Source organism: Streptomyces sp. NPDC031274, from assembly GCF_055570235.1.
The window spans coordinates 148,817-204,958 of the sequence record NZ_JBVIHP010000012.1; the positions used below are offsets into that span (position 1 = coordinate 148,817).

Sequence of the window (56,142 nt, forward strand, 5' to 3'; positions counted from 1 at the left end):
GGGGGGAGAGGGAGGGGGGTGGGGGGAGGATGGGGGGGGGGACAAGAAAGCACGCCCCCGCGGCTCGGAGGGGGGACCGGGCCGAACCCCCCCCCCCCCCCCCCCCGCCGCCCCGTTCTCCCTCTTACAGCCCCAGCGCCTTCGCTTCCTTCTCCGGGGCCAGGCCCACCACCGGACGGTCGGGGCGTTGCGGGGCCCGGCCGCCGATCGAACGGAGCCAGGCCCAGGTGTCCGCGACCGTCTCCGCGACGGGCCGCGCCCGTAGCCCCGCGGCCACCGCCTTCTGCGTCGACGTGCGGTGCATGGAGTCGTACATTTCCCCTGGAGGCGCCCACACGGGGAGTTCCATCCATGGTTCGATGCCGTGCTCGGCGATCACCGAGGGTTCGGTCCAGCGCAGTTCGGCGTCGGCCGCACCGGCCACCGCGACGCACGCCTCCAAGAACTCCTCCATCGTGGTGTGCGCGAGGGGGGAGACGATGTTGTACGGGCCGTGCAGACCCGCGACAGCCGCGTCGAGAACCCACTGTGCGAGGTCACGCGCATCGATGTACTGGAGGCCCGACTCCCTTGGCCCCGGGGCCAGTACGGGACCGCCCCGGGCGACCCGGTTCAGCCACCACGGCAGCCGCCCGATGTTCTCGTACGGACCGAGGATCAGTCCCGCACGGGCGAGCACCGTGCGCTGGGCCCCGAACTCCGCGACGGCCGCGAGCTCCCCGCCCCGCTTGTCCTCGGCGTACGCCACCGCGTCCGCGTCGGGATCTCCCCCGACGAGGGAGTGGCTCTCGTCGGACCCCGCCGCTATCGGCCACTCGTACACGGAGACGCTCGACACGTACGCGTACCGCCCGGCCCGCCCCGCGAGCAGCCGCGCCGCGTCGCGCACGGCACTCGGCGCCCCCGACCAGGTGTCGACGACCAGGTCCCAGTCCCCGTCGGAGGCGGCGAGCGCGTCGAGACCGCCCTCCGCCGTACGGTCGCCGAGCAGCGACACCGCGCCTGCGGGTGCCTCATGGCGCCCGCGGTGGAAGACCGTGACCTCCCAGTCGCGCGCGAGGGCAGCCTCGACGACGGCCCGCCCCACGAACTCCGTACCACCCAGCATCAGAAGTCTCATGCCGACGACTCTGCACGCCCCGCCCGGCCGGGGGGAACCGGTTTCTGCTGGTGGCAGAGCCCGGCCCCACCGGGAACCCGATGGCCCGGAAACCCTCAGGTCAGCCAGGTCAGCGCGGCGTCGGCGGCGCGTACTTGTAACCCACCCGCCGCACCGTCTGGATCGTCTGACGGTGGTCGGCACCCAGCTTGCGCCGCAGCCGCGCGATGTGGACGTCGACGGTGCGCCCGTCGCCCACGTGCCCGTACCCCCACACCGTGGTCACCAGCTGATCGCGCGTGTGCACCCGGTGCGGGTGGGCGACGAGATGCGCGAGCAGCTCGAACTCCAGGTAGGTGAGGTCGAGTTGCTTGCCGTCGACCTGCGCCGCGCGCTGCACGGAGTCGATCCGGACGGGCCCGGCGGACGCCTGATCCTGGCCGAGTCCCTGCCCGGCAGGACGCAGCGGCTCGGGCTCGGCGGCGTGGGGCTCCTGCCCGGCCGGTACGAGGACGAGGTAGCCGACCATCGGCGGCTGGCCCGGCAGAGTGGGCAGCGTGTGCTGGGGCGCGGGCAGCCAGGTCGCGCCCGGCGGCAGGAAGTCGGTGATCTGCGCCACCTCGTCCGGGGCGACGGCTCGCAGCCGCCCCCGGCCGGGGCCGGGCAGTGGTGTGGCGGTGGCCGTGGCGGTGGAAGCGGTGGACGCCGAGAAGGAACGGGAGTTCGCCATGGAGGTCAGCTCTTTCGCGCGGAGGAGTCGTCAGTCAACGAGGACGTACGTACGTCGTGCGCGTCAGGCGAAGGCCGGGTGAACGGCTTTAGAGGGCCTGCGCGTTCGTCGCGCGGCAACACACCCGGTCGAAATCATGGTGCTGACGGGAAGGCCAGAACGGCTCGAGGTCGTGATGCCGACCTGTCGCGATGTTCCCGTAGCTGCCCATGCCCCCATTGAAGCAGATGGGAGGGGCGGCGGTCGTTCCCTCTCGCACGCTGATACGGCTCCTTGGCGAACCCTTGGCTTGAAATGGCCCCTCCGGGCGGCCCTCCAGGCGGCCGGGCAGGCGGCCAGGCAGGCGGCCATGCCGAAAGGGGCGCCCACCGATGCGGCGGGCGCCCCCTTCAGGAACGTACGAGGGAGGCACGTGGCACGTACGGGATCAGACCTGGCCGGCCTTCTCCAGGGCGGTGCAGCAGGTGTCGACGAGCAGGCGCGTCACGACGTACGGGTCGACGTTCGCGTTCGGGCGGCGGTCCTCGATGTAGCCCTTCTGCTCCACCTCGACCTGCCACGGGATACGGACCGAGGCGCCGCGGTCGGAGACGCCGTACTTGTACTCGTCCCACGGAGCGGTCTCGTGCAGACCGGTCAGGCGGTCGTCGATGCCCGCGCCGTAGTTCTTGACGTGGTCGAGCGGCTTCGAGCCCTCGCCGAGGGACTCGCAGGCGGTGATGATCGGCGCGTAGCCCTCGCGCATCGACCTGGTCGAGAAGTTCGTGTGCGCGCCCGCGCCGTTCCAGTCGCCCTTCACCGGCTTCGGGTCGAGCGTGGCCGACACCTTGAAGTCCTCGGCGGTGCGGTAGAGCAGCCACCGGGCGATCCACAGCTGGTCGGAGACCTCGAGCGGCGCCAGCGGGCCGACCTGGAACTCCCACTGTCCCGGCATGACCTCGGCGTTGATGCCGGAGATGCCGAGGCCCGCCTTGAGGCAGTTCTCCAGGTGCGCCTCTACGACGTCACGGCCGAAGATCTCGTCCGAGCCGACGCCGCAGTAGTAGCCGCCCTGCGCGGCCGGGAAGCCGCCGACGGGGAAGCCGAGCGGGCGGTCGCCCTCGAAGAAGGTGTACTCCTGCTCGATGCCGAAGATCGGCTCCTGCGAGGCGAACCGCTCCTCGACCTCGGCGAGCGCGGCACGGGTGTTGGACTCGTGCGGCGTCATGTCCGTGTTGAGGACCTCGCACAGGACGAGTACGTCGTCGCCGCCGCGGATCGGGTCGGGGCAGGTGAAGACCGGCTTCAGTACGCGGTCGGATGCGTGACCCTCGGCCTGATTGGTGCTGGACCCGTCGAAGCCCCAGGTGGGGAGCTCCGCGCCGTCCGTCATTATCTTCGTCTTCGAACGGAGCTTGGCGGTCGGCTCGGTGCCGTCGATCCAGATGTACTCAGCCTTGAAGGTCACGGGGCCATCCTTAAAGCGCTCGGTACGGCGCAGAACGTGCGGGTGCTGCGGAGCCGTGGTGATGCCGGGGAGCATGCCAACGGGCGATTTCCCGTCCATTGCTCGCATGTGAACCCGGTGTTACCCGCGGTGTATGTGGCTCACTTCACGCCTTCACTCCGTCACTGCGCTCCCCGCGTCACGCGCGTCACGTGATGACGGCGTCGGCCGCCGCGATGGGCAGCCCGATCGTCGCGTCCGCCATACCGGGCGGCACGGCTTAACGCCGCCGACAGTCCGCACGGAGCGCGCCGAAGGGTGGCGCCGTATACGCCGTGAAACCTCAGGCTCCGCACGGCGCACTCCTACCGGGACAGCGCGTCCCGTACCGCCTCCTCCGTGCGCCCCACCACCGCGGTGCCGTCGTCGGCGGTGATGATGGGCCGCTGGATGAGCTTGGGGTGCTCGGCGAGCGCCGTGATCCAGCGGTCGCGGCCAGACGCGTCGCGCGGCCAGGCCTCGCGGTCCTTCAGGTTCAGCTCCTTGGCGGCGTCCTCCTGGGTGCGCGTGATGTCCCACGGCTCCAGGCCGAGCCGGTCGAGGACGGCACGGATCTCGTCCTCGCCGGGTACGTCGTCGAGGTAGTGGCGGACGGTGTAGTCGGCACCCTCCGCGTCGAGCAGGGTGAGCGCGCTGCGGCACTTCGAGCAGGCGGGATTGATCCAGATCTCCATGCGCACACGCTACCTCCGCCCCATCCGTCACACCCCCTCAAAGCCCGTCTGGCCAGCGGCGATTGTCAGTGCCCGGCAGTAGAATTGAAGCAGTGTTCGAGGGTTCCCGACGGGGGTTCCTGACCGCGACAGGAGGATGCCTGTGCCCGCTGCCGCACTCACATCGAAGTCGAAGCGCAATGCTTCCCGGCCCGTGATCATCGACCCGACGTTCGCACCACTGGAGAAGCGACCGCTCCCGGCCGGACGGCCGCGCGAGTGGTACATCACGCACAACCGGCGCCTGAAGGCCATGCGCCTGGCGATAGCCCTCCTCGACTCGGGCGTCTATCTGGCGAACCAAGCGAGCAACACCCGGATCCGGAGCATGGCGGAGGACGTGGGAATCCACCCGCCGTCGGACATCACCTGCCATATGGTGCGTGCCCTCATGCGCTACAGCCGCTGAGCTGTCGCACGGAGGCGTACGGACGTGCACGGACGCGTACGGACGTGCGTGGACGTGCACGGACGTGCACACGGGCGGGGGTCTCAGGCCCCCGCCCCTCGGCAGGGTCACCCGTTCGCCGTATCCGGCATGCGTACGCGCCTACGGCGGCATTGGCTGCTGCTGAGAGGAGGCTGTTGCCTGGAGTTGCCGACGGAGAGGGGCCAGGGGCGATGACCACCCCGGACGAGCGTGCCCGCCAGGGCAGAGCCGCCCGCAAGCATGCCTCCCGTTCCTCGCACGGGGCCTGGATACCCTCCGCCGACCGCCCCGATCCGGTGGCTGTCCTCGAACGGCAGGGCGCGGACCGCGTACAGGAGCTGCTGCCCATCCGGTACGCCCGCATGGCCGCCTCCCCCTTCTCCTTCCTGCGGGGCGCCGCCGCCGTCATGGCGGGAGACCTCGCCGTCCAATGGCACACCGGGCTCATGGTCCAACTCTGCGGCGACGCCCACCTGTTGAACTTCGGCCTGTTCGCGTCGCCGGAACGCACCCTGCTCTTCGACCTCGACGACTTCGACGAGACCTGCCCGGGGCCCTTCGAGTGGGACGTCAAACGCCTGGCCGCGAGCATCGCCGTGGCGGCCGGCGGCAACGGCCACCCCGAAGCCAGGGCGCGCGAGGCATGCCTCGCGGCGGTGGCGGCGTACCGCGCGTCGATGAGGCGCCTGGCGGGTCTCGGCGAACTGGCCGTCTGGTACGAACGGACGGACGCGCAGGACCTGTTGCCCCTCATCCGCTCCGACCGCCACCGCGAGCGCGCGGCGACCACCCTCGACCGGGCCCGCCGCCGTACGAGCCTGCAGGCGCTCGGCAAGCTGACAGAGGAGGTGGACGGGGCTCCCGGCGTCCGCCGCATCATCCACGACCCGCCGCTCCTCGAACCGGCGCGCGCCCCGGACCTCGCGGCCGTGCGCAAGATCTTCGGCGACTACCGCTCCACGCTCGCCGAGGAGCGCCGACTCCTCCTCGACCGCTACCACTTCGTGGACGCGGCGCGGAAAGTGGTGGGCGTGGGCAGTGTCGGCACCCGCTGCTTCATCGTGCTCCTCGCCGGGCGCGACGCCGACGACCCGCTCTTCCTCCAGATCAAGGAGGCGGTCCGCTCGGTACTGGAGGACCACCTTCCGGCAGGACCGTACGCCCATCCCGGCCACCGCGTGGTCGCGGGCCAGCGCCTGCTCCAGGCGGCGAGCGACATCTTCCTCGGCTGGATGACGGGCCCCCAGGGCCGCTCGTACTACTGGCGCCAGCTCCGCGACATGAAGGGCTCGGCGGACGTCGAGGCCATGTCCGCCTCGGAGCTGCGCTCCTACGCCCGGCTCTGCGGCACGGCTCTGGCCCGCGCCCACGCCCGCTCCGGCGACCGCGTGGCCATAGCCGCCTACTTGGGCGGCTCCGACACGTTCGACCGGGCGATCGCGGACTTCGCGCTGCGCTACGCCGTGCAGAACGCCGAGGACCACGCGGCGCTGACGGAGGCGATCGCCTCGGGGGTGGTGAACGCCGAGGATCCCAGGCCGCTCTAAGAGACGGTGGACGCCTTCGCCGCGCTGCGGGAGCGCCCTCTGCGCCCATGATCGGTACGACGCTTCCGCCGAGCGGGCGGGGCGGGGCGGGCACGGCACCCGGCGGAAGCGAATCAGACGTACCTGGGACGGCTGGGCACCCTGGTATCAGAGACGGCTGGACACCCTCGTCCCCGGGACGACTAGCGGATCTCGTCAGGGACCACCGTCAGCCACCGCTTGTCGGCGGTCACCTTCTGGCCGAGCTCCCGCTGCCGGTCCGCGTTCTTCTGCTTCATCTCGTCCAGCTGCTTCATGTACGAGTCCTTGCGGTTGACCCAGACCCGCGCCCCGCCGTGCGCCACGTCCGCCGAGTGGAACAGCATCGGGCCGTCGCTCACCGGGGTGTCGCCCGCCGCCAGGACGGGCTTCTTCCACTCGTCGATGTACGTGTTGATGGCCGCGGGCTTGCCCTGGTACCAGGTCAGCGGCGCCCACAGGTTCGGCGTCAGCTCGCGCTTGGCGAGCTTCTTCTCGTCGAAGCGGCCCTCAGCGATCTCCTTGCGGGAGCTGGTGAGCTTGCCCGTCTTGCGGTCCTTGAGCTGCAGGCCGACGCCGATGACGTTCTCGGGCTTCACGTTGTAGCCGTACTTGGGGTCGGCGAGGACCATCCGCACCAGGTCCTCGCTGGCCGCGCTGACGACGTACACCTCGATGCCGTGCCCTTGCAGCGAGTTGTAGAGCTCCTGCATGCCGGTGAAGAACTCGGGCTTCTTGACCTCGGTCTTCGTCAGCTTCCCGTCCTCGTAGTACTCGGCGGGGATGGGCTTGTCATAGGCCAGGAGCTCGTCGACGTACCCCTTGAGCTCCTTCAGCGTGAAACCGGAGAAGATCTGCGCGGCCCACGGGTAGGAGACCTGGTCGTCGATCTCGCAGAGCCGGGTGTAGTAGCTGTAGAGGCTCTCCTTGTGCTTCGCCGTGTCCTTGAAGGGGATGATCTTCAGTGACGGGTCCATCGACTTGCGGGTCAGCACCCCCTTCATCTCCAGGAAGGGCAGGAGGGACTCCTCCAGGTCGTTGCGGTACGTCGTGTTGTCCGCGTCGAAGACGGCGTACGCGCCCTTGTGCTCGTTCTTCGCGATGACCTTGCCCAGCTTCTTCGCGACCGGCTTGGGCCAGTGCTTCAGCTCGGCCGTGGCCTTCGAGGTCTTCGCGGCGGTTCTCGCCGAGGCGTCCGCGGCCGTCGCGTCCGTGCTCGGCCAGAGAGCCGTGCCCGCGAGAACGGCCGCGGTGAGCGCGCCCGCCGTGCCGAGTACGGCCAGCTTGCCCTTTGCCTTTACTACTTTTACTGCCTTTGCTGCCATGGTTCTGTGCCCCCTGAGAGCGGTCTGCGCCCCGTCCGGAGCGGCGGGTCATCGTATGGGGTGGGACGGCGGATTCCCATGATCGACATCACCGGACGGAACGGGCATGGGTCGGCCGTGGGCGGGTAGTGGGATGGGACGCCTGCCGGGGTGCTCGGGCTTGCTCAGGTGCGTTCCGGGCTCAGGTGCGCTCCGGTCTGCTCGTGGGCCTGCTCGGGCTTGCTCCGGTCTGCTCGTGGGCCTGCTTCGGAGCGGCGCTCATCGCATACTGGTGGGCATGGAGACCGTCTCCCGCGAGTTCGTGCGGGCCGCTCCGCGGCTCGACGGCATGGTCGTGTCCGCCGTCGGCTACCGCACGGCGGGTGAGCTGCCCGGCCTGCACCGCGGCCTGCCGTCCCCGTATCTGACGCTGATCTTCTCGCTGGACGGTCCCGTCGCCACCGGCCGCAGTCCCGAGCAGGCGGTCGGCCCCGATGCCATCCGCACGGACATCGTCCTGGGCGGCCTGCACCAGTCCCCGGCGTACGTCGTGCGGCCCGAGCACGAGGCGGGCATCCAGCTCGCCGTGCATCCGCTCGCCGCCCGCGCCCTGTTCGGCGTACCGGCCTCGTTGCTGACCGGTGACCTGGTGACGTCCGGCGCGGACGTGATGGGGCGCCGCGCCGTCGACGTACGGGAGCTGCTGTGCGAGCAGGGTGGGTGGGAGGAGCGATTCGCCTCCCTGTCCGGCTACCTGAGGCAGCGCGTGGCCGACGCCGACGCGAACGGAGCCGTACGGCCCGAGGTCGCCGAGGCCTGGGCCTGGCTGGCCCGGCACCGGGGCGTCGGCACCCTGCGCGGCCTCTCCCGGCACGTGGCGCTCAGCGAACGCCGCCTGACCACGCTCTTCCGTGCCGAGACGGGCCTGAGCCCCAAGCAGGCGGGCCGTCTGATGCGCTTCCAGCGCGCCCGCGACGCCGTCGTACGCCCTGTCGCCTCGGGTGGCGCCCCCGACCTGGCCCGCGTCGCCGCCGACTGCGGCTACTACGACCACTCCCATCTGGTACGGGACTTCCGGCAGTACACCGGGGTGAGTCCCAGCGGCTGGCTGGCCGAAGAGTGCCGGAATATCCAAGCCGGGAGCCATGGCGGGGGCGAAGAGTAGGACTCATGGACACCAACGAGAAGCAGCAGTCCCAGTCCCAGCCTCAGTCCAAGCCCCAGTCCCAGGCCCAGCCCCAGTCCCAGCCCCGGTCGACCTCCGCTTCGGCCGGGCGCGCCCCCGATGTCTGGCCGTCGCTCCAGGCCAACGACGCCCCCGCCCTGATCGACTTCCTGGTCGGCACGGTCGGCTTCCTGCGCACCGCCGTCTACGAGGACGGCGACCGCGTGGCCCACGCCGAGCTCGACTGGCCCGAGGGCGGCGCCGTCATGCTCGGCTCGTACGACGAGAAGTCGCAGGACTGGTGCCTGAAGCCGGGCACCTTCGGCGCGTACGTCGTCACCGATCACGTGGACGACCTCTACCAGCGGCTCAGCGCCGCCGGAGTCGAGATCATCCGTGAGATCGAGGACCAGCCGTACGGCAGCCGGGAGTTCGCGATCGCCGACCCCGAGGGCAACAAGTGGTCCTTCGGCACCTACCGCGGCGCACCGAGGCCCGACCAGGCGTCCTGACCGGGCTTCCTGCTCAGGCGTCCTGACCAGGCATTCTGAGGGGTGCCCTGACCTCGCGTGATAGCTTGCGGACGCCAGTCGACCCACACCAGGGCCAGGGAATCCGGTGCGAATCCGGAACTGACGCGCAGCGGTGAGGGGGTACGGGCGGGGCCACGGCCACTGGGCGTCCACGGACGCCTGGGAAGGCGCCCCGTCCGGCCGATCCCCGAGTCCGAAGACCTGCTGGCCGCCTTCGCCCGCGCACCGAGCGGCGGAGGTGACGAAGCAGGCCAGGCTCCGCGTATGAGCCGTGAGACTCAAGGGATCGTGTGTCCTCCACAGCCCGTCGTGTACGTATACCCGTCTTCCTCAGTTTCTTCAGTGCGGCTCTGGTCGTCACGCTGACCTCCTGCGGCGGCTCGCCTGCCTCCTCCACCACGGACAAGAAGGCCGACGGCTATCCACTGACCCTGACCTCCTGCGGCAAGAAGGCGGAGATCAAGGCGCCGCCGCAGCGGGCGGTCTCCCTCGACCAGGGCTCCACCGAGATCCTGCTCTCCCTCGGACTCGCGGACCGCATGGTCGGCACCGGGACCTGGACGGACCCGGTGCTCAAGGGACTGGAGAAGGACAACGCCAAGGTGCCCCGGATCGCCGACAGCTACCCCTCCTTCGAGAAGGTCCTCGCCAAGGAACCGGACTTCGTCACCGCGTCCTTCCTGGCGACGGTCAGCAAGGGCGGCGTCGCGGACCGCGCCAAGTTCGCCGAACTCGGCGTACCCGCCTACGTCTCACCGTCCGACTGCGCGGGCAAGGACAACAGCGGCGACGGTGACGGCAAGCGGGTCAAGACGCTGACCATGGACACGGTGTACGGCGAGGTGCGGGACCTGGCCAAGGCCTTCGGGGTCGAGAAGCGCGGCGAACGCCTGATCACGGAGCTCAAGGGCCGGGTGGCGAAGGCAACGAAGGAGATCGACGCGTCCGACACGACCCTCCTCTACTGGTTCGCCAACTCCGACGCCCCCTACATCGCGGGCTGCTGCGGAGCGCCGGGCATCATCACCCGCGAGCTCGGCACGGAGAACGTCTTCGACGACACCCGCGAGGAGTGGCCCCAGATCAACTGGGAGACGGTGGCGGACCGCGACCCGGACGTCCTGGTCATCGGCGACCTCACCCGCAAGTCGCAGACGGCTGAGAGCGCGAAGAAGAAGATCGAGTTCCTGGAGTCCAACCCGGTCACCAAGAACCTGACCGCGGTGAAGAAGAAGCGGTACGTGCTGCTGAGCGGCCAGGCCATGAACCCGTCGATCCGTACGGTGGACGGCGTTGAGCAAGTCGCCGACGCGTTGCGCGAGTTCGGGCTCGACAAGTGAGGGGTGGCGCCGGTGTCGGCGCCGGTGCCCGTGCCCGTGTCGGTCTCGGTGTCGGCGCCGGTTCCCGTGTCGGCGTCGCGGGCGGTGTACGCCGCGCCCTGCTCTGGACGACGGGACTCGCCGCCCTCGCCCTCTCCGTGGCGGTGGCCGTCACGATCGGCCCCGCCGACATCTCCGTACTGGACGTGTGGTCGGCGGTGGCCGCCCACCTCGGCTGGGGCGAGGCGACGCTGACGCCGATCCGGGACGGCATCGTCTGGAACCTGCGCATGCCGCGCACGCTCCTCGCGGCGGTCTGCGGCGCGGGCCTCGCGGTGTGCGGAACGGTCCTCCAGTCCCTCCTGCGCAATCCGCTGGCCGACCCCTTCGTGCTCGGTGTCTCCTCGGGCGCTTCCACGGGGGCGGTCGCGATCGTCGTCCTGGGGGTCGGCGGGGGAGTGGTGTCGATCTCGGCGGGGGCCTTCGTGGGGGCCCTCTGCTCGTTCGCCCTCGTCCTGCTGCTCAGCCACACCCTGGGCGGGAGCACCGACAGGGTGGTGCTTTCCGGGGTGGCGGCGATGCAGCTCTTCTCCGCGCTCACTTCCTTCGTGATCCTGACGGCGGGCAACGCGGAGACGACGCGGGGTGTCCTGTTCTGGCTGCTCGGCTCGTTGAGCGGGGTGGGCTGGACGGATGTCTGGCTGTGCGGGGCGGTGCTCGTCGTCGCCCTCGTGATCTGCCTGGCGCATGCCCGCACCCTGGACGCGTTCGTGTTCGGCCAGGACGCGGCGGCGACGCTGGGAGTCCACGTGGCCCGTACCCGCCTCCTGCTGCTCTCCACCACGGCCCTGCTCACGGCGGCGCTGGTCAGCAGCGCGGGCGCCATCGGCTTCGTCGGCCTGGTCCTGCCGCACGCGGCCCGCGCCCTGGTCGGCTCGGGGCACGCGCGACTGCTCCCGGTCACGGCGCTCGCGGGCGCGGTGTTCCTGGTGTGGGTGGACACGCTCGCCCGTACGGTCCTGGACCCGCAGGAGGTCCCGGTGGGCGTGGTGACGTCCCTGATCGGCGTACCGGCATTCGTCCTGGTCCTCTACCGCACGCGAAAGGCGACGTGACCGACGACGTGATCGAGGACATGACGGACGACATGACCAACGCCGTGACCGACAACATGACCGCCGCCGTGACCGGCGACGTGATCCCGCACGCTGCTGTCCCCGGCCTGCGAGCCGACCGAGTGACCAGAACGGCGGGCGGCCACCTCATAGTCGACGGAGTGACCCTGGCCCCGCCCCCCGGAGCGACGGTCGGCCTGCTCGGCCCGAACGGCTCGGGCAAGTCCACCCTCCTGCGCATCCTGGCGGGCGTCCTGGCCCCGGCATCGGGAGCGGTCACGCTGGACGGCCGTCCACTGCGGGACGTGGGCCGCCGCACGGTGGCACGCAGGGTGGCGGTGGTGGACCAGGACGCCACCACGCAGGTCGAGTTGTCGGTGGAGGAGGTCGTACGCCTGGGCCGCATCCCGCACCGCAGAGCGTGGTCCCCGTCCACGCCCAAGGACGACGAGGCGGTCCACGAGGCGCTGACCCGCACAGGCCTCGCCGACCGCGCGGGCCAGTCCTGGCACACCCTCTCCGGCGGCGAACGCCAACGGGTCCAGATAGCCAGGGCCCTGGCCCAGGCCCCCGAGGAACTCCTCCTGGACGAGCCGACCAACCACCTGGACATCCAGCACCAACTGGACCTCCTGTCCCTGGTCGCCGACCTCCCTCTGACCAGCGTGATCGCCCTGCACGACCTGAACCTGGCCGCCATGTTCTGCGATCACGTACTGGTCCTGCGTGAAGGCGTGGCCCACGCGGCGGGCACACCGTCCGAGGTGATCACGGAGGAGCTGATCGCGAAGGTGTACGGGGTACGGGCGGTGGTGACGAGGGTGGACGACGGCCCGGACAGCCGCCCGTCGATCCGCTTCCTGAGGGGCTGAGTTCCTCTCCGAGGTGTCCGCGAGGCCAGTCAGTCGAGCTGCAGACGTTCGGCGAGGCCCGCGGCGGTGAAGGCGACGACGAGTTCGGTGCGGCCCTCGGTGAAGTGGGCCCAGCTGTCGAAGTGGACGGGTACGACCCGGCGCGCGCCGAGGATCTTCGTGGCCTCGGCGGCCTGGGCGCTGTCGAGGACGATGGGTGCGCCGTCGAACAAGAGGGGGAAGCGGGGCGCGCCGGCGAAGAGGACGGCGGTGTCCACAGGGCCGAAGCGCGCGGCCGTCTCCTCGACCGCGGTGAGCGAGGCGTTGTCGCCGCTGACGTAGACCGTGGGCAGGCCGTCGCCGGTCAGGACGAAGCCGACGACCTCGCCGGTGAGCGGTTCGACGTCCTCGCGCTTGCCGGGACCGTGCACGGCGGGCACGCCCGTCACGGTCACGTGGCCGCCGCCGGGCCGGTCGAGCTCGACGGACTCCCAGTCGTGCAGCCCCTTCGCCCTGTCCCCGAGGCTGTCGCGCAGGCGGCGCCCGCCACCGGGCGTGGTGAGGGTGAGCGGTACGTCGGCGAGCAGGGCGCGGCCGGAGACATCGAGGTTGTCGGGGTGCTCGTCGTGCGAGAGCAGGACCACGTCGACGGGGCCGAGCGCGGAGCGGGGGACGGAAGCGGGCGCGGTCTTGGTCAGGCCGGGACCGCCCGGGGCCGGGTACTCGCCGGGTGCGTCGAAGGTGGGGTCGGTGAGGAACCTCAGACCGCCGTACTCGAAGAGGGCGGTCGGGCCGCCGAAGACGCGTACGGGGAACTGCTCGTCGGCCGTGCCGGAAGCAGCCATGGAGGACGTGGATGACATGGGGGAGATACACCTCACGGATGGGAAACAATCTATCCGTGAGAAACGGTAGCCGCCTCTCACGGATGAAGGCAATGCGTACCATGAGAAAGGTGAACGAGATCCAGACGGCCGAGCCTGCGGAGCTGGCCGAAACTACCGAGTCGGCGCCGCTGCCCGCCGAGCCGGTGTCACCGCCCACCGAGTCGGCCGAGCCGACGTCACTTCCCGCCGAGTCGGCCGAGCAGGTGTCACCGCCTACCGGGTCGGCCGAGCAGGTGTCACCGTCTACCGGGTCGGCCGAGCTGACCTCACCGCCCACCGAGCCCGCGCCACCGCCCGCGCCGGGAGCGGACCAGTACCCCGCACTCGACTTCGCCAACAGCGCCATCGCCCTGCCCGGCGGCCAGTTCACCGACTTCCTTGGCACCCCGGCGGCCGCGAACCGGTGGCTCACCGAACGCGACCTGGCACCGGCCGACTCGGGTCTGCAGGAGATGTGTACGGCTCAGCTGCGCACCCTGCGGGAACAGATCCGTTCCCTGCTCGCCGCCAGGCTGGACGGCTGCGCACCCCCGGCGAGCGCGCTTGCCGCCCTCAACGAGGCCCTGACCAGGGCACCCGCGGCCTCCCTGCTCCACTGGGACCCCGCACGCGGCATGTACCGCGCCGCGTCCCACCCCACGACGCAGATCGTCGAGCACGCCCTGGCGACCCTCGCCGCCGACGCCGCCGCCCTGCTCACAGGCCCCGACGCCGAACGCCTTACCGCCTGCGGCTCCCCTCCCTGCAACCGCTACTTGCTGCGCCACGGCCGCCGCCACTGGTGCTCAACGCGCTGCGGAGACCGCGCCCGCGCGGCCCGCGCGTACGCCCGGCGTACGCGGCAGAAGTCGGCCTGATACGGCCGACACGGCTCGGTCTGATCCCGGCCCACACCGCCAGGCAAACGAGGGCCGCCACCCCGACTCACTCCGGAGCGGCGGCCCTTGGCCTCTTCGGTCTCGCCCGCCAGGCAAGGGAAGCGCTCACCTGACATGCGCCTATCCTTGCTGGTCGTCGCCGTCGTCACTGCCTACTGCAGAGGGGTGCGGAAGTGTCCGTCCTGGGGCAACCAGTGACCTGCTCGCCAAGGTGCCTTCCCCGGGCCCAGCATGCTGTGGCCACTGCACTCTGGCGCTACACGGCAACGCCATTGGCCAAGCCGTACCGTGTGCGCGGATGCATCCCGGACCCGGGCGAGGCTTCGGTGACCGTCGCGCTGTGGACCGGCCCCGCGGCACGGGAGAAGCGGAACCTCTTCCTGTCCGTCCCGCTCGTAGCCGATGACTTGCCCGTTCCTGCGACGCAGGTCGTCGCAGGACTGATGCGGCTGAGCCGGGGGACGCACCTGTTCGGCTCCACCGGCCGCCGCTACGACGGCAAGCCCGTTCTCAACGGCAACAACATGGTCGAGGGGAGACCCAGCCCGTGCCTGTGCGGGGAAACCAGCGACCCTGAGGGCCCGCGCGGCTTCTACTTCGAGCGGCCCGGGGAACCGTCGGCTCACTGGGCAACAGCCCGTCCCGCGGAGTCACCGGGAAGCGGCGGTCACCCGCGCCTCGTTCCTGTCTGGGCAAGATCACGTTGAACACGGGCCCTGGCTGCCCGAGTTCTCAGTCGTCCGAGATGCCGCTTACTGGGGTCGTGGCTCGTCGAGGTACTGGTCGGCCCAGGCGCTGATGATGTGAGCGGCCCGCTGCGCCTGCCCTCGCGCGGTCAACAGATGGTCCGCGCCTTCGAGCGAGATGAAGCTTCGCGGGTGCCGTGCCTCCTGGAAGATCTCCGCGGCATTGGAGATGTCGACGGTGGAGTCGGTGGGCGAATGCGCCACGAGGAGCGGAAGGTCCACCTCGCCGATCCGGTCGCGCAAGTGAGCCCGGCGCACGTCCTCGACGAAGGCGCGCTTGAGAACCAGAGTCCTCCCGCCGACGAACCACTCGTGCGCCCCGTCACTGAGGACGCGATCCAGGACCGAGTCGTACTGCCGCTCGACGTGACTGGGGTCGACGGGCGCCGCAATCGTGGCCAGCGCGCGGAGGCCGACGATCTCGCTCGCGGCTGCGATCGCAGCGGCGCCTCCCCACGAGTGCCCCACCAGCAAATCCACCGGAGTCCCTCGCTCCGCCATGAAGGCGGCGGCACGGACAGTGTCCTGCACCTTGACGGTGAAGGAACCGTCCCCCCAGTCGCCCTCGGAGTCTCCGATCCCGAGATTGTCGAAGCGCAGCATGCCGATCCCCTCGCGTGCCAGCTGCTTGCTGACGCGCGAGGCAGCCGGCGATTCCTTGCCCAGGGTGAATCCATGCGCGAAGAGCCCCCAACCTCGGATCTCACCCTCCGGCAGGTCGATCACCCCGGCCAGTTCGGGGCCGACGACGCTCGGGAATCTCACTTTTTCGTTCATGTGTGGTGCTCACCTAGGCAGAGACTGATCGTGGGTCAGGGAGACGAGAGCGACACTAGCCGGTGTCAGCGCGAGACCGACAGAACAGCGGGGCCGCCTCCCCGTTCCGGGAGACGGCCCCACTGTCCATGCTGACGCGGTGTCGGGCTGACCCGACCCCGCGATTTAGATGTCGAAGTAAAGCTCAAACTCGTGCGGGTGCGGACGCAGCTGGATCGGGGCGATCTCGTTCGTCCGCTTGTAGTCGATCCACGTCTCGATCAGGTCGGGGGTGAAGACACCGCCCGCCAGAAGGTACTCGTGGTCCGCCTCCAGGGCGTCGAGGACGGCCGGGAGGGAAGTCGGGACCTGGGCGACGCCCGCGTGCTCCTCGGGGGCCAGCTCGTAGAGGTCCTTGTCGATCGGCTCCGGCGGCTCGATCTTGTTCTTGACGCCGTCCAGGCCGGCCATCAGGAGCGCCGAGAACGCCAGGTACGGGTTCGAGGACGGGTCCGGCGCGCGGAACTCGACGCGCTTGGCCTTCGGGTTGGAGCCCGTGATCGGGATACGCATGGCAGCCGAGCGGTTGCGCTGCGAGTACACCATGTTGACCGGCGCCTCGAAGCCCGGAACCAGGCGGTGGTACGAGTTCACGGTGGGGTTGGTGAACGCGAGCAGCGACGGGGCGTGCTTGAGGATGCCGCCGATGTAGTAGCGGGCGGTGTCCGAGAGGCCCGCGTAGCCCTGCTCGTCGTAGAACAGCGGGTCGCCGCCGGCCCACAGCGACTGGTGGACGTGCATGCCCGAGCCGTTGTCACCGAAGATCGGCTTCGGCATGAAGGTCGCGGTCTTCTCGTTGCGCCAGGCGACGTTCTTCACGATGTACTTGAAGAGCATCAGGTCGTCGGCCGCGGCGAGCAGCGTGTTGAACTTGTAGTTGATCTCGGCCTGGCCGGCCGTGCCGACCTCGTGGTGCTGGCGCTCGACCTGGAGGCCGTTCTTGTCCAGCTCCAGGGAGATCTCGGCACGCAGGTCGGCGAAGTGGTCCACCGGCGGGGCCGGGAAGTAGCCGCCCTTGTAGCGGACCTTGTAGCCGCGGTTGTTCTCGACCGCACCGGTGTTCCAGGCGCCGGCCTCGGAGTCGATGTGGTAGAAGCTCTCGTTCGCCGACGTCTGGAAGCGGACGTTGTCGAAGACGTAGAACTCGGCCTCGGGGCCGAAGTACGCCGTGTCCGCGATGCCGGTGGAGGCGAGGTACGCCTCGGCCTTCTTCGCCACGTTCCGCGGGTCACGGCTGTACTGCTCGCCCGTGATCGGGTCGTGGATGAAGAAGTTGATGTTGACGGTCTTGTCGCGACGGAAGGGATCGACCCGGGCGGTCGACAGGTCCGCGCGCAGCGCCATGTCGGACTCGTGGATGGCCTGGAAGCCGCGGATCGACGAACCGTCGAAGGCGAGCTCCTCGTTCGGGTCGAACGCCGCTGCCGGGATCGTGAAGTGCTGCATCACTCCGGGCAGGTCGCAGAACCGGACATCTACGAACTTCACGTCCTCGTCCGCGATGAACTTCTTTGCGTCGTCGGCGTTCTGGAACATCCAACTCCTCCTACTCCCGACCCCCAGTGGGGACGGGGTTGCAGCTCGTTGTGCGGCCAGTGCGGTGGCACACGCTGGGACCCGACCATAGGGACGGGGGATTTCTCAAGCATGACCCATTTGTTTCGCTGAAGTTAACCGAGGCGGGTTCGGGTCAGGTGTCATTCGCCCTACCCCGACCGTCCTCGTACGAAAACGGGCGCAGTACCGTGGACGGGTGGACAACAGGCAAGTAATCGGATCGTGGCTCTCCGGCCCTCGTGCGGCGGCAGAGGACGCGGGCGTCGACTTCGGATACCGGGGCGAGCAGCTCGGCCTGCCGGAGGAGGGGCCGGGCTCGATCGCGCGCCCCGGGCGGCGCATGGGCGCCGTCGTCGTGGACTGGGCCCTGTGCATGCTCATCGCATACGGCCTGTTCGCTCGCGGTGACCAGCAGGCGATGGGCAACTGGGCGCTCGGCATCTTCTTCGTCATGACCGTCCTGACGGTCGGCACGGTGGGCTGCACCCCGGGCAAGGCCCTCTTCAGGTTGCGCGTCGTCGCCGAGGGCGGCGGCCGCCTCGGCTTCGTCCGGGTCCTCCTGCGCAGCGTGCTGCTCTGCGTGGCCATCCCGGCCCTCATCTGGGACCGCGACGGCCGCGGCCTCCACGACCGCCTAGCCCGCGCCGTCCAGGTGCGGATCTGAGATCTCCGATGTACGACGGTCTCTGACGCGTACGACGGTCTCCGACATTCCACGATCTTCGACATTCCACGATCTTCGACGTACGACGAAGGCCCCGGAACCCATCGGTTCCGGGGCCTTCGTCAACGTAGAGACAGGAGAGGTGGAAAGAGGAGGTGGAGAGAGGTGGAGCGTTACCGCGCCCTCGTCACCGCATCTTCGGGCCGCCGCGCGGCATCCGCGCGCCCTTGGGCATCGGACCCTTCGGCAACGGCATGTTGCTCATCAGGTCACCCATCGCGCGCAGCCGGTCGTTCGTCGCCGTGACCTGCGGGCCCTGGAGGACTCGGGGGAGCTTCAGAAGCGTCGTACGCAGCTTCTTCAGCGGGACCTGGCCCTCGCCAGTGCCGACGATCACGTCATGCACCGGGACGTCCGAGACGACGCGCGCCATGCGCTTCTTCTCGGCGGCCAGCAGGCTCTTCACCCGGTTCGGGTTGCCCTCGGCGACGAGCACGATGCCCGCCTTGCCGACCGTGCGGTGCACGACGTCCTGGCTGCGGTTCATCGCCACCGCCGGAGTCGTCGTCCAGCCGCGGCCGATCTTGTCGAGCACCGCGGCCGCCGCACCGGGCTGGCCCTCCATCTGCCCGAAGGCCGCACGCTCAGCCCTGCGCCCGAAGACGATCGCCATCGCGAGGAAGGCGAGCACAAAGCCGAGAATGCCGAGATAGATCGGGTGACCGATCAAGAAGCCGATCGCGAGGAAGACACCAAAGGTGACGATTCCCACAGCCGCGATGATGAGACCGATCCGCGGATCGGCCCTGCGGGTCATCTTGTAGGTCTGAGCGATCTGCTTGAGTCGCCCGGGGTTCGCGGCGTCCGCCGCGGTTTCCTTCCTCGCCATGTCGTGAAGTCTACGTGTCCCTGGAAGTGACTACGACGTGCGGGTTGTCATCGACTCTTCGACGACGCGAAGCGCTTCTGCCCGGTCCTTGGCGCGACGCCGGTCGTCGAGCACGGACGTCCAGGCGTTGCGGCGTGCGGTGCGCTGGCCGCTGCTCATGAGAAGCGACTCGACGGCACGCAGTGCGTCGGTGACGGACGGGATGGCGGTGGCGCGTACGGGCGCGGCCTGCATGGTGGGGCCCTCCTGGGCGGCTATGGCTAAGGCTGTACGTGGGGTAATTCCAGGGTCACTGATTGGTGTTACCAGGGCGTGACCGACCGGTCAAACACGGATGAAGCCTTGACGCTGAGCGGCGAAACCTTGACGTGGCCCGTACAGTCCCCTCACCTGCGGAGACTGTACGGGCCACGCCATCTCGGCCACTACTGGTCAGTAGTCACTTGTGCGCCGATTCACACAGTTGGCTCTCGCCAGAGGCGGCAGTCCTGGAGCACTGCAGTCCTGGAGTGCCGTAGCCCTGGAGCGCCGCCTCGGCTCACAGCCCCGGATCACACCGCCTGCGAGGCGACGTACGCCCCACGCTTCTCGACCGCCATCTGGAAGAGGCGCCCCGCGCGGTACGAGGAGCGGACCAGCGGTCCTGACATGACGCCGGAGAAGCCGATCTCCTCGGCCTCCTCCTTCAGCTCCACGAACTCCTGCGGCTTGGCCCAGCGCTCCACGGGGTGGTGGCGCGGCGTCGGGCGCAGGTACTGCGTGATCGTGATGAGCTCGCAGCCCGCGTCGTGCAGTGCGTGCAGCGCCTCGCTGATCTCCTCGCGCTCCTCGCCCATACCGAGGATGAGGTTCGACTTGGTGACCAGACCGGCCTCGCGGGCGCGGGTGATGACTTCGAGTGAGCGCTCGAAGCGGAAGCCCGGGCGGATCCGCTTGAAGATGCGCGGCACGGTCTCCACGTTGTGCCCGAGGACCTCGGGGCGTGAGGAGAAGACCTCGGCCAGCTGGTCGGGGTCCGCGTTGAAGTCGGGGATGAGCAGCTCGACCTTGGTCTGGCCCTCGGCGCGGTCCGCCGTCATCGCGTGGATCTGGCGGACGGTCTCCGCGTACAGCCAGGCGCCGCCGTCGTCCAGGTCGTCGCGGGCGACGCCGGTGATGGTGGCGTAGTTCAGGTCCATCGTGACGACGGACTCACCCACGCGGCGCGGCTCGTCACGGTCGAGCGCCTGCGGCTTGCCCGTGTCGATCTGGCAGAAGTCGCAGCGCCGGGTGCACTGGTCACCGCCGATGAGGAAGGTGGCCTCGCGGTCTTCCCAGCACTCGTAGATGTTGGGACAGCCCGCCTCCTGGCAGACCGTGTGCAGGCCCTCGCTCTTCACGAGGTTCTGCATCTTGGTGTACTCGGGGCCCATTTTCGCCCGGGTCTTGATCCACTCGGGCTTACGCTCGATGGGGGTCTGGGCGTTCCGGACCTCCAGGCGCAGCATCTTGCGTCCGTCGGGTGCGACTGCGGACACATCGGCTCCCTGTAGCTTCGATTCTTCGGCGCACACCAGGGTACGCCCGTGATGTCGTTGGGCTTACGCTCGGCCAACCTCTGGCAGGCGGGGTGCATTCCCCGCAGCCTCCGCAGCCCCAGATGTCTGGACGGTTCGAGGCGGTTCTGAGCGGTTCTGAGTTTTTGTGAGTGGTCCTAGGCCGTCGCCTTCTCGGCTTCCGGACTCTCAACCGTCGTCTCGGCGGTCTTCTTCTCGGGGCTCTCCGCGGTCTTCTCAGCGGTCTTCTCCGCTGGCTTCTCGACGATGCGCGGCTTGAGGTCCGCGTTCTCGAGGATGTCCCGCAGGTGTTTCTCGGCGACGGGCAGGATGTCGGCGATCGTGACCTCGCGGCCCAGTTCGTACGAGAGCGACGTCACGCCCGCGTCGCGGATGCCACACGGGATGATCTTGTCGAACGACGTGTTGTCCGGGTTCACGTTCAGCGCGAAGCCGTGCATCGTCACGCCCTTGGCCACGCGGATGCCGATGGCCGCGATCTTGCGGTCCTCGCGGCGCTGGCCGGCGTTGGAAGGGGCGTACTCCGGGCCGTTGAACCGGGCGTCGAACTCGTCGTCCTGCGTCCGGGGGTCGAAGTCCAGGTTCAGGCCGCCGAGCGCCGGACGCTGTGACACCGGGTCGCCGAGGACCCATACGCCGCTGCGGCCCTCGACGCGGGACGTCTCCAGGCCGAATTCCGCACACGTGCGGATAAGTGCCTCTTCCAGACGGCGTACGTGTGCTACGACGTCCACCGGGCGCGGCAGCTTCTGGATCGGATAGCCCACGAGCTGTCCGGGGCCGTGCCAGGTGATCTTGCCGCCGCGGTCGACGTCGACGACGGGGGTGCCGTCCAGCGGGCGCTCGCTGTCCTCGGTGCGGCGGCCCGCGGTGTAGACCGGCGGGTGCTCGAGCAGCAGACAGGTGTCCGGGAGGTCGTCGGCGAAGCGGGCGGCGTGCACGCGGCGCTGCTCGTCCCAGGCCTCCTGGTAGTCGACCGCGTCCGGGCCGAAGCCCAGCCGGACGAACTGAAACTCACTCACGGCAAGTGCCTCCCTAGAACCTGCGCCGTGCATATATCGCGCCCCCAGCCACTGTACGGGCAGCGGATTCTCGTCAGTCCTCCGGTCAATCCTCACACGATCGGATGAATGCGGGTCGAAGGCCGCGATGCGGGCGGTGAGGGCCGCTACATTCACGCCGTTCACAGAGCCATAAGGGCTGCTCAAGCAACGCCCGAAAGGCAGGAGACCGCACAGCTGATGACGGAACGACCTCCGCAGCGCACCCCCAACCGCCAGCTAGCCGCGCTTATCTCAGAAGCCGGGTTCTCCAATGCGGGCCTCGCGCGCCGCGTCGATCAGCTGGGCCTCGAGCACGGTCTCGATCTGCGGTACGACAAGACGTCGGTGACCCGCTGGCTGCGCGGGCAGCAGCCGCGCGGCACCACCCCCGCCCTCATCGCAGAGGTCTTCACCCGGCGGTTAGGGCGCAGACTCTCCGCGCAGGATCTCGGGCTCGACGCGTGTGCGCCGGTGTACGCCGGGCTCGAGTTCGCGGCGAGCCCCGAAGAGGCGATCGACATCGTCGGCGGGCTCTGGCGCAAGGACTCCGGAAGCCATGCCGAACTGCGGAAGATCGCGTTCACCCCGGCAGGGCTCGTCGTCCCCAGCAGAGACTGGCTGATCGGCCGTGCCGACGACCGGGTGGGGCGCGGTGACCACGGGCTGAACGGCGGCCGTGTGCCCACCCAGGGCCGCCCGGCCGTGCCCCGCCAGCGCAAGGAGCCCGAGCGGGGCGTCGGGGCGAGAGTGACCAGCGGCGACATCTCGGCCCTGCGCTCCGTCGGCGAGCTCTTCCGGGCGCTCGACCACGCGTACGGCGGCGGGCACGCCCGGCAGGCCCTCGTGCGCTATCTGGAGCACGAGGCCGAGCCGATGCTGCGCGGCACGTACGGCGAACAGGCCGGCCGGCGGCTCTTCGCGGCGGCCGCCGACCTCACCCGGCTCGCGGGCTGGACCTCGTACGACATCGCGGCGCACGGCCTTGCCCAGCGGTACTACGTCCAGGCGCTGCGGCTCTCGCAGGCCGCGGGCGACCGCGCCTACGGCTCGTACGTCCTGATCACGATGAGCCGCCAGGCCGTCTATCTCGGGCACGGCAGGGAAGCGGTGCAGCTGGCGCGCGTCGCCCAGCAGGGCGTCGGGTCGTCCGCGCCGCCCGTCGTGCAGGCCCTGCTGCACTCGGTCGAGGCGCGCGGGCACGGAGTGCTCGGCGAGGTGCGGGCGTGCACGGCGTCGATGGTGCGGGCCGAGCGGGCGCTTGAAACGGTGCGCCCGGGCGACGAAGTCCCTTACTGGGCGCGGTTCTTCGACGAGGCGCAGCTCGCGGACGAGTTCGGGCACTGCCACCGGGACCTCCAGCAGTACCGCGTGGCCGCCCAGCACGCGGAGCGCTCGCTCCAGCTGCGCGCCCCCGGGTACGCCCGTAGCCGCCTGTTCTGCCGGGTGGTGCTCGCTTCCTCGCGCCTCGGCCTCGGCGAGCTGGAGCAGGCCTGCCAGCTGGGCGCCGAGGCGGCCCAAGCGGCGGGGGAGATGCGGTCGGTGCGGGCGGTCGAGTACGTGCGCGAGTTCGAGCGGCGCCTTGAGCCGTACCGCGACGCGGCGGCGGTGCGGGGGTATCGAGACCGGGTGGCGGCGTTGAGCTGACAGCTCGGCTGCGATGGAGACGTCGCGAGGTAGAGGTAAGGGGCGGGCCTGCGCAGGCCCGCCCCTTACCCATGCGTCCTCAGGCGTACGCGTTCAGCGCAACCGCGCGACCTCCTCGGCGGACAACGCCTCGTCCCACGTGGTGAGTTCGTCCAGGTCGCCCCGGAGGCTCGCCTTCTCCGTCCCGATGGAACGCAGCGGCAGCGGGACCGACGCCGCGACGGACCCGACCCGCTGCCCGTCGGCGTACAAGGTGGTGTGCCCCGGAGTCGTCACCCACGTCAGCCGGGTCCAGCGGTCGAGCGGCAGCGTGTAGTCGAAGCTGAAGTCGGCCGCGCCGTACCGCGTGAAGCCGACCTTCCCGGTGCCGTGCTGCATCAGCTTCAGCGCGCCCGCCCTGGAGCTGAGCAGCACCTGGTCCGCGGTCCTGGCCGTCGGACGGACCTGCACGGACGCGGTCCACGGCTCGGCGACGTCGAGGCCGCCGAAGCCCACACCGTCGCGGTCGGAGTCGAAGCGCCAGGCCTGGCCGCGCACACCCTCCACGGGGGTGGGATTGTTGATGATGTAGGAGGTGCCGGGGAGACCGCCCGCCACGTCCTCGGCGAAGATCGTGTTGCCGGGGCTGCCCGCGTACGTCCAGCCACTTGGGTACGACGCGTCGTCGAACGTCCAGTGGTGGCTGGGCCGGCCCTCGACCCGTGGCGGCACCGGTGCGGGCGTCGTGCCCGGAGGGTCGCCGATGCGGGCGGCGCGGGCCCTGAAGTCGGCGAGTGCGTCCGGCGTCGTGGTCCTGTTCCATGTGCGGTCCGCGAGGATCGCGCGGGCGCCCGCCATGCTCTGCTCGAAGTAGCCGTCGTCGGCCCAGAAGTTGTAGTCGGCCCAGTTGGTGACGCCGGAGCCGAGCATGTCCGGATCGGTGTTCGGCGCCCAGCTGTCGTACATCCAGGGCTCGTCCGGATACAGGTGGTGGTAGTTGTTCGGGGTGTCGTAGAACGGGCCGATGGCGATCTCGTCGTGCCCGGGGATCTCCGGCTCGGCGCCCGTGCCTTCCCAGGTGAGGAAGACGACCGGGTCGTGGACCTTCTGCTGGGGCGCGGCGAGGTGTTCGGAGCCGTTGTAGACGGCCGTGCGCTTGCCGTGCGAAGCGACCACGTCGTCAAGGGTGTTGATGTAGCGGTTGAGGAGGTCACCGAGCGTGGACACGTCGGGCGCGCCCGCCAGATGGTCCTTCACGCGCGGGCACTCGGCGAGCTGCCCGGGGACCTCTTCCGCGCCGATCGAGAACAGAGGCGCGTCGAACCAGCCCGCGAACTCGTCGACGATCTCCTTCGACTTCGCGATCGCCTTGTCGCTGGTCATGTCGATGATCCAGTCGGGCGTGAGGTGCGAGTGCGTGTGCGCGCCCGTGCACGCTCCGGCGCCCGACCCGAAGCCGATGCCGAAGGCCTCACTGATCACGGTGGCGTGGCCGGGGAGTTCGAGGCCCGGCATCAACTGGACGTGGTGGCGGGCCGCGAAGGCCTTCAGATGCTCGATGTCGGCGCGGCTGTAGCTATGGTCCGGGTCGGCGAGGCCCGGGAACTTCGGGCTGTGGAGGCGGAAGCCCTCGGACTCGGAGAGGTGCAGGAAGAGGGTGTTGAGCTTCTGGTCGCCCATCCTGCGGATCAGGTTCTCCAGGTAGGGGATCTTCCAGTACTTACGGCCCGCGTCGAGGTGGACCATGCGGATCGCCTGCGCCGGACGGTCGGTGGAGCGGGCGCGGGGGACGGCGCGGTGGTCGTCGGCTGTGGCCCGCAGCAACTGGAGGAGGGTGCGGGTGCCGTAGTAGAGGCCGTGGGTGGACGCGGCTTCGATACGGATCGGACCCGCGCTGTCGAAGGTGTACCCCTCGGCGCCGAGCGCTCCCTTGGCGGTGAGTCCGAGTGTGATGTCGCCGTCGGAGGGGCGGCCCGTGGCGTGGGTGCTGCGGGCGATCCGGGGCGTGATGCCGGTGACCTGCTTGATCTCTGTACGGAGCTGAGTGGCGAGCTCGCGTACGGACTGGCGAGCGGGGCCGGGGAATTCGCTGCGGCCCGAGGGGAGCGCGGTGGTGGATCCGGCGCGCGGGTCGATCAGGATGCGGGTGCGCTCGGTGAGTCTCGTACGGCCGTCGAGCGCGGTCCAGTCGGTGGGGCGGGGGACTACGGAGGGCGTTGCGGCGTCGGCGGCTGAGCCTGGGGCTGGGGCTGGGGCTGGGTCTGTAGCTGCTGTGGCGGTCGGCAAAGATAGACCTCCTATGAATAGGCCGAGGATGAGCGATATCACCGGCATGGTGCGACGCACGTGAGGCCTCCCGCGGCTTGGCGATCCGGTGGGACCGTAGCCGTGGGGGGCGGTTGTGGCAAGGGGTGTTGACGGGATGTGCGGGAAAGGGCGAAAGCCCCCGCGTGAGGGTGCGGGGGCTTCCAGGGGGTGGCTTGTAGGCCTATAGGTCGGATGGATTGGGTGCCGGGTGCCGGGTGCCGGGTGCCGGGACCGGACGTCGGGTGCCGGAGGCCGGACGTCGGGTGGGGTGCCGTTCGCGTCAGGCGGCCATCGGTAAGCGGCCCGTCCCGTGCGCGGGGTCCACGCCTAGGTCCGCGAGCGCGGCCCGCGCCGCGCGGCGGCCCGAATGCAGCGCGCCCTGCACCGTGCTGGTGTCCCGGTGGTCCCCGCACACGTAGAGCCCCGAGAGCAGCCGCACAGGGCGGCGCAGATCGTGCGGGGGCGGCATCGCGGGTACCGCCTCGCGGGTGTGGTGGACGGCGAGAGACTCCCAGCGGGCGGTCGAAGTGCCGTACAGCTCGGCGAGGTGGGCGAGGACGGCGCGCTCGTCCGGCGGCGGGCCGAGGACCGTCGAGGAGATCAGCGCCCGGCCCGCGGGCGCGCGCGACGGGTCGACGTGGCTGACCACGGCCGTGTGCGCGACCGGCCCCGAACGGTCGGCGTCGAGCAGCAGCGCGGGCTCGGCGAGCGGCGGTTCGGGGGCTGCGTGGTGCACCACCGTCACTTGGTGGAAGGGCGGCACGCGCAGACCGGGAAGGAGTTCGGCGGCGGCGCGGGCGTCGGTGGCGAGCAGCACGGCGCGGCAGCCCACTTCGCCGTGCTCCGCGGTCGTGACCGAGGTCGTGGAGACGGCGGTGACGCTTACCCCGGTCCGCACCGTCCCCGGTGGCAGCGCGGCCGACAGGAGTTCGGGCAGCACCTCGGCGCCGCCCTCGGGCAGGCACAGGCGGCCGCGCGCGAAGGAGCGCAGGGCGAGGTCGGCGCACCGGCTCGACGTCAGCAGGTCCGGGTCGCAGAGGAGCGCCGAGAGCAGCGGGCGCAGGAAGCCGTTGACGGTGCGCGCGGGCAGGCCGCGGGCGAAGAGGGCTTGTGACGCGGGGAGTTCGGGGCGGGCGAGGAGGCGCTTCGGGGGCGTCGCCGCGAGCCTGGCGAATGCCGCGCCGAGGCGGGCCTGGTCCAGCGCGCCGCCGAGAGGGGCCGCGTGGGGCGTGGTCCGTGCCGTTCGCGGGCCTCTGGGGGCGCTTGCCAGGGCGCGCGCAGCGGTCAGTGCGCCCCTTGCGCGCCGGGAGCCCGTGGGCTCGACGGCGCGGTGGTGTCGGCCGCCGCTGTGCACCAGGACGCCGGGCGCGAAGGGCCGCAGTACGAGTGCGTCGAGCCCCGGCGTGGTGCGCAACTCGGGATAGGACGTGGTGAGCAGCTGGCCGATCCTGTCGAGCCGGAACCCGTCGACCTTCTCTGTCGACATGCGCCCGCCGACGTAAGGAGCGGCCTCCAGGACGACGGTCGTTACACCGGCACTGGTCAGCTGGTGGGCGGCCGACAGTCCCGCGACCCCCGCTCCCACGATGACGACATCCGCATGCTGCGCAGGCTCTGGCACGTGCCCCTCCCCGAGGTAGCGCGGCTGCTGGGGACGTCATGCCCTCAACAGGGCTTCGGAATCACCGAGTACCGCACGAGGGTAGGAGCGATGACGGCCGGCGGCAGTCGCGCATCGACCGAGCACGGTCGCACGCCGGTCGCACGCGGTGCCGTTTGCCGAAGTGACGTCTACCGCGGCACCGTTCACCGCCGGTGCTGTTTACCGCAGGGCCGTTCACCGCCGGTGCCGTCTACCACAGCACCGTTCACCGCCGGTGCCGTCTACCGCAGGGCCGCGCGGATCGACTCCTCGATGCCCGGGAAGGCGAACGAGAATCCCGACTCCAGGAGCCGCGTCGGCAGGACCCGCTGGCTGCCGAGCACGTCACCGGCCATTTCGCCGAGCACGACGCGCAACGCGGGCGACGGGGCCGTGAAGAGCGTGGGCCGGTGCAGCACCCGCCCCATCGCGGCCGTCACCTCCCGGTTGGTGAGCGGGTCGGGCGCCGTCAGATTGACCGGCCCGGAGAGCGACTCCGTGTCGAGCAGGTGTCGCAGCGCGGCCACCGCGTCGTGCAGCGAGATGTAGCTCCAGTACTGACGGCCGTTGCCAAGGCGCCCGCCGAGCCCCGCCTTGAAGAGCGGGAACATCCGCCCCCAGGCCCCGCCCTCGCTCGCCACCACCAGGCCGTTGCGCGCGAAGACCGTGCGGATGCCCGCTTCGTGTGCCGCGGCCGCCGCACCCTCCCACTCCACGCACAGGGAGGGCAGGAAGCCCTCTCCGGCAGGGGCGCTCTCGTCCACCGCACGCTGGCCGGTGTCTCCGTAGTAGCCGATCGCGCTCGCGCACAGGAACACCCGGGGCGGCTCGTCCAGCGAGGTCACCGCCTCCGCGAGCGCCGACGTGCCGAGCACCCTGCTGTCACGGATCTCCTTCTTGTAGGCGGCGGTCCAGCGGTGGTCGCCGACGCCGGCTCCCGCGAGGTTGACGACCGCGTCGCAGCCCGCGAGCCCCGCCGTGTCGACGTACCTCTCCTTGGGGTCCCATCGCACCTCGTACTTCGTACGAGGTGCCCGGCGCACGAGCCGCACCACCTCGTGACCGTCGTCGGCGAGGGCGCGGGTCAGCGCCGTTCCGATGAGGCCGGACGCACCGGCCACGGCGATACGGGAGCGCCGTGCGGAGGGGACTGACTGTTCGGGCTCGGTGGACTCCATGCCGCCATCCTGCCCCGGAAACCCGCGGAGAGCCGTGAACGCGGTGAGTCGAGAGTGCGGTGGGCCGTGAACGCGGTGAGTCGAGAGTGCGGTGGGCCGAGAGTGCGGTGAGCGGTGTACTCGGAGGGCCGAAAGTGTGGTGAGCCGAGAGCGCTGAGAGCCGTGAGGCCTCCGTCGTACAGTGACGCCCATGCCGGACACGCACATACGTACCGCCCTGCCGGACGACGAAGAAGCCCTCAGCCGCATCGACCGCGCCACCTGGTCGACCCTGCACGCGGTACAACCGGCTCCACAGCCCCCGTACCCGCCGTTCTTCACGGACCGCTTCGGCCCCCGCGACCACTTGATCGCCGAGCGGCACGGCGCGGTCGTCGGCTACATACGGCTCGGTTTCCCCACGTCCCTGCTCGCCAACGCCCACGTGCGCCAGATCCTTGGCCTGGCCGTGGCCGACGAGGTGCGCGGCAAGGGAGTGGGCCGCCGACTGGTCAGGGCCGCGGTGGATGAGGCCCGCCGCCAGGGCGCTCGGCGCATCACGCTGAGGGTGCTCGGCCACAACACTCTGGCCCGGACGCTCTACGCGTCCGAGGGCTTCGTGGTCGAGGGGGTGCTGCCGGGCGAGTTCTTCCTCGACGGCTCGTACGTGGACGACGTGCTGATGGGGCGCGTGCTGATCTGACACCCTGGATGCCTGCCCGACCCCCGCTCGGCATTCGGCACCCGACGGACCGGCCCGGCGTGCGGCGGGCACGCGCGCGTAGGAGCGTAGAGGTCGACCGGAAGGAGCGAACCGATGTTCAGGGTCGCTGCTGCCAGTCGGCGGGACCGGGACGAGCCGGGCTGGCTGCGCGGCGCGCCGCCACCCCACTGGGTGCGCTGGCCTCCGCCCGTACTCCTTGCCGTCCTGTCCGTCATCCAGCTGTCCACTCCGGATACGATCGACCTCAGCTTCCTGCTCGCCGCCGTCCCGCCGCTCGCCGCGCTGTCGTACGGCGCGTCGGCCACGGCCCTCTTCGGCGGCACCGCGGTCCTTCTGCTCTCCCTGCCGGGCTTCGGTCTCGGCCGCCCCGGCAGCAGCGATCTGCTGACCGTCACCTTCGTGGCGCTCCTGAGCATCGTGTTCGCCTGGGTACGCAGTCGGCGCGACGCCCAGCTCGTCACCGTCCGCACCGTCGCGGAGGCCGCCCAGTTCGCCGTCCTTCCGCCGCTGCCGGAGCGCGTGGGCCCGGTGCGCTGCGCGGGGCTCTACCGTGCGGCACAGGGCGGGACCCTGGTCGGTGGCGATCTCTTCGACGTACGCAAGGGGACCCGCGGAGTGCGGGCCCTGGTCGGTGACGTGCAGGGGCACGGCCTCGCGGCCGTCGGTACGGTCGCCGCGCTGCTCGGCGCCTTTCGCGAGGCGGTGCTCGACCAGCCCGACCTGGAGGGCGTCGCCGCCCGGCTCGACCGGCGCCTGGTGGTCGACTCCGAGCAGGCCGAGCACGCCGAACTCTTCGCCACCGCCGTGCTCCTGGAGTTCCGTGACGACGCCCCTGAGCTGCGGATCGTCTCCTGCGGCCATCCGCCCCCGCTGCTGTTGCGCGGCGGCGCCGTCGAGGAGGTCACTCTGGCACCGGGCGCGCCGCTCGGCCTGGGGATCGCCGGTGTCGCCCCGCCCGAAGAGGTGACCCTGACCCTGAAGCCCGGCGACCGGCTGCTCGTGGTGACCGACGGGGTGACCGAGGCGCGGAACGCGTCCGGTGTCTTCTACCCGCTGACCGAGCGCCTCGCCGTGCTCTGCGTCGACCTGGTGGACGACCCGGCGGCGCTGACCTCCGCGGTGTGGGCGGACCTGATGCGGTTCTGCGGCGGGGTCGGGGACGATGTGGCGCTGCTGGCGTTCTCGTTGGATCTGGATCTGGATTTGGGCCTGGACCCGGGCCTGGAGCGGGACCTGGACCCGGACCCGGATCCGGAGCTGTAGAGGGAGCGGTGGGTGGCGGCCTCAGCCGTCACCGCGATCGGCGGCCAGGAGCCGCAGCCCGCCCGTCAGTTCGCGCAGGCAGCGCACCGCCAGGACGGCCGGGGAGCCGGGGCCTTCGGTGGGCGCGTCCGTGGCGGCCCAGGTCTCCAGGGCCAGGCGGATGGCGTCCGTGGCGGCCGCGGCCGCCATTCGTACGTCCAGTGCGTCGGCGTCGTCCCCGGCCAGGCGGGCGAGCACGGGCACGAGCTGCTCCTCGGACTCCTGGTTCACGCGGTACCAGACGGCGCGCAGCGCCGGATCGTCCTGTGCGGCGCGCAGCAGGCCGCGGGTCGACTCCAGGGACTCGGCCGCGCGGTCGTCCGCCGCGGTCAGCGCGTCGGCGATGGACCGCTCAAGGGCCGTCGGCATCCCCGCGGCCGGATCGAGGTCCGCCAGGTGGGCCCGCCACTCGGCGGCGCCGCCCGCGAGGAGCGGCGCGACCGCGTCCTGCTTGTTGCGGAAGTACCGGTAGAAGGTGCGCAGCGCCACTCCGGCCCGGCCCGCGATCTCCTCGGCCGTGGTTCCGTCCGGGCCGCGCTCGGCGAAGAGCTCGGCCGCGGCGCGGGCGATGTCGAGCTGCGTGGCCGCCTTGCGGCGCTCGGTCAGCGACGGTTGCGGGGGCGGCGAGGACTGCGGGGCCTGCGGGGACGTCGAGGACTGCGGGGGTTGCGAGGACTGCGACGACTGCGGGGGTTGCGACCGGTGGGTGCTCACCCTCGCAGCCTACGCGCGATCATCACCCTGATACATGAATTGTCGGCATGGCAAAACGTGCCAGAGAGGCGTACATTGAAATCAGACCGGGAAGGCCGGATCCATGGGTGGATCCGGGAGCCCGGAGTTGATCGGAGGCATTTCATGAACCGTTACGCAGGCCGTCGCGCCCTCATCACCGGCGGTGGCTCGGGCATCGGACAGGCCACCGTCCTCCGGATCCTCGATGAGGGCGGCAAGGTCGTCGCCGCCGACGTCAGCGAGGCGGGGCTGAAGGACACCGCGGAGAGGGCGGGCGCCGCGGCCGACCGCCTCACCACGCTCGTGGTCGACGTCTCGGACGAGGCATCGGTGCGCGAGGGCGTCGCCGCCGCCGTCACCGCGCTCGGCGGCCTGGACGTCCTGGTGAACGCGGCGGGCGTGCTCCGCTCCTCGCACACGCACGAGACCAGCCTGGATTCCTTCAACCGCGTCATCCAGATCAACCTGGTCGGTACGTTCCTGGTGATCCGCGAGGCGATCCCGGCGCTGCTCGACGGCGACGACCCCGCCGTCGTCAACTTCAGCTCCACCTCCGCGATGTTCGCCCACCCGTACATGGCCGCGTACGCGGCGAGCAAGGGCGGCATCCAGTCCATGACGCACGCGCTGGCCGCCGAGTACGGCAAGCGGGGGATCCGGTTCAACTCCGTCCAGCCCGGATCCATATCCAGCGGCATGACCGACGGCAGCGGCGCCAGCAAGCAGAGCGTGGGACCCGGCCTGCCCGAGGACGCCGACATGAGCCTGTTCGTGAAGCTGGCCCCGGCCATAGGTCAGGGCTTCGCGGGACCGGAGTCCGTGGCTTCCGTGGTGGCCCTGCTCGGCTCGCAGGACGGCAAGTTCATCACCGGCACCGAGGTCCGGGTCGACGGCGGCACCCACTTCTGAGCTGCCGCTGAGCTTTCTCTGAGCTGCCCCTGAGCTGCTTCCGGGCTCCGGTTCACCCCAGTTCCGGTTCACCCGAGTGGCGGATGGCCGATCGCGGGTGGTGCGGGTGGGGCGGAGAGTCGGACCATGCGTGTCCGCCGTCGAGGGTCCGGGGCGCGCGTGCCCTCGGCGGCGCGTGCGGCGGGCCGTGCCGCCCGTGGGACCGGCTCGGGTCGTGGAACCGGCTCTGGTCGTGGCCCCGGGACCGCCCCTGGATCCCGGACCACCCGTGGACCCGGGACTGGTCGTGCACCCCGGGCGGCCCGTGCCGCCCGAGCGGCGCTGTGCTGCCTGCCCGGTGCCGTGGCCGTGGGGCTTCTGCTGATGTGCGCGCTGTTCGTGGGGCCCGGGACAGCAGGCGGGTCGGGGCGGGCGGGTGACGGCTCGGCGGCCCTCGCCGGGCGCTCCGGACGCTCAGGAGTCGCTGGGTTCTCCGGGTTCTCCGGGTTCGCCGAATACTCCGGGCTCGGCGAGCGGGAGGGGGTGACCGGGCGGCGCTCCGAGATGCCGGCGGCCGCGGCGCCGGTGCGGCGGACGGTGGGGCACTCGGCGGCGCGGCCCCGCGTCGTGCCGCGCACCGAGTGGCTGCCCGCTGCGGTGCGGCAGCAGCCGCCCGCGCGGTATGCCGACCGGGTCCGGGCGGTGTTCGTGCACCACACGGACTCGCCGAACGGCTACGACTGCGGCGACGCCCCGCGCATCATCCGCTATCTGTACGCAGGTCAGACCGAGGGGAGGCAGTGGGACGACATCGGCTACAACTTCCTCGTCGACCGGTGCGGGACCATCTACGAGGGGCGTGCGGGCGGCATGGACCGTGCCGTGGTCGGGGCGCACACGCAGGGCTTCAACCGGGGGTCGGTGGGGATAGCGGCGATCGGGACGTTCACGGAGGGGGTTCCTGCTCCCAAGGCGATGACCGATGCCGTGGCGGCGCTGGTGGCGTGGAAGCTGGGGCTCGCGGACGTGGACCCGCGTTCCACGGTGCGGCTTGTGTCCTCGAACAGCCTCAGCAAGTACGCGGAGGGGACGAGCGGCCGGTTCAGCGCGGTGTCCGGGCACAACGACGGCTACTACACACAGTGCCCGGGGGCGACACTGACGTCAGCGCTCCCCGCGATCAGGGAGGCGGCGGCCCGGTTGCAGGGTCGGTAGGCGATCAGGGAGGCGGCGGCCGGTTGCAGGGCCGGTAGGAAGGGCCGGTAGGAGAAGCCGCTGAACTGCTGCCCTGCCTCGTGCCGCCTGCCGCCTGTCGCCTGCCTCGTGCTGCCCTGCCCCGCCTCAGTCGACCTCGCCGAAGCGTTCCCGCAGCTTGGGGTAGAGCTGGGTCATCGCCGCTTCGTTCTCGAAGGCGAGCGGTGTGCCCTCCGGTTCGGCCGGGGCGGGAGCGATGCCGAGGTCGGGGGAGACGACGCCGGTGAGCTGCTCGTAGGCCTCGTCCGCCGCGTAGCCGAGCTCTTCGCCGTCGCCGTCGATCTCCTCGTCGAAGTCGTCGAGGAGATCCGCGAGCGAGTCGGGGTCGTGCAGGGCTCCCTCGAAGACCTCACGCCCCTGGCCGATCAGCCAGCAGCGGAAGTAGTCGAAGGCGTCGTCGCTCGCGCCGCCGAGGATGATCCAGGCGGCACCCCAAAGGTCCCAGCGGTACGCACGGTTGTAGCGCGCCTCGAAGTGACGGGCGAAGTCGAGCACCATCTCCGGCTCCAGCTCGAGCAGCTTCTCGGTGAGCAGGTCGGCGTGGTCCTCGGGGTCGCCCTCGGCGGCCACGCGGGTGCGGTCCACGATCTCCCAGAACTCCGTCTCGTCCATCACGGGACAAGCATCGGCCCTGGGGGGTGGGTACGCACGCGGAGTGCGGCGGATGCGGCCCTCTCGTTATGCGTGCACATGCCCATGGAAAACCCGACAGCAGATGTCGGTATTGAGTGGCAGCCTCCAGAACATGGAGAGCAAGGAGAGCAAAGACATGGAGACCACACCCGCACCCGCACAGTCCCTGACCGGAAAGCCCGCGCAGTCCCTGACCGGAAAGATCGCCCTCGTCGCCGGTGCCACCCGTGGCGCGGGCCGGGCCATGGCAGTGGAGCTCGGCCGTGCCGGAGCCACCGTCTACGCGACGGGACGCACGACCCGCGAGCGCGCCAGCGAGGTCGGCCGCACCACGGAGACCATCGAGGAGACCGCGGAGCTGATCACCGCGGCGGGCCGCGCAGCAGGCGGATCGGGCACCGGGATCGCCGTGCCCACCGATCACCTGGAGCCCGGGCAGGTGGAGGCCCTCGTCGAGCGGATCGACCGGGAGCAGGGCCGTCTGGACATCCTGGTCAACGACATCTGGGGCGGCGACGTCCACGTCGAGTGGGACAAGAAGATGTGGGAGCACGACCTCGACAAGGGGCTGCGCCTGATGCGCCTGGGCATCGAGACCCACATCGTCACCAGCCGCTACGCGCTGCCGCTGCTCATCAAGAACCCCGGCGGCCTGGTCGTCGAGGTCACCGACGGGACCGAGGAGTACAACGGCTCCAACTACCGCAAGCCCTTCTACTACGACCTCGCCAAGTCGGCCCCGCTGCGGATGGCGCGTGGCCTGGCCGAGGAGCTCAAGGAGTACGGCTGCACGGCGCTCTGTCTGTCCCCCGGCTGGCTGCGCTCCGAGTTCATGCTCGACACGGCCTTCAGCGTGACGGAGGAGAACTGGCAGGAGGCCTGCGAACAGAACCCGCACTTCGCGATCTCCGAGACCCCGACATTCGTGGGCCGTGCCCTGGTCGCGCTCGCCTCCGACCCGGAAGTGGCCCGCTGGAACGCGGCGTCGCTCTCCAGCGGCGGCCTCGCCAAGGAGTACGGCTTCACGGACATCGACGGTTCGGCTCCGGACGCCTGGCGCTACATCACGGAGGTGGACCAGGAGAGCAAGACCGCCGACGTCACGGGCTACCGGTAGTCGCCTGCGGCCCAGAGGCTGACGGCATCATGGGGACATGCGCGCTGCACGCCTGATCAAGATGGTGCTTCTCCTCCAGGCCCGCCCCTCCATGACCGCCGCCGAGCTCGCGGGTGAGCTCGAAGTGTCCGAGCGGACCATCACCCGCGACGCCCAGGCGCTCTCGGAGGCCGGAGTCCCGGTGTACGCGGACCGGGGACGGACCGGCGGCTACCGGCTCATCGGCGGCTACCGCACCCGGCTCACCGGCCTCGGACGCAGCGAGGCGGAGGCCCTCTTCCTGTCCGGAGTGCCGGGCGCGCTGCGGGAGATGGGCCTGGAGGACGCGGCGTCGGCGGCGCGCCTGAAGGTGTCGGCGGCGCTGATGCCCTCCCTGCGGGACGCCTCGCAGAACGCGTCGCAGCGGTTCCATCTGGACGCGCCGGGCTGGTTCAAGGAGACATCGGCGCCCGAGCTGCTGCCCCTCCTCGCGGACGCGGTGTGGGACGACAGGCTGGTCACCGCCCGCTACCGGCGCGAGGACACCGAGGTGGAACGGGACCTTGAGCCCTACGGCCTCGTGCTCAAGGCCGGTGTCTGGTACCTGTGCGCGCGGGTGCCCGACACGGGCTCGTTCCGGGTGTACCGCATCGACCGGTTCACCGCGATCGCGGGCGGTGAGGACCGCTTCGTACGCGACGAGGAGTTCGATCTGCCGGGCTTCTGGGACGAGCGGGCCGCGCAGTTCGCACGGGCGATCCTGCGGTCCGAGGTCGTGGTGCGGCTCTCGGAGGCGGGCGTACGACAGCTTCCGTACGCCACCGATTCCGTGTCCACCCGCGAAGCCCTGGACGGAGCGAGCGCCCCGGACGACGAGGGCTGGGTGACGCTCACCCTCGCCGTGGAGAACGAAATGGTCGCGTACACCCAGCTCATGTCCCTGGGCCCGGAGGCGGAGGTCCTGGAACCGGCGACGCTGAGGGAGAGATTCACAGAAGCGGCCCGCCGGATGGCCGGCCGCTACGAGTAGCGGCAATCGGGCGGGCGGGCGGGAAAGCATCCGCCGCGAAGCGGCGGCCCAGCAAAACGAACCCACCCACGGGAACGAACCCACCCACGGGAACGAACCCACACACGGGAACGAACCCACACACGGGAACGAACCCACCCACGGGAACGAACCCACACACGGGAACGGGCCCCCGCCGAAAAGCAGAGACCCGTACCCGCATCAGGCCGAAGGCTACAGACCGTACTTGGCCCGAGCCTCCTTCACCGCGGAAGCGGGCACCTCGCCCCGCCGCGCCAGCTGCGCGAGAGAGGCGACGACGATGGACTCCGCGTCGATACCGAAGTGGCGACGGGCCGCGTCACGCGTGTCCGAGAGCCCGAACCCGTCCGCGCCGAGCGACGAGTAGTCCTGCTCGACCCACTGCGCGATCTGGTCGGGGACCTGGCGCATGTAGTCGGAGACGGCGAGCACGGGACCCTGCGCACCCTCAAGTGCGCTGCGCACGTAAGGAGTCCGCTCCTCGCCGCGCAGGATCGCCTCGTCCGCCTCCAGGGCGTCGCGGCGCAGCTCGGTCCAAGAGGTCGCGGACCACACGTCGGCGGCCACACCCCAATCCTCGGCGAGCATCTTCTGGGCGGCCAGCGTCCAGTGGATGGCCGTACCCGAGCCGATCAGCTGGATGCGCGAGGCGTTGGCGGCGGGGGAGTGACCCGCGGTCTCGGCCGTGTTGAAGCGGTACAGACCGCGCACGATGCCCTCGTCGATGCCCGCGGGCTTCGCGGGCTGCGGCATCGGCTCGTTGTAGACGGTGAGGTAGTAGAAGACGTTCTGGTCCTCACCGGGGGCCGCCTCGCCGTACATCCGGCGCAGACCGTCCTTGACGATCGCCGCGACCTCGTAGGCGAACGCGGGGTCGTACGACATGGCGGCGGGGTTCGTCGCGGCGATCACCGGAGAGTGGCCGTCCGCGTGCTGCAGACCCTCACCCGTCAGGGTCGTACGACCGGCGGTGGCGCCGACGAGGAAGCCGCGGCCGAGCTGGTCGCCGAGCTGCCACATCTGGTCGGCGGTCCGCTGCCAGCCGAACATCGAGTAGAAGATGTAGAAGGGGATCATCGCCTCGCCGTGCGTCGCGTACGACGACGAAGCGGCGATGAAGTCCGCCATGGACCCGGCCTCGGTGATCCCCTCGTTGAGGATCTGGCCGTCCTTGGCCTCCTTGTAGTACATCAGCTGGTCGCGGTCGACCGGCTCGTACGTCTGGCCCTTGGGCGAGTAGATGCCGAGCGAGGGGAAGAGCGACTCCATGCCGAAGGTGCGCGCCTCGTCGGGGACGATCGGCACCCAGCGCTTGCCGGTCTCCTTGTCCCGTACGAGGTCCTTGACGAGGCGTACGAAGGCCATGGTCGTCGCGATCGACTGCGATCCTGAGCCCTTGTCGAACGAGGCGAACGCCTTGTCGGCCGGGGCGGGCAGCGGCGCGAGCGGCTGCGTGCGGCGGGCCGGGGCCGGACCGCCGAGGGCGGCGCGGCGCTCCTGGAGGTAGCGGACCTCGGGGGCGTCGGCGCCCGGGTGGCCGTAGGGCACCTGGCCGTCGACGAACGCGCTGTCCGGGATCGGCAGCTCAAGGAGGTCACGCATGTCCTTGAACTCGTCCACCGTCAGCTTCTTCATCTGGTGGTTGGCGTTCTTGGACTCGAAGCCCTTGCCCAGCGTGAAGCCCTTGACCGTCTGCGCGAGGATCACGGTCGGCGCGCCCTTGTGGGTGAGCGCCGCACGGTAGGCCGCGTAGACCTTGCGGGCCTCGTGGCCGCCGCGCGAGAGGTGGAAACACTCGCTGATCTTGTCGTCGCTGAGCAGCTTGCCGAGCTCGACGAGCGCGGGCTCGGAGCCGAAGAAGTGCTCGCGGATGTAGGCGGCGTCGCGCGTCGCGTACGTCTGGAACTGCGCGTCCGGCACCTCGCGGAGGCGGCGGACCAGGGCGCCGTTCGTGTCGAGCTTGAACAGCTCGTCCCAGGCGTTGCCCCACAGGACCTTGATGACGTTCCAGCCGGCGCCGCGGAACTGGGCCTCCAGCTCCTGCACCACGCGGAAGTTGGCGCGGACCGGGCCGTCGAGGCGCTGCAGGTTGCAGTTGATGACGTACGTGAGGTTGTCGAGCTCCTCACGCGCGGCGAGCGCGAGGGCCGCCGTCGACTCGGGCTCGTCCATCTCGCCGTCACCGAGGAACGCCCACACGTGCGAGGCGGAGACGTCCTTGATGTCGCGGTTGGAGAGGTAGCGGTTGAAGCGCGCCTGGTAGATCGCGGAGAGCGGGCCCAGACCCATCGACACGGTCGGGAACTCCCACAGCCAGGGCAGACGGCGCGGGTGCGGGTAGGACGGCAGACCGTTGCCACCCGCCTCCTGGCGGAAGTTGTCGAGCTGCGTCTCGTTCAGACGGCCGTCGAGGAAGGCGCGGGCGTAGATGCCGGGGGAGGCGTGGCCCTGGATGTAGAGCTGGTCGCCGGAGCCGGGAGACTCCTGGGATTCCTTGCCCTGGAAGAAGTGGTTGAAGCCGGTCTCGTACAGCCAGGCGGCGGAGGCGAAGGTGGCGATGTGGCCGCCCACTCCGTGTTTGCTGCCCCGGGTCACCATCGCGGCCGCGTTCCAGCGGTTCCACGCGGCGATGCGCTGCTCCATCGCCTCGTCGCCCTCGATCGCCGGCTCGGCGGAGGTGGGGATGGTGTTGACGTAGTCGGTCTCAAGGAGCTTGGGCAGCGCCAGGCCCGCGCCCTCGGCGCGCTCCAGCGTGCGCCGCATCAGGTATGCGGCACGGTGCGGCCCGGCCGCCTGGGTAACGGCGTCCAGGGAGGCCTGCCATTCGGCGGTCTCCTCGGGGTCGCGGTCCGGGAGCTGGTCGAGCTCGCTCGGCTGGATTGCGGAGGGGTCGGTCATGTCGCCGCCTTCCTGAGTCGGAGGGGGTCCCCTGTTCGGTAAGGGGTGGGGGTTGCCCTAGGTCTTTGGCAGGACAGGGCGTGAGGCTCGGGTGAGAGCCCGTCGGAGACTGTAACTCTGTGATCGATGATCGATCAAAGGGTTGAAGGCGAAAATTCCTTCATATTCAGAAAGTAGGCATCCGGTGCCAACAAAGCGGGCACGCGGTGCCTTCGATTTGAAGGGTCGATACGGGGATCTTCGCAGGTGAGAACACGTATGAGCGGGGCGGCCACGGATGAGCGCGAGCCCCGTGGAAGAGGTCAGGCGCGCGGCGCGCAGCCCAGCACGTGGGCCTTCACCAGCTCGGCGATCGCGGGATCCCGGCGCTGGAACGCCGAGACGAGGGCCTCGTGCTCCTCCGCGTACGACTGCTGCACCGTCCCGAGCCACCGGATCGAGAGCGCCGTGAAGACCTCGATGCCCAGGCCCTCCCAGGTGTGAAGGAGCACGGAGTTGTCGGCGGCCCGCACCAACTCCCGGTGGAAACCGACCGTGTGCCGCACCTGAGAGGTGCCGTCGGCGGCCCGGTCCGCCTCGTACAGGGCGGCGACATGGGGCTCCAGGGCCGAGCAGTCCACGGCCAGGCTCTCCGCCGCCAGCTCGGCGGCGATCGCCTCGAGCCCCGCACGGACGGGGTAGCTCTCCTCCAGGTCCGCAGCGGTCAAGTTCCTCACGCGTACGCCCTTGTTGGGCGCCGACTCGATGAGCCGCAGCGTCTCGAGCTCCCGCAGGGCTTCCCGTACGGGCGTCTGCGAGACCTCCAGCTCGACGGCGATCCGCCGCTCCACGATCCGCTCGCCCGGCTGCCAGCGCCCGCTGACGATCCCCTCCACGATGTGCTCGCGGATCTGTTCGCGCAGCGAGTGAACGACGGGCGCGGTCATGTGGGCTCCTCCGGCGGGGGCGGGGCCCCCAGGGCGTTGTGACCCCTAGACAATACGGCGACGCCCCCGCTCGGAAACCTCCGAACGGGGGCGTACGCACTGATGAGACGAGTCTTACAGCCCTGGGGCCGAAGAACTACGGGAGAGCTACAGGCCGAGCTCGACCTCGAACTCGCCCGCCTCCAGGATCGCCTTGACCGTGGTCAGGTAGCGGGCGGCGTCCGCGCCGTCCACCAGACGGTGGTCGTAGGAGAGCGAGAGGTACGTCATGTCCCGCACCGCGATGGTCTCGCCGAGGTCGGGGTGGTTGATGACGACCGGGCGCTTGACCGTGGCACCGATGCCGAGGATGGCGGCCTGGTTCGGCGGCACGATGACCGTGTCGAACAGGGCACCGCGCGAACCGGTGTTGGAGACCGTGAAGGTGGCGCCGGACATGTCGTCCGGGGTGAGGCCACCGCCGCGGGCCTTGCCGGCGAGCTCGGCGGTCTTCTTGGAGATACCGGCGATGTTCAGGTCGCCCGCACCCTTGATGACCGGCGTCATCAGACCCTTCTCGGCGTCAACGGCGATGCCGATGTTCTCCGAGTCGAAGTACGTGATGGTGCCTTCGTCGTCGTTGATCCGGGCGTTGACGACCGGGTGGGCCTTCAGCGCCTGGGCGGCGGCCTTGACGAAGAACGGCATCGGGGAGAGCTTGACGCCCTCACGAGCCGCGAACGAGTCCTTCGCCTTGGCGCGCAGCTTCATCAGCTTCGTGATGTCGACCTCGACGACCGAGGTCAGCTGGGCCTGCGAGTGCAGCGCCTTCATCATGTTGTCGCCGATGACCTTGCGCATGCGGGTCATCTTGACCGTCTGGCCGCGGAGGGGAGAGACCTCCAGGGCCGGGGCCTTCGACGCGGCCGGGGCGGCAGCGGCGGCCGGAGCCGGGGCCGCGGCCTTCTTGGCCTCGGCGGCGGCGATGACGTCCTGCTTGCGGATGCGGCCACCGACGCCGGTGCCCTTGACGTCCGACAGGCTCACGCTGTGCTCGTTGGCCAGCTTGCGGACCAGCGGCGTGACGTACGCACCGTCGTCGGCCGGGGAGGCCTGCGCGGGCGCCGCCGGGGCGGCGGCCGGAGCCGGAGCCGGAGCGGCGGGAGCGGGCGCGGCGGGAGCGGCCGGAGCGGCGGGCTGAGCCGGAGCCGGAGCGGCAGCGGCGGGCGCGGCCGGGGCGGCGGGCTCGGGGGCCGGAGCCGCGGGAGCGGCCGGAGCCGGCTTCTCGGCGGCCGGAGCGGCCGGGGCAGCCGGAGCGGCAGCGGCCGGAGCGGCACCGGGAGCGCCGATGACGGCGAGCTTGGCGCCGACCTCAGCGGTCTCGTCCTCGCCCACGACGATCTCGAGCAGCACGCCCGCGGCCGGGGAGGGGATCTCGGTGTCGACCTTGTCCGTGGAGACCTCGAGCAGGGGCTCGTCCTCCGCGACCTCCTCGCCGACCTCCTTCAGCCAACGGGTGACGGTGCCCTCGGTGACCGACTCGCCCAGGGCGGGCAGCGTGACGTCGGTACCGGAGGCGCCACCGGCCGGGGCTGCCGGAGCGGCAGGGGCCTCGGCGGCGGGAGCCGGAGCGGCGGGGGCCTCGGCGGCGGGGGCCGGGGCCTCCTCCTGCGCGGGCTCGGCGGCCGGAGCGGACTCGGCGGCGGGGGCGGACTCGGCGGCGGGGGCGCCGCTGCCGTCGTCGATGACGGCCAGCTCGGCGCCGACCTCGACGGTCTCGTCCTCGGCGACCTTGATGGAGGCCAGGATGCCGGCGGCCGGGGAGGGGATCTCGGTGTCGACCTTGTCGGTCGAGACCTCGAGCAACGGCTCGTCGGCCTCGACGCGCTCACCCTCGGCCTTCAGCCAACGGGTGACAGTGCCCTCGGTGACGCTCTCGCCGAGCGCCGGAAGGGATACGGAAACCGCCATGGTTTCAGTTGCTCCTTACGAAAATGGGGTCTCCCCTGCTCGAGCGAAGCCGAGAGCTTGGGGAAGGAAGTCTGGGTCGCGAGAAGGTCAGTCGTGGGAGTGGAGAGGCTTGCCTGCGAGGGCCAGGTGAGCCTCGCCCATCGCCTCGTTCTGCGTCGGGTGGGCGTGGATGAGCTGGGCGACCTCGGCCGGCAGCGCTTCCCAGTTGTAGATCAGCTGGGCTTCGCCGACCTGCTCGCCCATGCGGTCGCCGACCATGTGGACGCCGACCACGGCACCGTCCTTGACCTGGACGAGCTTGATCTCGCCCGCGGTCTTGAGGATCTTGCTCTTGCCGTTGCCCGCCAGGCTGTACTTGAGGGCGACGACCTTGTCCGCGCCGTAGATCTCCTTGGCCTTGGCCTCGGTGATGCCCACGGAGGCGACCTCGGGGTGGCAGTACGTCACCTTCGGCACGCCGTCGTAGTCGATCGGGACGGTCTTGAGACCGGCCAGGCGCTCCGCCACCAGGATGCCCTCGGCGAAGCCGACGTGCGCGAGCTGGAGGGTCGGCACCAGGTCGCCCACGGCCGAGATGGTCGGGACGTTGGTCTGCATGTACTCGTCGGCGAGGACGTAGCCGCGGTCCATCGCGACGCCCTGCTCCTCGTAGCCGAGGCCCGAGGAGACCGGGCCGCGGCCGATGGCGACGAGCAGCACCTCGGCGTCGAAGGTCTTGCCGTCGGCGAGAGTCACGCGGACGCCGTCCTGCGTGTACTCGGCCTTCTCGAAGAAGGTGCCGAGGTTGAACTTGATGCCGCGCTTGCGGAACGCGCGCTCAAGAAGCTTCGAGGAGTTCTCGTCCTCGACCGGCACGAGGTGCTTGAGGCCCTCGACGACGGTCACCTCGGACCCGAAGGACTTCCACGCCGAGGCGAACTCGACGCCGATGACGCCGCCGCCCAGGATGATCGCGGACTTCGGCACGCGGTCCAGGGTCAGGGCGTGGTCCGAGGAGATGATGCGGTTGCCGTCGATCTCCAGGCCCGGCAGCGACTTCGGCACGGAGCCGGTCGCGAGAAGCACGTGGCGGCCCTGGACGCGCTGGCCGTTCACGTCCACCGAGGTCGGGGACGAGAGCTTGCCCTCGCCCTCGATGTACGTCACCTTGCGCGAGGCGATGAGTCCCTGCAGGCCCTTGTAGAGGCCGGAGATCACGTCGTCCTTGTACTTGTGGACGGCCGCCATGTCGATGCCCTCGAAGGTGGCCTTCACGCCGAACTGGTCGGCTTCGCGTGCCTGGTCGGCGATCTCGCCGGCGTGCAGCAGCGCCTTCGTGGGGATGCAGCCGTTGTGCAGGCAGGTGCCGCCGACCTTGCCCTTCTCGATCAGGGCGACGTCCAGGCCCAACTGCGACGCGCGCAGTGCCGCGGCGTAACCGCCGCTACCGCCGCCGAGGATCACTAGGTCGAAAACGGTGCTGGCGTCGTTCGCCACGTCACGTCCTCCATGCATGTGCGCCGTACGCCGGACCGCTCTTCCCGGGGGTCGATCGGTCGGTCGGCTGGTATTCGGCCGCTCTTGTTTCGGCCCTGTGGTGGGGGCCCTGTCCTGCCGAGAACCCATCTTCGCACTTGTCGGCGAGAGGTGGGACGGCGGGCCGGGCTGTGAGACGTCTGGTTCGCCACGTCCGGGCGTTGCTCAGGCTTTACTCAGGCATATGAACGTACGGATTTCGTTGAGGGCGAAATCGGTCAGGGCCCGGACATCTGGGTGTCCGGGCCCTGACCCGCGTACGACAGATCAGCTGGTCGGCCGAGGCCTGGTCAGCCGATGGCCGGCAGGCCGAGGCCCGCTGTCAGCCGAGGTCGCCCGCGGCCGTGCGCTCCGCGAGGCGGACCAGGGTGCGGACCGCGGTGCCGGTGCCGCCCTTGGGCGTGTAGCCGAACGGGCCGCCCTCGTTGAAGGCCGGGCCCGCGATGTCCAGGTGCGCCCAGGTGATGCCCTCGCCGACGAACTCCTGCAGGAAGAGACCGGCCACCAGACCGCCGCCCATGCGCTCGCCCATGTTGGCGATGTCGGCGGTGGGGGAGTCCATGCCCTTCTTCAGGTGCTCGGGCAGCGGCATCGGCCAGGAGGGCTCGCCCGCCTCCTCGGAGGCGTCGTGGATCGCGGCGCGGAACGCGTCGTCGTTGGCCATGATGCCGAAGGTGCGGCTGCCGAGCGCCATCATCATGGCGCCGGTCAGCGTGGCCACGTCGACGATCGCGTCGGGCTTGTCCTCGGAGGCCTTGGCGATCGCGTCGGCCAGGACCAGGCGGCCCTCGGCGTCCGTGTTGAGCACCTCGACGGTCTTGCCGCTGTACATGCGCAGGACGTCGCCCGGGCGGGTCGCCGAGCCCGACGGCATGTTCTCGGCCAGCGCCAGCCAGCCGGTGACGTTGACGTCGAGGCCCAGGCGCGCGGCGGAGACGACGGCGGCGAAGACGGCCGCGGCACCGGCCATGTCGCACTTCATCGTCTCGTTGTGGCCCGCGGGCTTCAGCGAGATGCCGCCCGAGTCGTACGTGATGCCCTTGCCGATGAAGGCGAGGTGCTTCTTCGCCTTGGACGACGTGTACGAGAGCTTGACCAGGCGGGGCGGGGCTTCCGAGCCGACGCCGACACCGAGGATGCCGCCGAAGCCGCCCTTGGCGAGCGCCTTCTCGTCCAGGACCTGCACCTTGATGCCGTGCTCCTTGGCGGCCGCGGAGGCGACCGCGGCGAAGGCCTCGGGGTTCAGGTCGTTCGGCGGGGTGTTGATGAGGTCGCGGGCGCGGTTCAGCTCCTCGGACACGGCGATGGCGCGCTCGACGGCGGCCTTGTACGCCTTGTCGCGGGGCTTGCCGCCGAGCAGGGCGATCTCGGCGAGCGGACCCTTGGCGTCCTTGCCGCTCTTGGAGTCCTTGCCCTTGGCGGAACCATTCTCCTTGTACGCGTCGAACGAGTACGCGCCGAGCAGCGCGCCCTCGGCGATCGCGCCGGTGTCGTCGGCGTCCTCGGCGGGCAGCGCGAACGCGGCCTTCTTCGAGCCGGACAGGGCGCGCGCCGCGGTACCGGCGGCGCGGCGCAGGGCGTCCGTGCCGTACGTCTCGTCCTTCTCCGGCACCGGGCCGAGGCCGACCGCGACGACGACCGGCGCCTTGAAGCCGGAAGGCGCGGGGAGCTTGGTCACCTCGCCCTCGCCGCCCGTGGCGCCGAGGGTCTCCAGGACGGACGCGAGCTTGCCGTCGTACGCCTTGTCCACGGCTTCGGCGCCGGGCGCGACAACCGGGCCCTTGGCGCCCTTGGCGACGCCGACGACGATCGCGTCGCCGCGCAAGCCGGACGCGGCGGCGGTGCTGAGAGTCAGAGCAGTCACGGTGGTGAATTCTCGCTTCCGTTGAGTTTTTCGGCCGATGGGTGGGTCGACCCGGCCCGACGCCAGCCTAGAACGGGCCGGAAAAGCGCCGAACATGAGCCTACGCGCGTCGCGCCCATTCGATTGTGCTGGTGGAGATTCATCCGTTCGTGGCTCCGCTTTTATGTTTCAGCGGTCAGCCGAGGGCCAGGATCACCAGCGCCGCCGTGGCGGCGGTCTCGGCGAGCGCGCCGAAGACGTCGCCGGTGATGCCTCCGAAGCGGCGGACGCAGTGCCTCAGGAGGAGTTCGGCGGCGCAGACCGCGAGGACCACGGCAGCCGCGTACCGCACGATCTCGTACGTTCCCCAGGGCGCGGCGGCGATCGCGGCCACCACGGTGACCAGTGCCCCCGCGAGCAGGGCGGAGCCCCGGGGGACGGTCCCCGCCACGGCGGCCCCGAGTCCCTCCGGGCGGGCCGGGGGAATGCCCTCGCGGGCGGCCAGGGTGAGGGCGAGGCGGGCGGCGGCCGCCGAGACGACCGCGGCGAGCGCACCCCGGGCCCATGAGGCTTCGTACAGCTGGAAGAGGACGGCCACTTGGGCGAGCAGGGTGAAGAGCAGCGTGATGACGCCGAAGGGGCCGACGTCGGACTGCTTCATGATGCTCAGCGCCTGGTCGGCGGGTTTGGCGCTGCCCAGGCCGTCGGCGGTGTCGGCGAGGCCGTCCAGGTGGAGGCCCCGGGTGAGTACGGCGGGGACGGCGGCGCTCGCCACCGCGGCGAGCAGCGGTCCCGAGCCGAGCGCCATGAGCAGGCCGCCGAGCCCGGCCGCGCACAGGCCGACCACCAGTCCCGCCAGGGGGGCGCAGAGCATCCCGGCGCGGGCCGCGTCGCGGTCCCACTCGGTGACGCGGACCGGGAGCGCGGTGAGGGTGCCGAAGGCGAAGCGGAGTCCGGCGGCGGGGGAGGTTCGGGGCACCGCGGAAGATTACCTGGGGCGCTCGGGCGAGCGGGGGGAGGGAGAGGTCCGCCGCGAAGTGCGACAAGCGGCCCCCCGGCCCAGGATGGCCCCATGGCCGACTGGTGGTACCGGAACATCACGGAGCCGGGAAAGCTGCCGCTCCTCCTGGCCCTGCTCTCCTTCGTGGGGTCCTTCCTCGTCACCCGGACCATCACGCGCCTCATCCGCGCGGGCAAGGGCCCCTTCCGGAACATCAGTTCGGGAGACGTGCACATCCACCACGTCGTGCCGGGCATCTTCCTCATGCTCGTCGGCGGATTCTGGGCGGTCGCGGCCGGCCGGCACAGCCTCGCCGCGATGTTCGCCGCGGTCTTCTTCGGCGTGGGCGCCGGTCTCGTACTCGACGAGTTCGCGCTGATCCTCTACCTCGACGACGTCTACTGGAGCGAGCGGGGCCGCAAGAGCGTCGAGGTCGTGATGCTGACCGCGGCCCTGGTGGTGCTCGTGCTCACCGGCTTCACCCCGTTCGGGGTGGACGACCTGACGCCCGAGGAGCGGAGCAACCGCGCGGGCCTCGCCCTGAACGTCGCCGTCAACTGCTGCTTCGCCCTGGTCGCCCTGGCCAAGGGCAAGCTGCGCACCGCCCTGATCGGCATCGTGATCCCGCTGGTCGCGGTGGTGGGCGCGATCCGCCTCGCCCGCCCCGGATCGGCGTGGGCCAGGCGCTTCTACCGCAACAGGCCCCGCGCCCGCGCCCGATCGGGCCTGCGCGCCTTCCACCACGACCGGCGCTGGGCGGGCCCGCGCCGCAGGGTTCAGGACTGGATCGGCGGCAAACCGGACCCGGAACTCGCGCGCCCGCGCCGCTGACGCACCGCCGAGCAGGCGCACAGCGCGAGGATCGCGGCGATCGCCGCCAGGTGCTCCTTGCCCGCGAGGTTTTCCTTGACGAACACCTCGACGACCATCAGGGCGGTCACGAACACCGCCGTGAACCAGGCCCGGTAGCGCCAGCACACGTAGACCGCGAGCCCGACCACCGCGGCGGAGGGACCGGTGTCGACGACCTGCGCGTCGGACGCGGGGAGCCCCAGCGGGTTGTCCGGCCCCCACGCGATGCCCACGCGCGCGTAGAGCGTGCCCGCCAGGGTGGCCACGTAGGCGATGACGAGCGTGCGCCACCAGCCGACGCAGATCTCCGCGACGGCGAACACCAGCAGGATCTGCGCGAGCGCGCCCCAGACGGGCAGGTCGAGCGCGGGCACGAAGAGCGAGAGCGGGGTGCGGAGCAGGGCGAGCCAGAGCGGCTCCTCGGCCCGTACGGAGCCGATGTTCTGCACGAACTGGTAGCCCCAGGGCTGGTTCTGGACGAACTGGAGGAGGGCGGTGAGACAGACGGCGGCCAGCGTCATGGGCGCCGCCCGCAGGCGCCGCCGTGCGATGCCGCCGCGCACGGCGTCGTACAGCGGCCCCCACTCGCGCCGGGCCAGGCGGGTGAGCGGGGCCGACCGGGGTCTGGCCGGGGCGGGGGTGCTCATCGTCGGGACTCCAGGTGCTTGCGGTGCAGCCGCCCCCAAGTTCTCGGCTTCGCTCGAACAGGGAGGGACCCCCCTGGCAGGCCCGGCGCTTCGAGGAAGCCCTCCGCGCGGGCCGACGCGATGCCGATGCGCGGCAGGTCGCCGCTCTTCTCGAAGAGAAGGAAGCGGGGCTCCCAGATCGGGCGGTACTTCGCGTTGGCGCGGTACAGCGACTCGATCTGCCACCACCGCGAGAAGAAGGTGAGCAGCGAGCGCCACAGCCGCAGGACCGGGCCCGCGCCGAGCCGTGAGCCACGTTCGAAGACCGACCTGAACATCGCGAAGTTCAGCGAGACCTGAGTGATCTTGATCTCGTCGGCGCGCTGGAGCAGCTCGATGACCATGAACTCCATCAGGCCGTTCTCGGAGTCGCGGTCGCGCCGCATCAGGTCGAGCGAGAGCCCGTTCGGCCCCCAGGGCACGAAGGAGAGCACCGCTCTCAACACGCCGTCGCCGTCGGTGCATTCGAGCATCACGCACCGCCCGTCACCCGGGTCGCCGAGCCTGCCGAGTGCCATGGAGAAGCCGCGCTCGGTGGCCCCGTCACGCCAGTCGTCGGCCCGCTGGAGCAGGTACGCCATCTCGTCGGCCGGGATGTCCTCGTGGCGGCGGATCCGCACCTCGTACCCGGCCCGCTGGACCCGGTTGTAGGCCTGGCGGACCGTCCGCATGGCCCGCCCCTGGAGCGTGAACTCGGCCGTCTCGACGATGGCTTCGTCGCCCAGTTCGAGCGCGTCGAGGCCGTGCCGGGCGTAGACGGTGCCCGCCTCCTCGCTCGCGCCCATCACGGCGGGGAGCCAGCCGTGCTCGCGGGCGTCGGCGAGCCAGGGTTCGATGGCGCCGGGCCAGGCCTCCGGATCCCCGATGGGATCGCCGGAGGCCAGCGAGACGCCCCCGATCACCCGGTAGGCGACCGCCGCCTTGCCGCTGGGCGACCACACGACGCTCTTCTCGCGGCGCAGCGCGAAGTAGCCGAGCGAGTCGCGCTCGCCGTACTTGTCGAGCAGTTCGTGCAGCTTGTGCTCGTCGTCCTCGGTGAGCGGGTCGACGGCCCTGCGCGAGCGGAAAGCGGCGTACAGGACGGCCAGGAGGAGGAGTGTGCTGAGTACGTTGATGGTGACGTTGACCCAGCCGGGCGTGGTGATGCCCTCGAACCGGGTGTCGTCGGCGGCCAGCGAGACGAGGCGCATCGTGCCGTAGCGCCAGCGGTCGAGGAAGGTCGAACGGTAGTCGTCGTGCGCGCGGTTGGTGGCGGCCACCAGGAGCGCGGCGATCAGTGAGGTCACCAGGAGACCGCCGACCGCGACGGCCGCGGCGAGCTTGGGGTTGGAGCGGTCGCCCTTGGCGTAGAACTCCCGCCGCCCGACGACCAGCGAGGCGACGAAGGCGGCGGTCAGGGCGAGGGAGATCCAGTTCTGCGCGTACCGGCGGATCTCCGGGAAGACCATCGCGAACGCGAAGAGGAGCAGAAAGAGTCCGCTGAGTACGAGGTTGAGAATCCAGGCGGCACGTTTGCGGCGGCGCATCGTGATCGCCAGGAACATGGTGAAGGCACCGGAGGCGAAGCCCGCGGTGAGCATGTACGGCGTGAAGTAGTTCTCGGTGTTGTGCCGCCGCAGATCCTGCCCCAGGGAGACCCAGACCGCGCTCAGAAAGTTGATGAAGGTGACGGCGCGTAGGTACCAGACACTGAAGGCCGCGGCGAGGCGCTGACGGCGCCCGGCAGCAGCGGTTTGCTCATCTCCCATGAAAAGGGATCATATGGGCCATGCTCGCCTATACCGGGCCGCCCCCGGCTGTGCGCGACCGCGCCGTCTACTCCGCTTCGGCGCGCGCCTCCGGATGCGGCTCGACGTCAGCCTCCACCTTCGGCTCCAGCCCGGTCTCCGCCTCCGCCACCGGCTCGGCCTCCCGCTCGGGCAGTTCGGCGGAGAGCGCGGCGGCGGCCCGTACGAGCGGCAGCGCGAGAAGCGCCCCCACGCCTTCGCCCACCTGCACGCCCTGTTCGAGCACGGGGTCGAGCGCCATCCGGTCGAGGGCCTTGGCCTGCGCGGGCTCCCCGCTGCTGTGCCCCGCCAGCCACCAGTCCGGCGCCCGGAAAGCGACCCGCTGGGCCACGAGCGCCGCCGCCGACGCGACGACGCCGTCCAGGATGACCGGCGTACGGCGCACGGCGCTCTGCAGCAGGAATCCGGTCATGGCGGCGATGTCCGCACCGCCCACCGTCGCGAGCAGTTCGAGCTGATCGCCGAGCACGGGCCGCGCCCGCCGCAGCGAGTCCCGGACGGCCGCGCACTTGCGCATCCACGCCAGGTCGTCGATCGGCGCGCCGCCGCGCCCGGTCACCACGGACGCGTCGGTCCCGCACAGCGCGGCGACCAGCGTCGCCGCGGGTGTCGTACCGCCGACGCTCACATCGCCGAGCACGACCAGGTCGGTCCCGGAGTCGGCCTCCTCGTCCGCGACGGCCATCCCGGCCCGCACCGCGGCCTCGGCCTCCTCGGCCGTCAGCGCGTCCTCGATGTCGGTACGTCCCGAGCCGCGCCGCACCCGATGCCCCGTCACCTGCGCGGGAAGCTCGGCCGGATCGCAGTCCAGGGCCACGTCGACGACCCGGACCGGCACGTCGAGGCGGCGCGCGAGAACGGCGACGGGGCTCGCGCCGGAGAGCACGGCACGCACGAGCTCGGCCGCGCCGCCCGCGGGCCGGGCGGACACATCGAGCTCCGCGACCCCGTGGTCGCCCGCGAAGAGGATCACGCGTGGCCGCTCGATCGGCTTGACCGGCACCGAGGACTGGGCCGCGGAAAGCCACTCGCCAAGGTCGTCCAGACGGCCGAGCGCCCCGGGCGGCACGCTCTGCCGCTCCCTGCGCTCCTCGGCGTCGCGGCGGATCCCGCCGTCGGGCCGCTCGATCAGGTCGGTGAAGTCGTCGAGATTCAGCGAGCTCATTCGCCGAACAGTACCGGCAGGGCCCGGGCCCGGGTCGGACGGCCCGGCAGTAAGCATCCGGCCACCTCCGCGGTGTCGTTGCGCCGGTGCCGATGGTCCTTTACGTACCGTGATGATCCTTTACGTACGATGTGAGGAGACCGTCACGTCCATGGACGCCGCCAAGGCCGCCGCCGCCCAGGCCGAGAAGATCCTCACCGTTCCGCGGGCCGCCCGCCGATACCGGGCGCGGGCCAGGGCGATGGGCCGCTTCATCGAGGCCGAGAGCTGGCTGGACGTCGAGACCGGGCACGGGCACTTCCCCGCCGTCGCTCAGGAGGTGCACCCGTACACCGCCTTCGACGGCCTCGACAGCACCGAGCGCGTGGAGGAGGGCCGCAGGGCAGGCCGCGTGGAGGAGGCCCACCGCGGGTTGCTCGCCGACCTGGCGCCGAAGCTCGCGGGGCGCTACGACGCGCTGAGCATGTTCCACTACCTGGAGCGCAGCGCCGACCCGCGCGTCGAACTCATCGCCGCCCGCACGGTGTTGCGGCCCGGCGGCCATCTGATGATCGAGGTCCCCGTCCCCGGGAGCCGGTACGCCAGAGTCCTCGACAAGGGGTGGCTGCGGGCCGAGCCCCACCACCGCATCCCGCCCGCCTTTCTCCGCGGCGAGTTGGAGAACCTCGGCTACACCGTCGTGGCCACCGACCGGCGTGAGTCGCACATCCCGTTCGACCTGAGTGCCGGCCTGGCCATCGCACTCGGCCGCGTCCGCGCCGCGGCCCGCGTCGCGGCCCCGCTCCTGGCCGCCGCGGCCCTGACCGACCGGCTCCTCGCCCCCCTGATCAGCCGAACCCGGTTCTCCAACGCCTACCGGGTCATCGCCCGCAGGAACCCCGACGCGTGAGGGGCCGGGTCGGTCCGGGGCGGTCCAGGTCGGTTCGGGTTGGTCCGGGTCGGTCCGTTTCAGTCCCGCAGGGTGAGCGCCTGGCCCGCCACGACCATCAGCACGTGCTCGCACTCCGCCGCGAACGCCACGTTGAGACGGCCCAGTTCATCGCGGTAGCGGCGGCCCGACGCGGTCGCGGGGACGATGCCCGAACCAACCTCGTTCGACACGGCGACGACCGTGCGCCGACTCGCGCGCACCGCGTCCGTGAGCTCGGTGACCCGCTTGCGCAGCGCCCGCTCGCCACCGCCCGCCCATTCGTCGTCGTCCCACGCGTTCACCTCGTCCATGGCGTACGTCAGCCACAGCGACAGGCAGTCGATGAGCAGGGGAGGGCCGCTCTCGGCGAGCAGCGGCACGAGGTCGCAGGTCTCGGTGGTGCCCCACGACCCGGGCCGCCGTTCACGGTGGGCGCTCACCCGGTCCGCCCACTCCGAGTCGCCGTTCCTGGTCCCGCCGGTGGCCACGTAGAGGACCTCGGGGAAGGCTTCGAGACGCCGCTCGGCCTCCACCGACTTCCCTGATCGGGCGCCGCCGAGGACCAGGGTGCGGCGCGGCACGTCCGGTACGTCCTCGTAGGCGCCGACCGCCAGCGTCGTACCGTCCGGCACGGCCCGCGCACCGGCGGCCGCAAGCCTGCGGGTCAGCTCCGCGCCCGGCGGCACCTCATGGCCCAGATGGACGGCGATGATGTCCGTGGTCGGACCGATCGCACCGGCCGCCCGCAGCCGTGCGAGCCCGTCGGGGCGCCCGATGACGTCGGCGACGACCATCTCGTAGACGGGAAGCTCGTCCGGCATCCCGGCGGGCGCACCGCCCGGCGGCAGATACAGCAGCCGCTCTCCGTCGGTGCCCACCACCTCGTACCCCGTGCCCGGATGGTCCATCGCCACCGCGCGCACCCGGTGCCCGGTGAGCAGCGCCAGCTCCCGCCCGTCGGGCACCCGGCCCGGCTGCGGAAGACCGGCCGGCACCTCCACCGAGGGGCCGTCGTGCGGATGGGAGAGCAGAACCTGGCGTACGCCGCCGAGCGAGTGCCCCGAACGGGCGGCCGCGAAGGCGGCGCCAGGGGTGAGGTCGAGCAGCAGGACGCCGTCCACCAGGAGCGCGGTCGCGGCGCGTGCGGCGCCGCGGAGCGCGGTCGCGCAGGCGGCGCAGGGGCAGTCGGAGCGGGGCAGGCCTTCAGGGGAGCCGGTGCCGAGCAGAGTCAGTTCCACAAGAAGATCCTCCCGCGTCACCGCGAGCGCCGCTCGCCCGGCTACGCTTCAAGCGGCTTCACACAGCTGTCGGACCATCGGGAGGCTGGCATGGCGGCATGGACGTGGCGGTTCGAGAAGGCGGACGGGACGGAGGTCCAGCCCGCTCTGACGCCCGAAGAGTTCACGACTCAAGGGGACGCGGAGTCCTGGGTCGGCGAGTTCTGGAAAGAGCTCGCTGACGGCGGCGCCGACCAGGTGTCGCTCTTCGAGGACACGAACAAGATCTATGGGCCGATGAGCCTGCACGCTGAGGACGCGGCGCAGGGGTGAGTGACGCCTGAGTGAGAAGTGAGAGGGGGGTGACCGCATCCGCGGCCACCCCCCTCTTCCTCGTGACGCTCGTGATCGTCGCGCCGTGCCTACATCTCGCCCAGCGTGAGATCCGCGGTCCTGTCGGCGCCGTCGCGTGTGTACGTCACCTTCGCCTTGTCGCCCGGCTTCTCCCCGGCGAGCGTCTCGGAGAGCGAGGTGATGGTGGTGATCTCCGTATCCCCCAGCTTGGTGATGATGTCGCCGGCCTCGATGCCCGCCCTGGCCGCGCCGCCGTCCTTCTGCGCCTCGACGACGGCGACACCCGCGGGCTTGTAGTCGTCACCGAGGACCGTGCGCCCCGTGATGCCGAGGGCGGCCCGGCCCGAGTCGGTGACCTTGCCGTCCTTGATGATCTGATCGGCGACCGTCCTCACCATCGAGGAGGGGATCGCGAACCCGATGCCGGGCGCCGCGCTGCCGCCCATGTCCGGGTCGGTGGCGGCGAGCGTCGGAATGCCGATGACCTCGCCGTCGAGGTTGACCAGGGCGCCGCCGCTGTTGCCCGGGTTGATCGCGGCGGACGTCTGGACCATGTTCGCGATGGTGGCGCCGGTGGAGCCCTCCGAGCGGCCCTCGCTGACGGTCCTGCCGGTGGCGGAGACGATGCCCTGCGTGACGCTGGACGACAGGCCGAGCGGCGAACCCATGGCGAGCACGATCTGCCCGACCCCGGCCTTCGTGGAGTCCCCGAACTTCGCGGCCTTGAGCCCGCTCGGCGGGTTGTCGAGCTTGATCACGGCGAGATCCTGCTCGGGGTAGGAGCTGACGAGCTTCGCGCTGAGCGCCTGCTCCCCGGTGGCCGTCGTGACCTTGAAGGTCCGTTCCTTGCCCACGACATGGGCGTTGGTGACGACATGGCCCTTGTCGTCGTAGACGACGCCGGAGCCGAGGCTGTCGGAGGCGTCGATCTGGACGACCGAGGGCAGGACGTTCTTGATCACCTGCTGGTAGTCGGCCTGCAGATCGTTCGCCGCCATGGGCGCGGCCTGAGTGGTGGACTCACCGGAGTCCCCGGAACCGGAGCTCGAGCATCCACTCATCAGAAGCCCGGCGACGACAGCGGCGGCGGTGGCGTTACGGGTACGCGAGACAGTCATGCCCCGAGTGTCCGCTTCGCCCTAATCTGTCGCCCTGGATGCGGGGCAATCGGGTGGGTGGGAGAACATCCGCGGCGAGGCGGCGGTTCAGTCCCGTACCCCACAGATGTGCAGCAGCGCCGCGACCCGCCGATAGGGATCGGTCCGTCCGGCCCGCTCCTCCGCGGCAAGCAGCGCCGTCAACTCCGCCTCCTCCGGCGGAACCGCGTCGTCCGGCGCGCCGTCGGTGAAGACCCGCACGCCGTACCAGGCGTGCAGCGGCGCGGCGATCCCCGCGAGCGACGCGGTCACCGCGTCGAGCCGATCCGCCCGCGCCTCGATGCCGAGCCGATTGCGGTACACGGTGGAGTCGAAGGCACCCATCGCCCCCGCCCAGTCCCCGGCGAGCCCCGGCCGCATGGCAAGAGCGTCCGCGTTCCGCACGAGGAGGGAGAGCAGCCCGCCGGGAGCCAGCATCCGGGCGAGGCCCGCGAGCAGCGCGTCCGGCTCCTCGACGTACATCAGCACACCGTGGCACAGCACGACGTCGAAGCTGCCCGGCAGGAAGTGCACCCCGGTGTCGCGCCCGTCGCCCTCGACGATGCGCACGCGCCCCTGGATGCCCTCGGGCTCGGCGCCGAGCGCGGCCCGCGCCGCTGCCACCATCGACGAGTCCTGCTCGACGCCCGTCACCTTGTGCCCGGCGCGGGCGAGCCGCAGCGCCTGCGTGCCCTGGCCCATGCCCACATCGAGCACGCGCAGCCGCTGCCCCACGGGGAAGCGCCCGGCTATCTGCTCGTCGAGCTGCCGGGTCACCAGCTCCTGGCGTACGGCATTGCGAAGGCCGCCCAGTATCTCCAGCCAGGCGGCGGCCCCGCCGGCGAAACCGCTCAGGGCCGCTCTCCGCGCTTGACCTGCGGCTTCGGCAGTCGCAGCCGGCGCATCTGGAGCGTACGCATCAGGGCGTAGGCGACGGCGCCCTTCTTGTTCTCGCTCGGGAAGCGCTCGTTCAGGCGCTTCTTCAGGCGGACCGCCGTCGTCACCGAGTCCACGATGATCAGGACGATCACGAAGAGCCAGAGCAGCAGCGCGATGTTCTGCAGCTGCGGGATCCGGACCATGCTCAGTACGAGGATGATCACGGCGAGCGGCAGGAAGAACTCGGCGATGCAGAACCGCGAGTCGACGAAGTCGCGGGCGAACTTGCGCACGGGGCCCTTGTCACGGGCGGGCAGATAGCGCTCGTCACCGCTGGCGAGCGCCTGACGCTGCTTGTCCATCTGGACGCGGCGTTCATTGCGCTGCCGCTTCGCCGCCTCCTTGCGCGTCACAGGCGTGTTGGCCACGCTGCGGCGCTGGGTCTGGGCCTCACTGCGCTTGGGCGTGGGGCGGCCCTTGGGGGCCTCGGGGTCACGGGGCTGCTGGGAGTCGGTCACCGGGGCCTTGCTCGCCGGGGCCTTCTCGTCCTTGGATCGGCTACGGAACACAAAACCCAAGGGTACGGGGTGCGAACGTGTGGACCCCCGCCCGATGGGGAACGATCCGGCAACACCGAGCGTCTTGATTGTGTGTCTAAAGGGGCGTTCCGTGTGGTTTACAAGCGGTTTTCCGGCGGTTCCCGGGGGTGCACCTACTCCCTACGCCGGAGCTGGGCCGGACGCAGTCGTCCTTGGGGATGAGCGCATCCGCCCGCGAACAGTGCGGTAATGGATGCAGGGCCCGTACTGTGGGTTCTGGCAGTACCTGGAGCTGGAAGTCCGTCAGAAGGGGGCGCGCGAAGCCCATGAGCGGTGTCATGAAGCGTATGGGGATGATCTTCCGCGCGAAGGCGAACAAGGCCCTTGACCGGGCCGAGGACCCGCGCGAAACCCTCGATTACTCGTACCAGAAACAGCTTGAGCTGCTGCAGAAGGTCCGCCGCGGTGTCGCCGACGTGGCGACCTCGCGCAAGCGCCTCGAGTTGCAGTTGAACCAGCTTCAGAAGCAGTCCTCCACCCTTGAGGACCAGGGCCGCAAGGCCCTCGCCCTCGGCCGCGAGGACCTGGCACGTGAGGCGCTCTCGCGCCGTGCGGCGCTTCAGCAGCAGGTGACCGACCTGGAGACGCAGCACCAGACGCTCCAGGGCGAGGAGGAGAAGCTCACCCTCGCGGCGCAGCGCCTCCAGGCCAAGGTCGACGCCTTCCG

General features: G+C 70.7%; 51 protein-coding genes and 1 riboswitch (1 of these 52 running past the window's edge). Of the genes, 21 read left to right on the forward strand and 30 right to left on the reverse strand.

The annotated features are described in order from the left end of the window. Window positions 1-124: 124 nt before the first annotated feature. The 4 genes from ACZ5CR_RS20695 to ACZ5CR_RS20710 all read right to left on the reverse strand — a co-directional run bounded on the left by ACZ5CR_RS20695 (window position 125) and on the right by ACZ5CR_RS20710 (window position 3,989). Entirely contained in the window at window positions 125-1,120 is a 996-nt protein-coding gene (locus ACZ5CR_RS20695; protein ID WP_468859445.1) for an NAD-dependent epimerase/dehydratase family protein, read from the reverse strand. A gap of 109 nt (window positions 1,121-1,229) precedes the next feature. Continuing rightward, window positions 1,230-1,829, reverse strand: a complete 600-nt coding sequence (locus tag ACZ5CR_RS20700; protein WP_468859447.1) for a winged helix-turn-helix domain-containing protein — start codon at window positions 1,827-1,829, stop codon at window positions 1,230-1,232. Window positions 1,830-2,256: 427 nt separating this feature from the next. Beyond that, complete coding sequence (gene glnII, locus ACZ5CR_RS20705) at window positions 2,257-3,276, reverse strand: glutamine synthetase (RefSeq protein WP_468859449.1); 1,020 nt, start codon at window positions 3,274-3,276, stop codon at window positions 2,257-2,259. 344 nt (window positions 3,277-3,620) lie between these two features. After that, window positions 3,621-3,989, reverse strand: coding sequence for an arsenate reductase family protein (locus tag ACZ5CR_RS20710; RefSeq protein WP_468859451.1), 369 nt, complete (start codon window positions 3,987-3,989; stop codon window positions 3,621-3,623). Window positions 3,990-4,131: 142 nt separating this feature from the next. Between ACZ5CR_RS20710 and ACZ5CR_RS20715 the strand changes: the two genes are divergently transcribed. Further along, a complete protein-coding gene (locus ACZ5CR_RS20715; protein ID WP_468859453.1) occupies window positions 4,132-4,437 on the forward strand; it encodes a hypothetical protein in 306 nt (101 codons plus the stop codon). A gap of 212 nt (window positions 4,438-4,649) precedes the next feature. Next, on the forward strand, window positions 4,650-6,005 hold the full coding sequence (locus ACZ5CR_RS20720; protein ID WP_468859455.1) for a DUF2252 domain-containing protein: 1,356 nt from the start codon (window positions 4,650-4,652) through the stop codon (window positions 6,003-6,005). Between the two features lie 182 nt (window positions 6,006-6,187). On the opposite strand, the gene ACZ5CR_RS20725 is transcribed toward ACZ5CR_RS20720, so the two are convergent. Beyond that, entirely contained in the window at window positions 6,188-7,348 is a 1,161-nt protein-coding gene (locus tag ACZ5CR_RS20725; protein WP_468859456.1) for an HAD family hydrolase, read from the reverse strand. Window positions 7,349-7,625: 277 nt separating this feature from the next. Between ACZ5CR_RS20725 and ACZ5CR_RS20730 the strand changes: the two genes are divergently transcribed. From ACZ5CR_RS20730 to ACZ5CR_RS20750, 5 genes are all read left to right on the forward strand, one after another. Then, window positions 7,626-8,492 carry an AraC family transcriptional regulator gene (locus ACZ5CR_RS20730; RefSeq protein ID WP_468859458.1) on the forward strand — a complete coding sequence of 289 codons (867 nt, stop codon included), beginning with the start codon at window positions 7,626-7,628 and terminating at the stop codon, window positions 8,490-8,492. A 5-nt stretch (window positions 8,493-8,497) separates the two neighbouring features. Further along, window positions 8,498-9,004 carry a VOC family protein gene (locus ACZ5CR_RS20735; RefSeq protein WP_468859460.1) on the forward strand — a complete coding sequence of 169 codons (507 nt, stop codon included), beginning with the start codon at window positions 8,498-8,500 and terminating at the stop codon, window positions 9,002-9,004. Between the two features lie 58 nt (window positions 9,005-9,062). Beyond that, a riboswitch (cobalamin riboswitch) is annotated at window positions 9,063-9,248 on the forward strand. 67 nt (window positions 9,249-9,315) lie between these two features. Beyond that, on the forward strand, window positions 9,316-10,365 hold the full coding sequence (locus ACZ5CR_RS20740; RefSeq protein WP_468859462.1) for an ABC transporter substrate-binding protein: 1,050 nt from the start codon (window positions 9,316-9,318) through the stop codon (window positions 10,363-10,365). A 98-nt stretch (window positions 10,366-10,463) separates the two neighbouring features. After that, complete coding sequence (locus tag ACZ5CR_RS20745; RefSeq protein WP_468859607.1) at window positions 10,464-11,459, forward strand: FecCD family ABC transporter permease; 996 nt, start codon at window positions 10,464-10,466, stop codon at window positions 11,457-11,459. A gap of 56 nt (window positions 11,460-11,515) precedes the next feature. Beyond that, on the forward strand, window positions 11,516-12,331 hold the full coding sequence (locus tag ACZ5CR_RS20750; protein ID WP_468859609.1) for an ABC transporter ATP-binding protein: 816 nt from the start codon (window positions 11,516-11,518) through the stop codon (window positions 12,329-12,331). Window positions 12,332-12,360: 29 nt separating this feature from the next. Here ACZ5CR_RS20750 and ACZ5CR_RS20755 read toward each other — a convergent pair whose 3' ends face one another. Further along, on the reverse strand, window positions 12,361-13,173 hold the full coding sequence (locus tag ACZ5CR_RS20755; protein ID WP_468859464.1) for an MBL fold metallo-hydrolase: 813 nt from the start codon (window positions 13,171-13,173) through the stop codon (window positions 12,361-12,363). Window positions 13,174-13,457: 284 nt separating this feature from the next. Here ACZ5CR_RS20755 and ACZ5CR_RS20760 point away from each other — a divergent pair, with 284 nt between their 5' ends. Both ACZ5CR_RS20760 and ACZ5CR_RS20765 read left to right on the forward strand, forming a co-directional pair. Further along, the gene (locus tag ACZ5CR_RS20760; RefSeq protein WP_468859611.1) at window positions 13,458-14,054 is read left to right on the forward strand and encodes an ABATE domain-containing protein; all 597 of its coding nucleotides are present in this window, start codon (window positions 13,458-13,460) and stop codon (window positions 14,052-14,054) included. Window positions 14,055-14,365: 311 nt separating this feature from the next. Further along, on the forward strand, window positions 14,366-14,782 hold the full coding sequence (locus ACZ5CR_RS20765) for a hypothetical protein (protein WP_468859466.1): 417 nt from the start codon (window positions 14,366-14,368) through the stop codon (window positions 14,780-14,782). A 45-nt stretch (window positions 14,783-14,827) separates the two neighbouring features. Here ACZ5CR_RS20765 and ACZ5CR_RS20770 read toward each other — a convergent pair whose 3' ends face one another. Beyond that, window positions 14,828-15,598 carry an alpha/beta hydrolase family protein gene (locus ACZ5CR_RS20770; protein WP_468859468.1) on the reverse strand — a complete coding sequence of 257 codons (771 nt, stop codon included), beginning with the start codon at window positions 15,596-15,598 and terminating at the stop codon, window positions 14,828-14,830. A gap of 165 nt (window positions 15,599-15,763) precedes the next feature. Further along, the gene (gene glnA / locus ACZ5CR_RS20775) at window positions 15,764-17,173 is read right to left on the reverse strand and encodes a type I glutamate--ammonia ligase (RefSeq protein WP_468859470.1); all 1,410 of its coding nucleotides are present in this window, start codon (window positions 17,171-17,173) and stop codon (window positions 15,764-15,766) included. A 217-nt stretch (window positions 17,174-17,390) separates the two neighbouring features. Between glnA and ACZ5CR_RS20780 the strand changes: the two genes are divergently transcribed. Further along, window positions 17,391-17,858, forward strand: coding sequence for an RDD family protein (locus ACZ5CR_RS20780; RefSeq protein ID WP_468859472.1), 468 nt, complete (start codon window positions 17,391-17,393; stop codon window positions 17,856-17,858). Between the two features lie 187 nt (window positions 17,859-18,045). Here ACZ5CR_RS20780 and ACZ5CR_RS20785 read toward each other — a convergent pair whose 3' ends face one another. The 4 genes from ACZ5CR_RS20785 to lipB form a co-directional block, all read right to left on the reverse strand. Continuing rightward, a complete protein-coding gene (locus ACZ5CR_RS20785; RefSeq protein ID WP_383277920.1) occupies window positions 18,046-18,747 on the reverse strand; it encodes a DUF4191 domain-containing protein in 702 nt (233 codons plus the stop codon). 30 nt (window positions 18,748-18,777) lie between these two features. Beyond that, on the reverse strand, window positions 18,778-18,981 hold the full coding sequence (locus ACZ5CR_RS20790) for an SCO2195 family GlnR-regulated protein (RefSeq protein WP_389909703.1): 204 nt from the start codon (window positions 18,979-18,981) through the stop codon (window positions 18,778-18,780). A gap of 317 nt (window positions 18,982-19,298) precedes the next feature. Then, a complete protein-coding gene (locus tag ACZ5CR_RS20795; RefSeq protein WP_249590320.1) occupies window positions 19,299-20,264 on the reverse strand; it encodes a lipoyl synthase in 966 nt (321 codons plus the stop codon). Window positions 20,265-20,440: 176 nt separating this feature from the next. Continuing rightward, the gene (gene lipB, locus ACZ5CR_RS20800; RefSeq protein ID WP_468859473.1) at window positions 20,441-21,325 is read right to left on the reverse strand and encodes a lipoyl(octanoyl) transferase LipB; all 885 of its coding nucleotides are present in this window, start codon (window positions 21,323-21,325) and stop codon (window positions 20,441-20,443) included. A 219-nt stretch (window positions 21,326-21,544) separates the two neighbouring features. Between lipB and ACZ5CR_RS20805 the strand changes: the two genes are divergently transcribed. Further along, the gene (locus tag ACZ5CR_RS20805) at window positions 21,545-22,990 is read left to right on the forward strand and encodes a regulator (protein ID WP_468859475.1); all 1,446 of its coding nucleotides are present in this window, start codon (window positions 21,545-21,547) and stop codon (window positions 22,988-22,990) included. A 93-nt stretch (window positions 22,991-23,083) separates the two neighbouring features. On the opposite strand, the gene ACZ5CR_RS20810 is transcribed toward ACZ5CR_RS20805, so the two are convergent. The 3 genes from ACZ5CR_RS20810 to ACZ5CR_RS20820 form a co-directional block, all read right to left on the reverse strand. Then, window positions 23,084-25,255: a family 20 glycosylhydrolase gene (locus tag ACZ5CR_RS20810; RefSeq protein ID WP_468859476.1), complete on the reverse strand. Its 2,172-nt coding sequence runs from the start codon at window positions 25,253-25,255 to the stop codon at window positions 23,084-23,086. Between the two features lie 301 nt (window positions 25,256-25,556). Then, window positions 25,557-26,897: an NAD(P)/FAD-dependent oxidoreductase gene (locus tag ACZ5CR_RS20815; RefSeq protein ID WP_468859478.1), complete on the reverse strand. Its 1,341-nt coding sequence runs from the start codon at window positions 26,895-26,897 to the stop codon at window positions 25,557-25,559. Window positions 26,898-27,160: 263 nt separating this feature from the next. Beyond that, window positions 27,161-28,096, reverse strand: coding sequence for a TIGR01777 family oxidoreductase (locus tag ACZ5CR_RS20820; RefSeq protein ID WP_468859480.1), 936 nt, complete (start codon window positions 28,094-28,096; stop codon window positions 27,161-27,163). Between the two features lie 190 nt (window positions 28,097-28,286). On the opposite strand from ACZ5CR_RS20820, the gene ACZ5CR_RS20825 reads away from it, so the two are divergent. Both ACZ5CR_RS20825 and ACZ5CR_RS20830 read left to right on the forward strand, forming a co-directional pair. Continuing rightward, a complete protein-coding gene (locus tag ACZ5CR_RS20825) occupies window positions 28,287-28,778 on the forward strand; it encodes a GNAT family N-acetyltransferase (RefSeq protein WP_468859482.1) in 492 nt (163 codons plus the stop codon). A gap of 114 nt (window positions 28,779-28,892) precedes the next feature. Next, window positions 28,893-30,062: a PP2C family protein-serine/threonine phosphatase gene (locus ACZ5CR_RS20830; RefSeq protein WP_468859484.1), complete on the forward strand. Its 1,170-nt coding sequence runs from the start codon at window positions 28,893-28,895 to the stop codon at window positions 30,060-30,062. A 21-nt stretch (window positions 30,063-30,083) separates the two neighbouring features. Here the strand turns inward: ACZ5CR_RS20830 and ACZ5CR_RS20835 are convergent, their stop codons facing one another. Next, window positions 30,084-30,707, reverse strand: coding sequence for a TetR family transcriptional regulator (locus tag ACZ5CR_RS20835; protein ID WP_468859613.1), 624 nt, complete (start codon window positions 30,705-30,707; stop codon window positions 30,084-30,086). A 252-nt stretch (window positions 30,708-30,959) separates the two neighbouring features. Between ACZ5CR_RS20835 and ACZ5CR_RS20840 the strand changes: the two genes are divergently transcribed. Next, window positions 30,960-31,745, forward strand: a complete 786-nt coding sequence (locus tag ACZ5CR_RS20840; RefSeq protein WP_468859485.1) for an SDR family NAD(P)-dependent oxidoreductase — start codon at window positions 30,960-30,962, stop codon at window positions 31,743-31,745. A 348-nt stretch (window positions 31,746-32,093) separates the two neighbouring features. Further along, complete coding sequence (locus ACZ5CR_RS20845) at window positions 32,094-32,939, forward strand: peptidoglycan recognition protein family protein (RefSeq protein WP_468859487.1); 846 nt, start codon at window positions 32,094-32,096, stop codon at window positions 32,937-32,939. A gap of 126 nt (window positions 32,940-33,065) precedes the next feature. Here the strand turns inward: ACZ5CR_RS20845 and ACZ5CR_RS20850 are convergent, their stop codons facing one another. Next, the gene (locus ACZ5CR_RS20850; protein WP_468859615.1) at window positions 33,066-33,590 is read right to left on the reverse strand and encodes a DUF4240 domain-containing protein; all 525 of its coding nucleotides are present in this window, start codon (window positions 33,588-33,590) and stop codon (window positions 33,066-33,068) included. Window positions 33,591-33,747: 157 nt separating this feature from the next. Here ACZ5CR_RS20850 and ACZ5CR_RS20855 point away from each other — a divergent pair, with 157 nt between their 5' ends. Together ACZ5CR_RS20855 and ACZ5CR_RS20860 are read left to right on the forward strand one after the other, a co-directional pair. Beyond that, window positions 33,748-34,728, forward strand: a complete 981-nt coding sequence (locus ACZ5CR_RS20855; protein ID WP_468859488.1) for an SDR family oxidoreductase — start codon at window positions 33,748-33,750, stop codon at window positions 34,726-34,728. 37 nt (window positions 34,729-34,765) lie between these two features. After that, window positions 34,766-35,737: a helix-turn-helix transcriptional regulator gene (locus ACZ5CR_RS20860; RefSeq protein WP_468859490.1), complete on the forward strand. Its 972-nt coding sequence runs from the start codon at window positions 34,766-34,768 to the stop codon at window positions 35,735-35,737. A 213-nt stretch (window positions 35,738-35,950) separates the two neighbouring features. Here ACZ5CR_RS20860 and aceE read toward each other — a convergent pair whose 3' ends face one another. The 6 genes from aceE to ACZ5CR_RS20890 all read right to left on the reverse strand — a co-directional run bounded on the left by aceE (window position 35,951) and on the right by ACZ5CR_RS20890 (window position 45,869). Further along, window positions 35,951-38,656, reverse strand: a complete 2,706-nt coding sequence (aceE, locus tag ACZ5CR_RS20865; RefSeq protein WP_468859491.1) for a pyruvate dehydrogenase (acetyl-transferring), homodimeric type — start codon at window positions 38,654-38,656, stop codon at window positions 35,951-35,953. A gap of 302 nt (window positions 38,657-38,958) precedes the next feature. Continuing rightward, complete coding sequence (locus ACZ5CR_RS20870) at window positions 38,959-39,582, reverse strand: GntR family transcriptional regulator (protein WP_468859493.1); 624 nt, start codon at window positions 39,580-39,582, stop codon at window positions 38,959-38,961. A gap of 147 nt (window positions 39,583-39,729) precedes the next feature. Then, on the reverse strand, window positions 39,730-41,532 hold the full coding sequence (gene sucB, locus ACZ5CR_RS20875; protein ID WP_468859494.1) for a 2-oxoglutarate dehydrogenase, E2 component, dihydrolipoamide succinyltransferase: 1,803 nt from the start codon (window positions 41,530-41,532) through the stop codon (window positions 39,730-39,732). Between the two features lie 87 nt (window positions 41,533-41,619). Further along, window positions 41,620-43,008, reverse strand: a complete 1,389-nt coding sequence (gene lpdA, locus ACZ5CR_RS20880; protein ID WP_389909745.1) for a dihydrolipoyl dehydrogenase — start codon at window positions 43,006-43,008, stop codon at window positions 41,620-41,622. A 361-nt stretch (window positions 43,009-43,369) separates the two neighbouring features. Then, a complete protein-coding gene (locus tag ACZ5CR_RS20885) occupies window positions 43,370-44,911 on the reverse strand; it encodes a leucyl aminopeptidase (RefSeq protein ID WP_468859496.1) in 1,542 nt (513 codons plus the stop codon). A 175-nt stretch (window positions 44,912-45,086) separates the two neighbouring features. After that, window positions 45,087-45,869 (reverse strand): adenosylcobinamide-GDP ribazoletransferase, encoded by a 783-nt coding sequence (locus ACZ5CR_RS20890; protein WP_468859498.1) that lies wholly within the window; start codon window positions 45,867-45,869, stop codon window positions 45,087-45,089. A 93-nt stretch (window positions 45,870-45,962) separates the two neighbouring features. Here ACZ5CR_RS20890 and ACZ5CR_RS20895 point away from each other — a divergent pair, with 93 nt between their 5' ends. Further along, on the forward strand, window positions 45,963-46,721 hold the full coding sequence (locus tag ACZ5CR_RS20895; protein WP_468859499.1) for a hypothetical protein: 759 nt from the start codon (window positions 45,963-45,965) through the stop codon (window positions 46,719-46,721). Here ACZ5CR_RS20895 and ACZ5CR_RS20900 read toward each other — a convergent pair. The 3 genes from ACZ5CR_RS20900 to cobT form a co-directional block, all read right to left on the reverse strand. Continuing rightward, window positions 46,667-47,389 (reverse strand): hypothetical protein, encoded by a 723-nt coding sequence (locus ACZ5CR_RS20900; RefSeq protein ID WP_468859501.1) that lies wholly within the window; start codon window positions 47,387-47,389, stop codon window positions 46,667-46,669. The genes ACZ5CR_RS20895 and ACZ5CR_RS20900 overlap by 55 nt on opposite strands. Next, complete coding sequence (locus ACZ5CR_RS20905) at window positions 47,386-49,176, reverse strand: phosphatidylglycerol lysyltransferase domain-containing protein (RefSeq protein ID WP_468859503.1); 1,791 nt, start codon at window positions 49,174-49,176, stop codon at window positions 47,386-47,388. Before ACZ5CR_RS20905 ends, ACZ5CR_RS20900 begins: the two co-directional genes overlap by 4 nt. Before the next feature lie 67 nt (window positions 49,177-49,243). Next, on the reverse strand, window positions 49,244-50,380 hold the full coding sequence (gene cobT / locus ACZ5CR_RS20910; protein WP_468859505.1) for a nicotinate-nucleotide--dimethylbenzimidazole phosphoribosyltransferase: 1,137 nt from the start codon (window positions 50,378-50,380) through the stop codon (window positions 49,244-49,246). Between the two features lie 151 nt (window positions 50,381-50,531). Between cobT and ACZ5CR_RS20915 the strand changes: the two genes are divergently transcribed. Continuing rightward, window positions 50,532-51,269 (forward strand): class I SAM-dependent methyltransferase, encoded by a 738-nt coding sequence (locus ACZ5CR_RS20915; protein WP_468859507.1) that lies wholly within the window; start codon window positions 50,532-50,534, stop codon window positions 51,267-51,269. Between the two features lie 59 nt (window positions 51,270-51,328). Here ACZ5CR_RS20915 and ACZ5CR_RS20920 read toward each other — a convergent pair whose 3' ends face one another. After that, a complete protein-coding gene (locus ACZ5CR_RS20920) occupies window positions 51,329-52,528 on the reverse strand; it encodes a bifunctional adenosylcobinamide kinase/adenosylcobinamide-phosphate guanylyltransferase (RefSeq protein ID WP_468859509.1) in 1,200 nt (399 codons plus the stop codon). A 90-nt stretch (window positions 52,529-52,618) separates the two neighbouring features. Between ACZ5CR_RS20920 and ACZ5CR_RS20925 the strand changes: the two genes are divergently transcribed. Continuing rightward, entirely contained in the window at window positions 52,619-52,840 is a 222-nt protein-coding gene (locus ACZ5CR_RS20925; RefSeq protein WP_453739490.1) for a hypothetical protein, read from the forward strand. 89 nt (window positions 52,841-52,929) lie between these two features. On the opposite strand, the gene ACZ5CR_RS20930 is transcribed toward ACZ5CR_RS20925, so the two are convergent. From ACZ5CR_RS20930 to ACZ5CR_RS20940, 3 genes are all read right to left on the reverse strand, one after another. Beyond that, entirely contained in the window at window positions 52,930-53,979 is a 1,050-nt protein-coding gene (locus tag ACZ5CR_RS20930; protein WP_468859511.1) for a S1C family serine protease, read from the reverse strand. A gap of 87 nt (window positions 53,980-54,066) precedes the next feature. Next, window positions 54,067-54,774: a class I SAM-dependent methyltransferase gene (locus ACZ5CR_RS20935; protein WP_468859512.1), complete on the reverse strand. Its 708-nt coding sequence runs from the start codon at window positions 54,772-54,774 to the stop codon at window positions 54,067-54,069. A gap of 74 nt (window positions 54,775-54,848) precedes the next feature. Continuing rightward, window positions 54,849-55,523 carry a DUF3043 domain-containing protein gene (locus ACZ5CR_RS20940; RefSeq protein WP_468859617.1) on the reverse strand — a complete coding sequence of 225 codons (675 nt, stop codon included), beginning with the start codon at window positions 55,521-55,523 and terminating at the stop codon, window positions 54,849-54,851. Between the two features lie 218 nt (window positions 55,524-55,741). On the opposite strand from ACZ5CR_RS20940, the gene ACZ5CR_RS20945 reads away from it, so the two are divergent. After that, on the forward strand, window positions 55,742-56,142 hold the 5' portion of the coding sequence (locus ACZ5CR_RS20945) for a PspA/IM30 family protein (protein ID WP_468859514.1). Its footprint extends 391 nt past the window's final position; 401 of the gene's 792 nt are visible here — the first part of the coding sequence; its start codon is at window positions 55,742-55,744; the stop codon falls past the right edge of the window.

Excerpts from the sequence above, each read along its gene's own strand:
- cobT (WP_468859505.1), bottom strand. The coding sequence starts at position 50,380 with ATGAGCTCGCTGAATCTCGACGACTTCACCGACCTGATCGAGCGGCCC.
- ACZ5CR_RS20785 (WP_383277920.1), bottom strand. The coding sequence starts at position 18,747 with ATGGCGAGGAAGGAAACCGCGGCGGACGCCGCGAACCCCGGGCGACTC.
- ACZ5CR_RS20855 (WP_468859488.1), top strand. The coding sequence starts at position 33,748 with ATGGAGACCACACCCGCACCCGCACAGTCCCTGACCGGAAAGCCCGCG.
- ACZ5CR_RS20895 (WP_468859499.1), top strand. The coding sequence starts at position 45,963 with ATGGCCGACTGGTGGTACCGGAACATCACGGAGCCGGGAAAGCTGCCG.
- ACZ5CR_RS20860 (WP_468859490.1), top strand. The coding sequence starts at position 34,766 with ATGCGCGCTGCACGCCTGATCAAGATGGTGCTTCTCCTCCAGGCCCGC.
- sucB (WP_468859494.1), bottom strand. The coding sequence starts at position 41,532 with ATGGCGGTTTCCGTATCCCTTCCGGCGCTCGGCGAGAGCGTCACCGAG.
- glnA (WP_468859470.1), bottom strand. The coding sequence starts at position 17,173 with ATGTTCCAGAACGCCGACGACGCAAAGAAGTTCATCGCGGACGAGGAC.
- ACZ5CR_RS20710 (WP_468859451.1), bottom strand. The coding sequence starts at position 3,989 with ATGGAGATCTGGATCAATCCCGCCTGCTCGAAGTGCCGCAGCGCGCTC.
- ACZ5CR_RS20925 (WP_453739490.1), top strand. The coding sequence starts at position 52,619 with ATGGCGGCATGGACGTGGCGGTTCGAGAAGGCGGACGGGACGGAGGTC.
- ACZ5CR_RS20730 (WP_468859458.1), top strand. The coding sequence starts at position 7,626 with ATGGAGACCGTCTCCCGCGAGTTCGTGCGGGCCGCTCCGCGGCTCGAC.
- ACZ5CR_RS20825 (WP_468859482.1), top strand. The coding sequence starts at position 28,287 with ATGCCGGACACGCACATACGTACCGCCCTGCCGGACGACGAAGAAGCC.
- ACZ5CR_RS20915 (WP_468859507.1), top strand. The coding sequence starts at position 50,532 with ATGGACGCCGCCAAGGCCGCCGCCGCCCAGGCCGAGAAGATCCTCACC.
- ACZ5CR_RS20870 (WP_468859493.1), bottom strand. The coding sequence starts at position 39,582 with ATGACCGCGCCCGTCGTTCACTCGCTGCGCGAACAGATCCGCGAGCAC.
- aceE (WP_468859491.1), bottom strand. The coding sequence starts at position 38,656 with ATGACCGACCCCTCCGCAATCCAGCCGAGCGAGCTCGACCAGCTCCCG.
- ACZ5CR_RS20840 (WP_468859485.1), top strand. The coding sequence starts at position 30,960 with ATGAACCGTTACGCAGGCCGTCGCGCCCTCATCACCGGCGGTGGCTCG.
- ACZ5CR_RS20830 (WP_468859484.1), top strand. The coding sequence starts at position 28,893 with ATGTTCAGGGTCGCTGCTGCCAGTCGGCGGGACCGGGACGAGCCGGGC.
- ACZ5CR_RS20850 (WP_468859615.1), bottom strand. The coding sequence starts at position 33,590 with ATGGACGAGACGGAGTTCTGGGAGATCGTGGACCGCACCCGCGTGGCC.
- ACZ5CR_RS20695 (WP_468859445.1), bottom strand. The coding sequence starts at position 1,120 with ATGAGACTTCTGATGCTGGGTGGTACGGAGTTCGTGGGGCGGGCCGTC.
- ACZ5CR_RS20750 (WP_468859609.1), top strand. The coding sequence starts at position 11,516 with ATGACCGCCGCCGTGACCGGCGACGTGATCCCGCACGCTGCTGTCCCC.
- ACZ5CR_RS20735 (WP_468859460.1), top strand. The coding sequence starts at position 8,498 with ATGGACACCAACGAGAAGCAGCAGTCCCAGTCCCAGCCTCAGTCCAAG.
- ACZ5CR_RS20770 (WP_468859468.1), bottom strand. The coding sequence starts at position 15,598 with ATGAACGAAAAAGTGAGATTCCCGAGCGTCGTCGGCCCCGAACTGGCC.
- ACZ5CR_RS20755 (WP_468859464.1), bottom strand. The coding sequence starts at position 13,173 with ATGTCATCCACGTCCTCCATGGCTGCTTCCGGCACGGCCGACGAGCAG.
- ACZ5CR_RS20805 (WP_468859475.1), top strand. The coding sequence starts at position 21,545 with ATGACGGAACGACCTCCGCAGCGCACCCCCAACCGCCAGCTAGCCGCG.
- ACZ5CR_RS20820 (WP_468859480.1), bottom strand. The coding sequence starts at position 28,096 with ATGGAGTCCACCGAGCCCGAACAGTCAGTCCCCTCCGCACGGCGCTCC.
- ACZ5CR_RS20725 (WP_468859456.1), bottom strand. The coding sequence starts at position 7,348 with ATGGCAGCAAAGGCAGTAAAAGTAGTAAAGGCAAAGGGCAAGCTGGCC.
- ACZ5CR_RS20720 (WP_468859455.1), top strand. The coding sequence starts at position 4,650 with ATGACCACCCCGGACGAGCGTGCCCGCCAGGGCAGAGCCGCCCGCAAG.
- ACZ5CR_RS20790 (WP_389909703.1), bottom strand. The coding sequence starts at position 18,981 with ATGCAGGCCGCGCCCGTACGCGCCACCGCCATCCCGTCCGTCACCGAC.
- ACZ5CR_RS20930 (WP_468859511.1), bottom strand. The coding sequence starts at position 53,979 with ATGACTGTCTCGCGTACCCGTAACGCCACCGCCGCCGCTGTCGTCGCC.
- ACZ5CR_RS20900 (WP_468859501.1), bottom strand. The coding sequence starts at position 47,389 with ATGAGCACCCCCGCCCCGGCCAGACCCCGGTCGGCCCCGCTCACCCGC.
- ACZ5CR_RS20700 (WP_468859447.1), bottom strand. The coding sequence starts at position 1,829 with ATGGCGAACTCCCGTTCCTTCTCGGCGTCCACCGCTTCCACCGCCACG.
- ACZ5CR_RS20905 (WP_468859503.1), bottom strand. The coding sequence starts at position 49,176 with ATGGGAGATGAGCAAACCGCTGCTGCCGGGCGCCGTCAGCGCCTCGCC.